The sequence below is a fragment of the Brevundimonas sp. genome (assembly GCF_030682035.1).
Taxonomy (GTDB): Bacteria; Pseudomonadota; Alphaproteobacteria; order Caulobacterales; family Caulobacteraceae; genus Brevundimonas.
On record NZ_JAUXQZ010000002.1, the window covers coordinates 1 to 54217 of the forward strand.

The window sequence follows — 54217 nt, forward strand, 5'->3', positions numbered from 1 at the left end:
CAGCCCCTCGATCAAATCCACGTCCGGCTTTTCCATCAATTGCAGAAATTGCCGCGCATAGGCGGATAGCGATTCCACATAGCGGCGCTGGCCTTCCGCATACAGGGTGTCGAAGGCGAGCGAGGATTTGCCCGAGCCGGACAGGCCGGTCATGACCACGAGCTTCTCGCGCGGGATGTCGAGATCGACGCCCTTGAGATTGTGCTCGCGGGCGCCGCGCACGCGGATGAAATTGTGCTTTTCGGTCATGGAATCCGGGAACGCGGTGGAGCCGGGAGGGGTCCGGCGCGACGCCGCTATATGGGGATCAATTCGCGCGATTCAGCAAGAACAATGTAGGAACACGGTGATGGCCGCCACCCCTGCTGACAGAAGATGTCAGCAGGCGCAGGTCAAGCGCCGGTCGCCGGAACCGTTGCCGGTCTCGGCGTCGATGCGCCGGACGACGGCCTGACGACGGGTTTCGGGATCATCTGACAGGCTCACCCGCCTTACCTATGCGGCCGGCGGCCGGTCCGCCATTGCGGCTAATCGCCGTCGAGGAAATCGCCGGCGTTAAAGGTGACCACGCAGCGATGGTCAGCGCCGGAAGCGGCCGAGCAGGAGTCGACGCCGAACATGTTGATCTGGACCTTCGCCGTCGACCGGTAGCTGCGGCCGTCATGGTCGAAGGCGGAGCCGATTCGGGCGCTCCACGGGCCGAGGGCGTCGTAGAAGGCGCGGGCGGGCGCGCCGGTGCAGGTGAACAGGATCAACTCGTCCCCGCCGCCGTCGGAGGCCCGGCGAAAATCGCCGGTCGAGGCGGCCTGGCCGATGCAGTCGGCATACAGGCGGGCGTTGGGCGGAGCGGGATCGCCGGCGATCGGCGCATAGTCCGGGGCGGTCGCCAGGGCGCCGGGTGTATGGGCGCAGGCCCCCAGGGCGGCGACCAGGGTGATGACGGCGAACGACTGGATGGGGCGCATGATCTCTCCTCTGACCGCACCGTCTCACGGTCTCGTCAGCCGGGCTATTGCTGAAATGGCTTGCACCACAGCCGCTTCGACCCCATCTTCCGACTTCGAGTGAGTATCACTGGAGTTTGACGGTCATGATCAGCGCCCTGGAAATCGGTTTCGCCCTTTCCGCAACGCTGCTGGCGCTCGTCTATGCTCTCAGCCTGCCACGGTCCAAGCGGGTTCGGATTCGCGCCCGTCGCGACACGCCGCACCGCTTCTAACGCCCTCCGGCACCCGGAATTCAAATCAGATCGACGGCGAAGCTGCGCCCGGTTCAGGCCTGGCGGTTGAAGGCTACGGCGCGGCCGTCGCCGGCGTTGGCCTTGCCCGAGGCGCCGTAGGCCGTGGGGCTGCCGCGCTGGCCGGCGACCTCGGCGGCAATGGTCTTGACCAGGCCTTCGGAGACGATGCGGGCGGCCTCGACGGCGCGGGCGTGGCGCGAGAGGACGGCCTCGAAAGCCTCGGTGGCCTGGATGAGGAGGATACGGTCGCTGGCCGGCGCGGCGGCGACCGAGGCAGGATTGGCCTTCAGCTGGGCGGACTCGCGACGGTAGGTGTTGGCCAGATCCTGGGTCCCGGCCAGGGCGGCGGCGGCGTCATGGGGGCGATGGGATTCGAAGATTCGAGACTCTTCACTCAGCCGCGCTGTCAGGCGGTTGGTCAGGTCGATCAGCTGACGGACCCGGGCGGTGGCGTTCAGCTTTGCGGCATCGGTCATTGACCCTGCTCCTGCATCTTCAGCATCTGGGCGACGACCTGATCAGCCAAGCCGATGCCGCCGCCGCGGACGGCTTGCTTGGCCATCGCCTCGACGAGGAAGCCACGCCACGTGCCCTCGGCCTCGCCGCCGCCGAAGGGGGCCTCGGTCGAGAGACCCTCGAACATCGGCTTGAGCATCTGCGACAGGTAGGAGGCCTCGAAAGCTTCGGCCGTCTCGCGCATGCGGGCGGTGGGGACGGCCGGCGCCGCCGGGGGCAGGGTGGCGGGTGAGATGATCGGGTCGCTCATCACATCACCTCGATTTCGGCCTGGAGGGCGCCGGCGGCCTTGATGGCCTGCAGAATGCTGATCATGTCGCGCGGGCTGACGCCGAGGGCGTTGAGGCCGTTGACGAGGGTCGACAGGGAGGCGCCGCCGCCGACGATGCGCATCTGGCGGCCCAGATCCTCTTCGATCGCCACGTCCGACTGGGGGACGACGACGGTCTGTCCGCCGCGACTGAAGGGTTCGGGCTGGCTGACCAACGGGGTTTCCTGCACCGAGATGGTCAGATTGCCCTGGGCGATGGCCACGGTGGAGACGCGGACGGCGTCGCCCATGACGATGACGCCGTTGACCTCGTCGATGATGACCCGGGCCGGGGAGTCGACCTGGACCTCGAGGTTCTCGACGCGGCTGATGAAGCCGGCCATGCCCATCTGGCCCGGGGCGCGCAGGGCGACGACGGTGCCGTTCTCCGCCAGGGCGGTGTTCGGATAGACCTGGTTGATGGCTGTGGCCATGCGTTGGGCCGTGGTGAAGTCCGGATTGCGCAAGGTCAGCCGGACCTCGGTCATATTGGCCAGATGGAAGCCGGTCTCGCGCTCCACCGTCGCGCCAGAGGCGATGCGGCCGGCCGTGGGGACGCCGCGCGTGACCGACGAGCCCGAAGAGCCGCCGCCCGAGACGGCGCCCGTCTGGACCGACCCCTGCGCCACCGCATAGACCTGACCGTCCGCGCCTTGCAGGCTGGTGACCAGCAGGGTGCCGCCCAGAAGGCTCTTGGCGTCGCACATCGAGGAGACATTGACGTCGATGCGGGCGCCCGGGGTGGAGAAGGGCGGCAACTCGGCCGTGACCATGATGGCGGCCATGTTCTTGGAGTTTGCGTTGGAGCCGCGGATGTTGACGCCCAGGCGCTCGGTCATGCCTTCCAGCGACTGCCGGGTGAAGGGGCAGTTCCGCAGGCTGTCGCCCGTGCCGTTCAGCCCGACGACCAGGCCGTAACCGACCAGCTGGTTGGAGCGGACGCCCTCGATCGCGGCGATGTCCTTGATGCGCGACTGGGCCAGGGCCGGAGACGCGACTCCGGCCAGGGCGGCGGCGGTCAGGAGAGTGGCGAGCAGGTTCTGCATAGGCGCGGCATCCACGAACTGTTGCGTCCCGTGTGATGCCAGCCCCGTGCCACAAAAAAGTGTAGAAAAAACAGCAGGAGAGGCGGTCTCGCACCGTGTGATCACGGCAGAAACTGCCGGGCTGTTAACCAAACGGTGACGCGACGCCGATGATGGTCGGGCTTGTCCTGGAGTCGCATGCCATGAAGGTTACAGGTCCGTCTGGACCATCCCTGGCCCAAGGGTCCCGCGGCGCACGCGCCAGCGGCGGCTTTTCTGTGCCGTCCGCCGGCTCGGCCGCCGGCGCGAGCGCCACAAGCCCGGCCTCCGCACCGTCCAGCGTGACCGATGTCTCGGCCCTGATGGCGCTGCAGGGCGTTGAGGATGTCGCCGAGCGTCGGCGGCGGGCGATTCGTCGTGGCGGCGGCCTGCTGGACCGGCTGGAGGAGCTGAAACTGGCCCTGTTGATGGGCGAGGCGGGCGACGGCGCGCTGGATCGGCTGACGCGGACGTTGAGAGAAGAACGTCCGGTTGACGCTGACGAAGGGTTGAACAACCTGCTGGACCAGATCGATTTGCGTGCCGCGGTGGAGCTGGCCAAGGCCGATTTACGCCGCAGTGCAGCATAAGTCTCCGAAATCCTTGAAAAAGCGGGGTCGGCGAGCGCCGGGTGATGAAGAAATGTCACGGTCTCGAACGGACTCTCAGCTTCACCGGTAACGCTCGCGCGAGTGTTGTTGCCGCGACTCTTCGTCCTCCCTATAGGCAGGGCTGCGCCACAGGGGGGCGCTGTTAAAGACCGTGAGTGCGAACTATGACCGCATTGGCGTCTGAGATTGTCGAGCCGGCCGGGTACAGGCCGTCTGACAGCGAGCCGTTCATGAACGAGCGGCAGCTGGCCTATTTCAGGGGCAAGCTGATGGACTGGAAGGATGACATCCTTCGCGAGTCCAAGGGGACTGTCGTCAACCTGAAGGCCGAGACGGAGAATCATCCGGATCTGGTCGACCGGGCGTCGTCGGAATCCGACCGGGCGCTGGAACTGCGCACCCGCGATCGCCAGCGCAAGCTGATCTCCAAGATCGATGAGGCGCTGCGCCGCATCGAGGACGGCTCCTACGGCTATTGCGAGGAGACCGGCGAGCCGATCAGCCTCGGCCGCTTGGAAGCCCGCCCGACCGCGACGCTGTCGGTCGAGGCCCAGGAGCGGCACGAGCGCCGCGAACGGGTCCACCGGGACGACTGAGCCGGGTCAGACCGGCGGGACCGATTTCACATCGGTCCGGGTGAAGTCGTCGCCCTTGTAGAGAAGGGGCGCGTTTAACTCCCGCGCGAGGGCATAGGCGAAGCAGTCGCCGAGATTCAGCCTGGCCGGAGTGCGTTTGCCGAACTTCACCTGAGTCCGGGACGCCGTTCGGGCCGTGTCGCCATCGGCGGGCACAATGCGAATCTCGAACATCTGGATAAGTGCCTCGAGGTCTGCCACTCCGGCCGCGCCTTTGAACGAATGCAGCCGGGTGTGCGCCTCCCAATAGCCAACCGGCGACAAGTTACCTGGAGTCGATGTCAGGGCACGGATGAAGTCGGCCTTCTCGGGTTCGTTGAGAAGGATGGCCACGAGCGCCGAGGCGTCAACGACCATCATTTCGGCAGGCCGTCCTCGTCATAAAGATCGTCGTCAGTCAGCAACGGACCAACGATCGGCAGGGCTTGGAAATGTGCGACAATCTCGTTCACTGCGACGATCTTGCGCTGGATTTCAGCCTCTCGCTCCGTTGTCAGTCGCTCATCACGTTCGCGCACCATCTCGTCGACGAGGTCGGTGATCGTCTTTCCCTCGAAAGCCGCCAAACGCCTCAGGCGCTCTACGGTCTCGGCTTTTCGGATCTGGACCGGGGCGTTCATGATGGCCACCAGTCTATCATGACGACGAAGCGGAGCCAACCCGCGCCTTGACTTGAAGGGTCCGGAGCGCGACCTAGCGCGCCTCGCGTTTCAAGGTCGACTGCCCATGTCCGTCAAGGTCCGTTTCGCCCCGTCGCCGACGGGTAGGCTGCACGTCGGCAATGTCCGCACCGCCCTGGTCAATTGGATGTTTGCGAAAGGGCAGGGCGGCTCATTCGTCCTGCGTATCGACGACACCGACCTGGCGCGCTCGACGCCGGAGTTCGAACAGGGGATCGAGGACGACCTGACCTGGCTGGGTCTGGTCTGGGACGAGCGCTACAACCAGTCTAGGCGGTTCGACCGCTATGAGGAGGCCGCCGCCCGGCTCAAGGCCTCGGGCCGGCTGTACCCCTGCTACGACACCTCCGAGGAGTTGGACCGCCGCCGCAAGGTGCAACTGTCGCGCGGCCTGCCGCCGATCTACGACCGCGCCGCGCTGGAGCTCACCGGGGCCGAGAAGGCCGCCTATGAGGCCGAGGGCCGTCGCCCGCACTGGCGCTTCAAGCTGGATGGCCGCCGCGTGGCCTGGGAGGATCTGGCCCGTGGCCATGCGGAGGTGGACACAACCTCGATGTCCGACCCCGTCCTGATCCGCGAGGACGGGCTGTTCCTCTACACCCTGCCGTCGGTCGTCGATGACATCGACATGGCCATCACCCACGTCATTCGCGGTGAGGACCACGTCACCAACACCGGGGCGCAGATCGAGATCTTTGAGGCGCTGGGTGGGCCGACGCCGGCGTTTGCGCACATGCCGCTGCTGGTCGGCGCCGACGGCCAGGCCCTGTCCAAGCGGCTGGGGTCGCTGTCGATCGCCGAGATGCGCGAGCAGGGCTATGAGCCGATCGCCATCACCAGCCACCTTGGCCGGATCGGCACCTCGGACCCGCTGGAGGTCGGAGCGTCGATCGGCGCTCTGGGGGCCGGGTTCGCCTTCTCGAAAATGGGCCGGTCGCCGGCACGTTACGACACGGCCGATCTGGACCGGCTGAACGCCCAGTCGCTGCATGGGATGGACTATGTGACGGCGCGGCCGCGGCTGACCGAACTGGACGCCGACCTGGGTGAAGGCTTCTGGAACGGGGTGCGTGGCAATCTTCAGAAGTTCAGTGATGTCGTTGAAATGACGACGATCGTGCGCGGACCTGTTACACCAGTGATCGAGGACGCAGCCTTCGCCGCGGCTGCGCTCGCCGTCCTGCCGGAGACGATCGACGAGACCTTGTGGCCGGTCTGGACGGCGGCCGTGAAGGAGGTCACGGGGGCCAGGGGCAAGGCGCTGTTCCTGCCGTTACGCATGATGATCACTGGCCAGGCGCATGGCCCGGACATGGCGACGCTCGCGCCGATGATCGGTCGCGAGCGGATCGTCAAACGGTTGAGCGGCGAGACGGCCTAGGTAACAGGGCGGGTTCCAGAACATCCGCCCGTGAGCATCCTTTGCAGGTGCTGAAGATCGCCCGGGTGAAACTGGGCGGCGAGGATTTCCCCAATCTTCTTGTCCGTCCCGGAATCGTAGACGGCCATTCCCGGTAGCAAACCCTCGGGCCCCACTCCACCACTACAGAGAACAGCCCTGGCTCGCGGAACGCGCCAACGGGTGTGCCAGAAGCGCCTCAGAAACAGGCTATCCGGCGTCAGATGAATTCGGGCGGTTGGAACCAGAAGTCCCGCCCAAAGAGCAAAGACGATCAATGCTCCGCTGGATGCCAGATTGATGGATTTCCATTCATCGGTTCCCTGCATCTCGCTCAGCGCGCCGATGCCGACGAACAGGAAGAAGGCCGAGACGATCGCCATCGGAACAATCGCACCGAGAGCAGGCCGCAGGGTGAGGGTATCGCCGGTCATACGGCGAAGCTACCTGCGTTCATCCCCCGTTCCAACCCGCGACTGAACAACACAAGGGCCACCCCGCGAAGGGGTGGCCCTTGCTTGGCACCGTGGCCGGCGTCGATCAGGCGTTGCAGGCCGCGATCTGTTCGGCCGACAGAGCGACGCCCTTGTAGCTGAATGCCGACACGGCGCCGAAGCGGGCCACGACGCGGCGGCAGGCGCGGGTCGCAGGCTGGTTGGCGCCGCCACTGGCGGTGCAGGTCGCGCCTTCGCAACGCCAGGAGGCGCCGTCGATGATGGTGGCGGCGGCCGGAGCGCGGGCGGCGTCGGCGAGGACGGCGCTGGTGGCCGGGGTTTGGGCAAGGGCGGGGGCGGCGGCGAACAGGGCCGCGGCGATGAGCAGAGCACGCATGGGGAGGTCTCCGGTTTGGCGGGAGCGGTCATCCGTCCCGTGGCGCCAATGTCCGTTTTCATACGCAACTGTCAAGGTGGGTCTCTAAAAGAAACCTATGGACACCGGCTGACTGACCAGTGATTACTTATCGGCGATCATGTTGCAAGTGCGGCATGTCGCCCGCGCCCTGCATGGCCTCGATCGCGCCCTCGACCGTGTCGCAGACGACCCAGGCCTGGCGGAAGCTGGCGGGGGTCATGCCCTCGGCGATGCTGTGTTCCATCACGGCCAGCAATGGTTCCCAGAAGCCGTTCAGGTTCAGGAAGATGACCGGCTTTGAGTGGAGATCGAGCCGCTTCCACGACAGGACCTCGATGACCTCTTCCAGCGTCCCGACGCCGCCCGGGGCGACGACGAAGGCATCGGACTGGTCGTACATGATGGTCTTGCGCTCGTGCATCGAGGGCACGATCAGGGTTTCGACGTCGTCGAACAGACGCTCGCGGCTACGCAGGAAGCCAGGCATGACGCCCAGGACCCGCCCGCCGGCTGCATGGGCGGCCCGGGCCGAAGCACCCATCAGGCCGACTCCGCCGCCGCCATAGACCAGCCGCCAGCCGGCCCTGGCCGTCTGCTCGCCGAAGGCGCGGGCGGCGGCGGTATAGGCCGGGTCGGAAAGATCGGACGAACCGCAGAACAGGCAGACGGACTGGCCGTCGAAGGGCTGGATGACGACAGGCGAAGACATGGAGCCTCGGGAACACGGATGGGAGACAACGGCCGCCTCGGCGCGCTATCTGGACCGATACTCCTAGCGGTCGGATGCACGCGATGAAACGGGCCATGTTCGGCAAGTCGGCGATAGTGGTGCTGTTGTGCGTCGCCAGCGCAGCCTGTTCTCCGCCGACGGCCGCGCCGGCGGAGAAGGCCAGCGCCCCGGCTGCGGCGGAGGGATGGACCCGCCCGCCGATGATTCGTTCGGTGCAGCGCATTCCGGGCGGTCTTGTTTTCTCGGGGCAGGCGGAGCCGGGCGCCCGCGTGGTTCTGCGCAGTGATTCCGGTCCCGCCCATGCCGCGGCGGCCGATGATCAGGGCCGGTTCGAGATTCGCATGATCGCTCCGGTCGGCGACCTGTTGCTGCGGCCCGAGACGCAGGTGGGTCAGGACGCCGCCGCTACGCCGGAACGGCTGCTGATCGTAGCGGGGGGGCGGGGCCCCGTTGCAATTCTGCGGACCGGTGGGGCGACGCGGCGGTTGGACCGGGCGCCGGTGCTGGGCGCGGTCGACAGCGACGGCCGGATGCGGCTGGTTTCGGGCCGCAGTCAGCCTGCGGGCCCGCCGATCGATCTTCAGGCCGGGGGCGAGAGCGGCCGGGTGACTCCGGACGCCTCGGGCCGTTGGAGCCTGGTGCTCACCCCATCGATGGGACCGGACGAGATCCGCGTGGGCGGAAGGGCCTTCCTCTGGCCCGGCGAGGGGGCAGGGGTAGCGGAAGGCGGCGGGACGCAGGTCGAGCGGGCTGGCGCCGGCTGGCGCGTGGTCTGGAGCGGCCCGGCCGGCGGGCGGCAGACGACCTGGTTGCCGGACGCCGAGTGACCGTTTTACGATCGATTAACCAATTCAGGGCAACGGAAGGACGTCTTCCATTTTCGAGGACACCCACCATCACCGAACTTCCTCAGCCCGGCGCTCGCGTCGGGCTTTTTTTCGGTCTGACGCTGTGGTGGGAAAGAGTGGCTCCGCGGGTAGGATTCGAACCTACGACCAGCCGATTAACAGTCGGCTGCTCTACCACTGAGCTACCGCGGAACACTTCCTCTCGGGAAGGCGGGCGCTATAGCAGCGCGAGTCAGAGTGACGCAACGGGAAATATCCGATCTTGGCCGTGATCCGTATCGACCAGCCCGATGATCCGCGCATCGCCGGCTTCCGCGACATCCGCGAACGGGACCTGACGGGCAGGCAGGGCCTGTTTGTGGCCGAGGGCGAGGTGGTGCTGAATGTGCTCATGTCGAACCGGTCGCTGTGCCGCCCGGTCGCATTTTTGCTGGACAGCAAACGGGTCGAAGGGCTGGCGGGCGTGCTCGCCGGGGCACCGGACGACACGCCGGTCTATGTCGCCAGCCAGCCCGTGCTGGATGCGATCGCCGGGTTTCACCTGCACCGGGGGATACTGGCGCTGGGCGAGAAGCCGCCGGTCCGGTCCCTGGAGGCTTGCCTGGACGGAACGGGGCCGGACGCCGTCGTCGTTGCGACGTGCGGGATAGGCAATCACGACAATATGGGCGGGGTGTTCCGAAACGCCGCGGCCTTCGGCGCCGGGGTGGTGCTGCTGGACGCACATTGCTGCGACCCCTTCTATCGCAAGGCCATCCGGGTCTCCGTGGGCGCGGTGTTGCGAACGCCGATGGCGACCGGTCTGGACGCCTTGGCCATGGTTGATGGATTGAGGGCGGCGGGGTTCGAGGTGCTGGCGCTGACGCCGGGCGCGGCCGAGCCGCTGGATGCGATGCCGCGGGGCGGCCGGGTCGCCATTGTGCTGGGGCCGGAGGGGCCGGGACTGACGTCGGCCGTGATCGAACGCTGCCGGCCGGTCGGGATACCGATGTCAGGCGGCTTTGATTCGCTGAATGTTTCGGTCGCCAGTGGAATTGCGCTGCATCATTTCACCAGACAGGCGTGAATCGATCACCAAATCGCGATTAACGCTTTGTACACCTTGATGAACCGGCACAGCTGTGTCGCTGTAGGGCGTCCGGGGGGAGTTCAATCATGTTCGGTGGCGTTTTCGTCTTCATTCACCGCAATGCGCGCATCGCGCTGGCGGTCGGCATCGTCGCAGCGGGCGTCAGCGCCGCCAGCGTCATCGGCTGGATCACCGCGCCGGTCGCCTGACCGCAGTTCGGACCTTTCCGCTCTGTCCATGTTCCCGGGGTTCTGTGCGACCGCGGGAGTGGTTTTGCGCGCCCGCCAGATCGCGCCGGCCATCAGCGACAGCAGGACCGCGTCGCCCCAGACGTAGTAGGCGGTGACGTAGGCCCACTGTTCGAGTTCGTGGAAACGGACGAAGGCGAGGTGGTTGGCCATCAGCAGGAACTGGAACGCGGTCGCCCAGATCGTCCACCGGCGTTTCGAGTACAGGGCCAGATACAGCAGGAACAACAAGGTCGCGCCGTCGAGCCCGATGATGACCCAAGGCGGATTCAGCGAGTCGAAATGCGCGAGGGCCGTCCCGATCCACACCAGGACCAGAACGGCCGCAGTAGCGCGTTCCCACCGGCCGCCGCGCCAGAGTGCGAGGGCGGCGGACACGATGAGCAACACCAGGGAAACTGCATAGATGGGCGACATGACTCTGGCATCGCCAAATCAGGAAACCAGCGCAAGCCCCACAGGCCGCGGGAGCGGATTCTCCGCCTTCTCCATGCCGCCCATCTGAACGCCGCGGAAGGAGGTTTTTTGCTTCACATCAGCCAAGGCCTCGTGAAGCGCGACCATCGCTCGCTGCGCCCCGATCTGCGCCGTGACCGCATCGGCCAAGGCGTCGAACGCCGCCTGTCCCACTGTGGCCGAAAGGCCGGCCTCGCGACGGCTTCTGGTCAGGGACTGGGCCAGTCGGCCGAGCTGGTTGACGGCTTCGTCCTGGCTGGCTTCGGCCTGAAACAGGTCCGTCGCCAGGCGCGCGACAACGGTCGCCGCATGTTCACTGCGTTTCATTCGCTCACCCTATTCTCAAGAAGCGACGCGGATCAGTTCCCGTAGCGGATGCCTTGCAGAACGAAGGCGAACCGCTCCGCGCCAATGACGCTCGTCAGGACCAGAGCGGCTATTGCGGCAATGGTGAAGACAAACAGGACGCGGCCGAGGACTTCATGTCCGATTCCGAAGGCTGGAAACCGGAATCCAGCAATGCCGCCCCGATGTGCAGAATCTCCCTGAAGGTGGAGTCCGGAGAGAGGAAGGCCGCCTGTTTGCGGGTTCCACTGACCAGATGATTCACCATCATCTGTTTCGCCGGGGTATCGGCCAGTGAGAGAAGAACTGTCTGAAGCTCCGCCCAGCTGATGCCCGGCAACTGTCCTTCGGTATTGGTCATTGATGGTCCCTTTCGCTGGCCCAGAAGAACCTGTGGCGGCGAGGTGGGCGATTGGGACCAGTTCGGATACCGAGTCATTCGGAACGGTCTGTTCGGCCAGGAGAAGGAGCGCCGCATCAATCCGACCGGAGGCGTTCAGCTTGCGCGCCGCGTTTTCGCAGTGGCGATCGACGGTCGAAGGCTTGATGCCCAGACGTCGGGCGATCTGTTTGGAGTTCATGTGCGCATGGACGAGGCGAAGACATTGGCGCTCGCGGTCGGTCAGTCGATCAATACGGCTCGGCATCTTTCGCCCCCCCGGCTGCCCGCATACCTTAACCACAGGAAAGGGCTCACCGAAACGGGCATTGCGCCGCAAACCCACAATCAACGCTTGTCAGCGGTGACGGGAGCGGCGGGGATCGAAATCGCGATGGAGGCCTGACCGAGAATCGAACTCGGGTGCAAGGATTTGCAGTCCTCTGCGTAACCACTCCGCCATCAGGCCCTGGGCCGTTGAAAACGGCCACGCCATCGCGAGGGGCGTTCGCTATCAGATCGGATTGTCCCCCGCAACGCACAGACCTATAAGCGCGCCAGATTTCCCGGCTGTCGCCGGGCGCCCATAGCCGCAGGATCGTCGCTCCATGGATTTCGCCGCTGCCCGCAAGGTCATGGTCGACAGCCAGGTCCGCGTGAACGATGTGACTGACCGCGCCCTGCAGGCCGCGCTTCTGGCCGTGCCGCGCGAGCGGTTCCTGCCGTCAGAACGGGCGTATTCGGCCTATGCCGAGATCGAACCCGAGATTGCGGGCGGGCGCCGGCTGATGCTGGCGCGCGACCTGTCGAAACTGCTGATGGCGCTGGATGCGAAGCCGGGCGAGGCGGCGCTTGCCCTGGCGGCGCCATACGCCGCCGCGGTGCTGGCGCGGCTTGGTCTCGCTTCGACCGCCCAGGAGTCGGATGACGCCGTGTTCGGGGTGGTCGGTGAGGTGTTGGCGCAAGAGGGTGTGCGTACGGTGACGGCGCCGCTCAGCGCGCCGGCTGAGGGCGGCTATGACGTCATGGTCTGCGAAGCCGCGATCCCCGGGCGGCCGGAGGCCTGGCTGAAAGTCCTGAACGTCGGGGGACGGATGGCGGTCGTCGAACGCACCGGCCCGGTGGGCAAGGCTGTACTGTATGTGCGGGGCGAGCATGGGGTTTCCCGCCGCGAACTGTTCAACGCCGCGCCGCCGATGCTGGCGGAACTCTCGCCCATTCCTATCTTCGCACTGTAGGATCGCCGACGTCGACGGACTTGCCCGGCGGCCGCGTGAAAAAAACTTAACTGGCGTGGGCGTAAACGGTCCCGCATCAGACCTATGAGATACGAAGGGCGCGCTTCCCAGCGTCAGGCAGGAACAGACATGCTGAAACGTACGCGCGCGCTCGCCTCGGTCGCCGTCTTCGCCGTGATTGCCGGCATGGGCGCCCCCGCGTGGGCCGAAACGCTGAAGGACGCGCTGGCCCTGGCCTATCAGACCAACCCGTCACTGCTGGCCCAGCGGGCCAACCAGCGGGCGCTGGATGAGTCGATCGTCCAGGCGCGCGCCGGCTTGCGGCCGCAACTGAATCTCACCGTGACCGCCAACTATGCCCGCGACTACAGCGGCAGGCCCTTCAGCAACCCGGACAGCGACACCGGCGGGGCCAGCATAGGCCTGGCCCAGACCCTGTGGTCGGGTGGACGCATCGGTCACGGCATCTCGGCGGCGGAGGCCAACATCCTGGCCGGGCGCGAGAACCTGCGCGACATCGAACAGACCGTCCTGGCCTCGGTGATCCAGGCCTATGCCGATGTGATCCGCGACGGCGAAATCCTGGCCATCCGCCAGTCCAACCTCGGCGTGCTGCAACGCCAGCTGGAAGAAGCCTCGGCTCGGTTCGAAGTCGGCGAGATCACCCGCACCGACGTGGCCCAGTCCGAATCGCGGCTGGCCCAGTCCGAGGCGGATCTGGCCAATGCCAGGGCCCAGCTGTCAGTCTCGCGCGCGGCCTATGCCGCCGTCGTTGGTCAGGCCCCGGGTGATCTGGCGCCGATGCCGGTGCTGCCGGGCATCCCCACCGATTTCGACAACGCCCTCGACGTGGCCCTGTTGGACAATCCGGCCATCCGCTCGGCCGCCTACAGCCAGCGCGCCGCCGAGGCCAATGTGGCGGCGGCCAGGGCGGAATACATGCCGTCAGCGCGCCTGACAGCCTCCTACGGCGGCTCGACGGACGATCTTGGCAATCTGAACGACATCGCCGACGAGACCCGCTTCCAGGCCGGCGCGACCGTTTCGGTGCCGCTGTTCACCGGTGGGCTGAACAGTTCGCGCGTCGCCCAGGCGCTGGAACGCGCCAATGTCGCCCAGATCAATGTCGAGGGTGAGCGCCGCAACACCCTGCAGGCGGTGAGCTCGGCCTATGCCCAGTCGATCTCGTCGCGCGCCACGCTCCAGGCCGGCGAGGAAGCCGTTCGCGCCGCGACCGTGGCCGCCGAAGGCGTGCGGCAGGAGGCTCAGGTCGGCCTGCGCACCACGCTCGACGTGCTGAACCAGGAGCTGGAACTGCGCAACGCCCAGATCACCCTCGCCAGCGCCCGTCGCAACGAATATGTCGCCCAGTCCCGTCTGCTGGCCGCCATGGGCCGGCTGGAAGGCGCGGATCTGGACGCCGCCATGACCGTCTATGATCCGGCCGCCAACTACAACCGGGTGCGCAACCGCGGCGGCTTGCCGTGGGACGGGATCGTCGAGGCCATCGACCGTCTCGCCGCTCCGCCCGTCGTCCCGGCCAACGACGCCGCTGATGCGCCGATCGACGTCCAGTTGAAGTCCGAAACAGTCATGACAGCGCCGCGCGACTGACCATCGTCAGGTCGCCTGTCGCGCGACTGTCGGCTGCGTCTGTTAACCTGTGACGCGAAAACGCCCGTTGATTCCAGCGGGCTGAGATGCGACGACATGGTGTGGGAGGGGTCTCCTCTTCCTTGCCGCAATTGGACTTGATCGTGCGTTCGACGCGCGCCCCGGGGTTTCGACATGACCGACCAGACCGCCCAGGAACCGACGATGGAGGAAATCCTGGCGTCGATCCGCCGGATCATTTCCGAAGACGACGCTCCGGCCGAGACTGCGCCGGCCGCCGCCGCCGCACCGGCTCCGGAAGCTTCCCCGGAGCCCGAACCCCTCGTCTCGTCCGCCCTGATGGACGAAACCCCGTCAATGGAAGAGCCGCATGCCTCCGAAGAGGATGTGCTGGAACTGACCGACGCCTATGAGGCCCCGGCCGCCGAGAGCCTCGGCGATCTCGACATCTCGCCGTCAGAGCCCTTCCCCAGCGCTCCGGTCGCTGAGTCGGTCTTCGTCGATGAACCGGTCGAGGCCTATGCGCCCGAGCCCGCGTCAGCACCCGCACCGGCCCGTGACAGTCTGGTCGGCGACAGCGCCGCGGCCAGCGCCGCCTCGGCCTTCGCCGGTTTGGCCTCTACGGTCAGAAAGCCTGAACCTATGGAATCTTCGAGCGGCTCCGGCCCCACCGTCGATGAACTGGCCCGCAGCCTGCTGCGGCCGATGCTGCGGGAATGGCTGGACGCCAACCTGCCCGCCATCGTCGAGGCCCAGGTACGCAAGGAAGTCGAACGCATCGCCCGCAACGCCGGCTGACTTCACCCGCGACCCGATCAAGGCTAGATCATTCCGGGGCGGCTCCAGTCGGGGCCGCCCTTATCTTTTGTCTGAAGACCCCTCCCAATGCTCGACAAGACATTCGACCCGACCGCCGCCGAACCGCGCCTGTATGCGATGTGGGAGGACAGCGGCGTATTTGCTCCGAAGACGGACGGAGCCGCCGAAGCCTATTCGATCGTCATCCCGCCACCCAATGTGACAGGCTCGCTGCATATCGGCCATGCGCTGAACAACACCCTGCAGGACATCCTGACCCGCTATCACCGGATGAAGGGCAAGGCGGTGCTGTGGTTGCCCGGCACGGACCACGCCGGCATCGCCACCCAGATGGTGGTCGAGCGCCAGCTGGCGGCGGCGGGGAATATCAGCCGCCGTGACATGGGCCGCGACGCCTTTGTGGCCAGGGTCTGGGAGTGGAAGGCCGAGTCGGGCGGGACCATCGTCCAGCAGCTGCGCCGGCTGGGCACCTCGTGCGACTGGAGCCGCGAGCGCTTCACCCTCGACGAGGGGCTGAACGCCGCGGTGCGCAAGGTCTTCGTCCAGTTGCACAAGGAAGGTCTGATCTATCGCGACAAGCGGCTGGTCAACTGGGACCCCCATTTCCAGACGGCGATCTCGGACCTCGAGGTCGAGCAGCGCGAGATGGACGGCTCCTACTGGCATTTCGCCTATCCGCTGGCGGACGGCGTCACCTATGAGCACCCGGTCGCCTGGGACGGCGACGGGCAGCCGACGGAGTATGAGACCCGCGACTACATCGTCGTGGCGACGACCCGGCCGGAGACCACGCTGGGCGATACCGGCGTGGCCGTGCATCCGGGCGACGCGCGTTATGAGGGGCTGGTCGGCAAGTTCGTGACCCTGCCGCTCGTGGGTCGCCGCATTCCGATCGTGGCGGATGAGTACGCCGACCCGACCAAGGGCTCGGGCGCGGTGAAGATCACTCCGGCCCACGATTTCAATGACTTTCAGGTCGGGAAGCGGGCCGGGCTGGCGGCGCTGAACGTCATGGACGCCTTCGGCCGCATCACCGCCACCGACACGCCCGACGTGCCCGCTGAATACGAGGGCATGGACCGCTTCGCCGCGCGCAAGGCCATCGTCGCCCGCGCCGAGGAGGACGGCTGGCTGAAGGACATCGAGAAGACCCGTCACGTGATCCCGCACGGCGACCGCTCGGGCGTGGTCATCGAGCCGTGGCTGACGGACCAGTGGTACGTCGACGCCCATACAATGGCCCAGCCGGCGATCAGGGCGGTGGAGCAGGGCGACACGGTCTTCGAGCCGAAGAGTTATGAGAAGATCTATTTCGAATGGCTTCGCAACATCGAGCCGTGGTGCATTTCGCGCCAGCTGTGGTGGGGCCATCGCATCCCGGCCTGGTACGGGCCCGACGGGACCATCTTCGTCGAGGAGAGCGAGGATGAGGCCCGCGCCGCCGCGCGCCATCACTATGGCGCCCAGACGCCGCTGACCCAGGACGAGGACGTCCTCGACACCTGGTTCAGCTCCGCCTTGTGGCCGTTCTCGACCATGGGCTGGCCCGACGACACCGAGGACCTGCGCCGCTTCTATCCGACCAGCGATCTGGTGACGGCGGCCGACATCATCTTCTTCTGGGTTGCCCGAATGATGATGATGGGACTTCACTTCATGGATGACGTTCCGTTCAAACGGGTGATCATCAACGGCCTGGTCCGGGACGAGAAGGGCCAGAAGATGAGCAAGTCGAAGGGGAACGTCATCGACCCCCTCGGCATCATCGACGAGCTGGGCGCCGATCCGCTGCGCTTCACCATGGCCATTTTGTCGGGCACGCGCGACATCAAGTTATCGCGTCAACGCATTGAAGGTTATCGTAACTTTGGCACCAAACTTTGGAACGCGGCCCGTTTCTCGCAGATGAATGAGGCGCGTCGCGTCGAGGGCTTCGATCCGGCGGGAGTCGATCAGACCATCAACCGCTGGATCCGCGGCGAACTGACCAAGGCGGAACGTGCGGTCAGCGAAGCCATCGAGGGCGGGCGTTTCGACGACGCGGCCTCGGCCCTGTACCGCTTCGTCTGGAACGTGTTCTGCGACTGGTATCTGGAGCTGGCCAAGCCGGTGTTCATGGGCGCGGATGCGACGGCCAAGGCCGAGACCCGAGCGATGACGGCCTGGACCCTGGATCAGACCCTGAAGCTGATGCACCCGATCATGCCCTTCATCACCGAGGAGCTGTGGGAGAAACTGGCCGACGATGGCGCGGCACGGAGCGAGGCGACCCTGATCGGCGCGGCCTGGCCCGACCTGCCGGACGCCTTCATCGACGCGGGCGCTGAGGCCGAGATCGGCTGGCTGGTCGATCTGGTCACGGAAATCCGCCAGCTGAAAGCTGAGATGAATGTGCCCCAGGGCGCCAAGCCCGGCCTGGCCTTCATCGCCCCGGACGTCACCACGGCCGGGCGGATTGAGCGCCATCGCGACCTGATCCTGACCCTGGGTCGGGTGTCCGACCTGTCCACGGTCGAAGCGGCCGCCTCGGGAACCGTGACCTTCGTCTCTGGCGGCGCCACCGCCGCACTGTCGCTGGCGGGGATCATCGACCTGTCGGCGGAGCGTATGCGTCTGGCCAGGGAGATCGCGGCCTTCGACAGCGACATCGGCCATGTGAACAAGAAGCTGAGCAACCCCAATTTCGTCGACCGCGCCGCGTCCGAGGTCGTCGACGAACAGCGCCAGAAACTGGCCGAGGCCGAGGCCGGCAAGACGAAGCTGCAGGCGGCGCTGGTGCGGCTGGACGCGGTGGGTTGAAAACGCGGCTCGACCAGCTGCTGGTCGCGCGCGGACTTGCGGAAAGCCGGGCGCGGGCCAAGGCGGCGATCGAGGCCGGCGGCGTGACGGTGAACGGGGTTCCCGCCAGTGCCGCCTCGCAGGCCGTGGGCGATGAGGCGGTCGTCGCCTACGCCGCCGCCCACCACTGGGTCGGGCGGGGGGCGCTGAAACTGGATCACGCCCTGACGCTCTGGCCGGTCGTGGTCGAGGGGCGGGTGGTGCTGGACGTCGGCGCCTCGACCGGCGGTTTCACCGAGGTTTGTCTGTCGCGCGGAGCCGCGAAGGTGTTCGCCGTCGATGTCGGCTCAGGCCAGATGCATGCCCGCGTGGCGGCGGACCCGCGCGTGGTCAATCTGGCGCAGACAGACGCCCGTGATCTGACGCCGGTCCTGATCCCCAAGGCGCCGCAGTTGATCGTCTGCGACGCCAGCTTCATCGGCCTGGCCAAGGTTCTGCCTGTGGCGCTGTCACTGGCTGCGCCGGACGCGGACCTCGTCACCCTGGTCAAGCCGCAGTTCGAGGCGGCGGGGCCGGGCGGAACGAAGAAGGGCGTGGTCAAGGAGCCGGCCGTGCAGCAGGCGGCGCTGAGCGCGGTCTCGGACTGGCTGGAGAGCGAGGGCTGGGCCGTGCAGGCGACGGCGGAAAGCCCGATTACCGGCGGCGACGGGAATATTGAGTTCCTGCTCTGGGCGTCGCGGCGATAGGCTCTCTTGGTTGGCTGCGGTCACAAGGCTTCGCCTTGTCGACCCGACGCGGCCTGGCGCTTCGCGCATGCCCAAAGCCCCAACCCGCGCTCAGGCAGCGAGCCGCCGCGCGGCGAGTGGTAGCGCCCTTCCAACATGGAAAAACCCCCGGTGGATTGCTCCACCGGGGGTCTCCGTCACGCCGCCGATCGACAGGGGGGCTGAAAAATAATCAGCGACGCAATTCTGTCAGCAGGTTTGCTGGTAGCGGGTGACCGTGCGGCCGTAGCGGTCACGGGTCTGGACGGCGACGGGGCGGCAGTCCCGACTATACTGGTCGTTCTGCTGGTACTGATAGCCGCGGTCGTCGTAGCGATCATCGTAACGGCCGTCGTAGCCGTACTGCTGGCTGCTGTATCCGCGGTCATTGTACCCGTAGCGGTATTGGTCGCTGTAGCCGCCTCGATAGTCGTTGCCGTACTGAACATGCCCGCCGCTGTAGCCGCTGTTGCAGGTACGGGATGAGTCGCCGCCGACCGCAGCGCCGAGCGCGCCACCGATCACGGCGCCGAGGACGCTGCCCTCGGTGCGCCGACCGCGAGCGCCGAGCTGCGAACCAACGACCGCGCCGAAGGTCGCGCCGACGGCGGCGCCGGTCCCCTGGCGCTGGCGGCGGTCACAGGAATCATAGCCAGAGCGACCATAGGACTGACCGTAGGCACGGTTGTCGTAGCCGTAGTCCCGCTGCTGCCCGTAGCCATAACCGGAACGCTGGTCATTGCCGTAATACTGGCTGTTGTAGCTGCCATAAGACTGGGGCGAGCCTTGGTAGCTGTAGGACTGGGCCGAGGCAGCCGCCGGAGTCAACAGGAGGCCGGCGGCGGCGAGGGCGGCGGCGCCAAGGGCGCTCTTGAGGGGCAGGCGGGCGAGCATCGGCATGATCCTGGTTTCAGAGCGGGCCCCGAACATCGGCGCCTTCTGGCTGTGGCGACGAGGAATAGACCAGTGAAACTGAACGGCCTTTGATCGGGCCGTTCATCTTCGTTCAGGTTTCGCCGGAGGGCGGGAGCCTCTAGAAGCGGCCGATGACGGAAACGGTGACCATCAGCCGCATGGGCGGGCAGGCCGACGGGATCGCCGAGACGCCGGCCGGCCCCGTGTTCGCCCCTCTGACCCTGCCGGGCGAGACGGTGCGGGGCGAGGTTCGCGACGGGCGAATGGAAGGGGCGCAGATCCTGACGGCCAGCTCCGAGCGAATCGCGCCCGTTTCGCCGCACTATGGCGACTGTGGCGGATGCTCACTGCAACACTGGGCGGCCGGGCCCTATCTGGACTGGAAGCGGGAACAGGTGCGGCACGCCCTGGCGCGAGAGGGGATCGAGACCGAGATCGAGGCGACGGTGGCGGTTCCGCCGGGGACGCGGCGGCGACTGGCCTTGCATGCGCGGCGCGGCGAGGACGGGCGGGTGGTGCTGGGATTCAAGGCGCGAAAGAGCTGGCGGCTGGTCGAGGTGAGCGCCTGTCCGGTGGCCGATCCACGGCTGGTCGCGGCCTTTCCGGCGCTGGCGCGGGTGGCGGCGGCCTTCCTGGAGCATCCGAAATCAGCCCCGACCCTGCATGTGACCGCGACCCTCACGGGACTGGACGTCGATGTGACGGGCGTGGAGCGGCGCTCGGGCGGCTTGTCGGGCGACGCGCGGATGCGGGCGATTGAGGGGGCGGCCGCGGCTGGTCTGGCGCGGCTGAGTCTGGCGGGCGAGACCCTGATGATGGAACGGCAGCCCAAGGTGGCGTTCGGCCCGGCGATCGTGCCCCTGCCGCCCGGCGGCTTCCTGCAGGCCGTGCCGGAGGCGGAGGCCGCCATGGTCGCGCGCGCGGTCGAGGCGGTCCGCGGCGCCCGGAAGATCGCGGATCTGTTCTGCGGCGCGGGGACCTTCACTTTTCCGCTGGCGACGGTGGCGCCGGTGCTGGCGGCGGACGGGTCGGCGCCGGGGATCGCCGCGCTGAAGGCGGGGATCGGCTCGGGGCCGGGGATGAAGGCGATCACGGCCGAGGCGCGCGACCTGTTCCGCCGACCGCTGGCCCCCTACGACCTGCGCGGCTGCGACGCCGTGGTGCTGGACCCGCCGCGCGCGGGGGCGCTGGAGCAGACAAGGCAGCTGCCGGGGACGAAGGCGGCGGGCGTGGTCGGCGTGTCGTGCAATCCGGTGACCTTCGCCCGCGACGCCCGGGTGCTGATCGACGCGGGCTTTCGGTTGGAGCGGGTCACCCCGGTGGATCAGTTCCTGTGGTCGGCCCATGTGGAGTTGGTAGGGGTGTTCAAGCGCTGACTCCACCCCAGCAGCAGCTGGCGACGAAAGAAGGGATGACATGCAACAAATCAGGTGAATGTGCGCTTGCAGCACTACATGTTGCATTGCAGCAATCACCATTTGGGCACAGGGCCGTCGGGCCTGCGCCGGAGATCCATCGTGACCCTGTTCGGACAAAACGCCGCCGCCCTGACCCGGGACTGGCGGCCCTCCAGGCCTCGATCGCATGGGCAAACCGGCGGTCTGCAGGATGTCCACTTCAAACCCAATCCAGGCTCCCTGAGGATGCGGCTTTATACCCCGCCTGGGCTGCCGCCGCAGTCGCCGCTGGTTGTCGCCCTGCACGGCTGCACCCAGACGGGCGAGGGCTATGCGCGCGCCGCCGGTTGGCTGACTCTCGCAGACCGCTACGGATTTGCCGTCCTCTGCCCCGAGCAGACGCGGGGCAACAATCCCAACCTTTGCTTTAACTGGTACGAGCCGGGTGATGCGGCGCGCGACGGCGGCGAGGCCGCGTCGATCGCTGCAATGGTCGGGCGGGCCCTCGCCGATCACGCGCTGGACGCCCGCCGCACGTTCGTCACGGGTCTGTCGGCCGGCGGGGCCATGGCGGCCGTCATGCTCGCGACCCGGCCCGGGATGTTCGCCGGGGGCGCAGTAATCGCCGGACTGGCGTATGGCGCCGCCGACTCCCTGGCCGAGGCGTTCGGAGCCATGCGTCAGACCCGCGTCGCCGGCCCGGGCTCGGCGGACAAGGTCCGGGCCGCTACCGGCCACCGGGGACCGTGGCCGCCGCTCTCGATCTGGCACGGTGAGAATGACACGATCGTTCGGCCCGCAGCGGGCGAGGCCTTGGCGCGACAATGGCGGGAACTGCACGGGATCGACGGGGAGGCGGTCACGATGCGCACCTCGGCCGGTCGCGAATTCCTGGTCTGGAAATCACCTGCAGGCGCCCCGGTCGTTGAGCTGCACCGCATTTCCGGAATGGGCCATGGCGTCCCGTTGAAGACCGGAGGTGTCGATGGCGCCGGAACGGCGGGTCCGCACATGTTCGACGTAGGCGTCTCCTCCAGTCTGGAGATCGCACAGGGCTGGGGCATCGCCGACCGCCGCCTCGATCTCGGGCAATCCAGGGCGCACCTGGCTGACCCGCGGCCTCCCGCGCGGGGCGCGCCCGCTGGAGCGGGCCACGGCGTCAGGGAGGTGATCGAGAAGGCGCTTCGATCTGCCGGGCTGATGAAATAACTAGCCGAAAAGTTCGAGCTGGGGCCGGGCGTCGGCGGGAATGCGGAACTGCGTCTCGTCCAGCGGCTTTCGGGGGCCATCGAGGCCGTAGCGTTTGATCGCGGCCTTGAACCGCGCGGCGATCAGCTCGGCGACCGGGCCGGTTCCCTTCATGCGCTGGGACCAGTCGGCGTCGTAGTCGCGGCCGCCACGGGTCTGGCGGATCAGGGACATGACGCGCGCCGCTCGGTCAGGCCGGGCGTCGGCCAGCCACTCGCGGAACAGATCCTTGATCTCAAGCGGCAGGCGCAGGGTTACATACATGGCCGAGGTCGCGCCGGCCTTCGACGCCGCCTCGAGCACCGACTCCAGTTCGTGGTCGTTGAGGCCGGGGATGACCGGGGCGAAGCCGACGCCGACCGCGCAGCCGGCGTCGGCCAGACGGCGGATCGCCTCCAGCCTTTTGGCTGGCGTCGAGGCGCGCGGCTCCATGGTGCGGGCGAGGCCGCGGTCCAGGGTGGTGATCGAGACCATGGCCGAGGCCAGGCCGGCGCGGCCCATGGGCCCCAGAATGTCGGCGTCGCGGACGATCAGCACCGATTTGGTGATGATGCTGAACGGATGATTGAAGCGCTGCATCACCTCCAGGATCGAGCGCGTCGAATTGAGCTCGCGTTCGACCGGCTGATAGGGGTCGGTGTTGCCGCCTATGTGGATGCGTTTGCAGACGTAGCGGGGCTTTGAGAGGTCCTGCTCCAGCAGACGCGCGGCCTCGGGCTTGAAGAAGAGGCGGCTCTCGAAATCCAGGCCCGGGGATAGGCCCATGAAGGCATGGGACGGACGGGCGTAACAGTAGATGCAGCCATGTTCGCAGCCCTTGTAGGGGTTGATGGACCGGTCGAAGCCGATGTCCGGACTGGTGTTCTTTGCGATGATGGTCCGGGCGTGCTCGGGCGTCAGGGTCGTGCGCAGGGGCGCGGCCTCGACATCGTCGCCGGTCCAGCCGTCATCGAAGGCTTCCACGGTCTCCGGCTCGAACCGCCCGCTCGCATTCGACCGCGCGCCCCGTCCCTTTGCCGCTTCCGCCATGGATAAAGCATACTCGCACAAGAGAACAAAGCAAGAACTATGAGGGCGTGAAAAGGAGGCCCGAGGTGCGAAGGTCTGAATGCCGCATTCGGTGGGACCAGCCCTGCTACGCCAGGGCCTCGCAGGGCATCCTGCTTCGCCTTCCTGATCGGACTTGTCCGGCGAAGCCCTGCGGGGCGAAGCAGGATGGTGCGGATGAGAGGACTCGAACCTCCACGCCTCTCGGCGCCAGAACCTAAATCTGGTGCGTCTACCAGTTCCGCCACATCCGCCCAGGTCCGCTACAGCGTCTAGGCGAGCCGAGGCGGGGCGGCAACGAAAAAGGCCCGGGATCGCTCCCGGGCCTTCGTCTTGCGGATTGATCGGGAGATCAGTCCTTCTGATTGTCCACGCCGGAGCCCATGGCCTCGGCCGGGGACGACATCGTGGTCTCTTCCGTAATGTCGATGCCCTTGGCGAGCTTGGAGTTCCAGAAGCCGTAGATGATGTAGATCACGGCCCCGACCGCGGCATAGGCGCCGAGGATGGTGAGCGGCAACGGGTTGCCGTCTATGGCGTGCTGGATCATCGGCCAGAAGTTGAAGCTGGCCAGGGCGAGGCAGGCGATGATGCCTGCAACGGCCGTGGCGATGCCGCCGGGAACCCGGAACGGACGCTCCATCTCCGGATGCTTGATGCGCAGGAAGATCACGCTCAGGCACACGATCGAGAAGGCGACGGCCGTGCCCAGGGACACCAGATCGCCGAGCATGGAGATGGGCAGGAAGGACGCCGCGATGGCGATCAGGATGCCCAGCAGGATGGTGCCGATCCAGGGTGTGCGGAACTTCGGATGGATGATCGCGAAGACCCGCGGAAGCAGGCCGTCACGCGCCATGGTGTAGAAAATCCGCGTCTGGCCGTAGCACAGCACCAGCATGACCGAGGTCAGGCCGGTGATGGCGCCGACCTTGATCAGGAAGCTGATCAGGTTCAGCGGGCTGCCGTCCGGCGTGATGAAGGGCGTGTCGGCCCATTCCAGACCCATGCGGTCGATGGCGACGGCCACCGGCGCCGGGCTGGCGAGTTCGAGATAGGGGACCACGCCGGTCATGACGGCGGCGACGGCCATATAGATGATCGTGCAGACGATCAGTGCGCCGAGGATGCCCACCGGGACGTCCTTGGACGGGTTCTTGGCCTCGGCCGCCGCGGTCGAGACCGCTTCGAAGCCGACGTAGGCGAAGAAGATGATTGAGGCGCCGCGCAGGATGCCGGAGGCGCCGTATTCACCGAACTTGCCGGTCGTGTTCTCGGGAATGAAGGGCGTCCAGTTGTCCGGGTTGATGTACTGAACTCCCACCGCGATGAACGTCAGCAGCACCACGATCTTGATCATGACGATGACGTTGTTGATCGAGGCTGACTCGCTGACGCCCAGCACCAGCAGGCTGCAAACGGCGGCGATGCCGATGGCGGCGACGAGGTTGAACGTGCCGGTCAGCGGGAAGCTGGCGATGCCGGCGTCCGACGTGACCGACTGAATCAGCGGCGTGGCCCACGAAGGGCCTTCGCCGCCCGCGTACTGGATCATCGGGAACAGGCTGTCCGCCATACCGAAGTCTCGAAGGATCGATACGACATAGCCGGACCAGCCGACCGCGACGGTCGAGGCCGCGACGCCGTACTCAAGCACCAGCAGCCAGCCCATGATCCAGGCGAAGACCTCGCCCAGGGTGCCGTAGGCATAGGTATAGGCCGAGCCCGAGACCGGCATGGTGGAGGCCAGTTCGGCGTAGCAAAGGCCCGCGAGACCGCAGGCGATGCCCGCGACCACGAAGGACAGCATGATGGCCGGGCCCGCGTTGGCGGCGGCGACCTGGCCGGTCAGAACGAAGATGCCGGCGCCGATAATGGCGCCGATGCCCAGGCTCATCAGATTGATGGGTCCCAGAGACCGCTTCAGCTCGCTCCTGGCGGCTTCCTTCTGGATCTGGGCTACGGATTTCTTGAGGAACAGGCGGTTCCCCTTGGGCCTAAGGCCTTCTGCGGACATCGAGTCTCGCCCCCTGATACACGGCGAGTCCTCCCCGGACCGCCTTCAATGACGCGGACGCTAGCGGCGCATGACCGCGCTGGCAACGCGGTTTCCGATTGGTGAACGCGCTGAGACGCTTTCGTGAAGGGGCAGTTGGCGTCTACAGCCTTGGGTGATGCTGCCCATCCATGCCGTTCTCGAGCCGTTGAAAGCGGCGCTGGCCGCGACCAACGCCGTCGTTCTGGCCGCGCCGCCGGGGGCGGGCAAGACGACCGTGGTCCCGCTGGCCCTGCTGGAGGAGGCCTGGCTGGACGGCGGCAAGATCCTTGTGCTGGAGCCGCGCAGGCTGGCGGCGAGGGCTGCGGCCGAGCGGATGGCGGCGACGCTGGGCGAGGCGACCGGCGACACGGTCGGCTATCGCACGCGCCTGCAGAGCCGGATCGGGCCGAAGACGCGGATCGAGGTGATCACGGAGGGCGTGTTCACGCGGATGGTTCTGGACGATCCGGGGCTGGAAGGCATCGCAGCGGTGCTGTTCGACGAATTCCACGAGCGGTCGCTGGACGCCGATCTGGGGCTGGCCTTGGCGCGGGAAAGTCAGGGGCTGTTGCGCGAGGACCTGCGGCTGCTGGTCATGTCGGCGACGCTGGATATCGCGGGGGTGTCGAAACTGCTCGCCAATGACTCGGGGAAATGGGCGCCGGTGATTGAAGCCGAGGGCCGGATGTTTCCGGTCGAGACCCGCTATCTCGGGCGCAATCCGGTCGAGCGGATCGAGGACGCCCTGGCGCGGGCGGTGATGCAGGCGCTGGGCGAGGAGGGCGGGTCGGTGCTGGTCTTCCTGCCCGGGCAGAGGGAGATACACCGCACGGCCCAGCGACTGAACGAACGGCTGCGCGATCCGGCCGTGGATGTGGTTCCGTTGTACGGCGCCCTGGACCGGGAGACGCAGGACCGGGGCATCCAGCCGGCGGCGACGGGACGTCGCAAGGTGGTGCTGGCGACCTCGGTGGCCGAAACCAGTCTGACCATCGAAGGGGTTCGGGTGGTCATCGACGGCGGCCTGTCACGGGTGCCCCGGTTCGAGCCCTCCAGCGGTCTGACGCGACTGGCGACGGTCAGGGTCAGCCGGTCGTCGGCGGAGCAGCGACGCGGCCGGGCGGGCCGGGTCCAGCCCGGCGTCTGCTATCGCCTGTGGGACGAGGTGGCGACGCGAGGCCTGGTCCCGCATCAGCGACCGGAGATTCTGGAAGCGGATCTGACGGGTTTCGCGCTCGATCTGGCGCGATGGGGCGCGCGGGACACGGAAGCGCTCGCCTTGCTGGATCAGCCGCCGGCGGGCGCCTTCGCCGAGGCGCGCAAGGTGCTGGCGCGGCTGGGGGCGCTGGATGGGGCGGGCGCGCTGACACCCCATGGACGTCGGATGACGCGCATCCCCTTGCCGCCGCGGCTGGCGCATATGGTCGCCGCCGCCAGCGACGCCGGCGACGCGGCCCTGGGCGCGCGAATCGCGGCGGTGCTCAGCGAGCCGGGGCTGGGGGGCAATGATGTCGACCTGAGAGACCGGCTGCGTGGGCTGGACCGCGACCGGTCGCCGAGGGCGCGGGATGCGGTCAAGCTGGCCGAACGATGGGCGCGGGCGGCGGGAGGCGGCCAGAAGTCCGGAGTGGGCGGCGAGGCCGATGTCGGGATCCTTCTGGCCGAGGCTTTTCCGGAGCGGGTGGCCAGGTCGCGGGGCAAGCCGGGCGAGGTGTTGCTGGCGTCAGGGCGGGGAGCCTTCCTTGATCCGACCGACGCCCTGGCGCGCGAGCCGTGGCTGGCGGTGGCGGAACTGGGCGGCGGGGATGCGCGGGACCGCATCCGGCTGGCGGTCCCTGTCGATCCGGCGGCGCTGGAGGGTCGCGTCGAGGTCGAAGACCGGTTGGCGCGTGAGCCGTCGGGCCGAATGACGCTGCGCCGCATCCGCCGCATCGGGGCGATCGTGGTGGACGAGAAGATCGTCGGGGCGCCGGACCGAGCGGCGATCACGACGGCGCTGCGGGCCGAGGTTGACCGGGACGGGTTGGCGGGACTTCGCTGGGGCGAGCGGGCCTCGGGATTGCGGGCTCGGCTGGCGTTCGTGGCCGGGCTGGAAGCCGGCTGGCCGGATGTCTCGGACGCAGGGCTGACGGCGGCGCGGGAGACCTGGCTGTGGCCGCTGCTGGAGGCGGTCCAGGGGCTGGAAAAGGTCGAGGATGGGGCGTTGGAGGCCGGGCTGCGGACCCTCGTACCATGGGACCGGCAGAGGGCCCTGGAAGAGCTTGCCCCGGCGCGACTGGCGACGCCGCTCGGCTCGGCTGCGATCGACTATGCCGCCGAGGGCGGACCCCGGGTCGATATCCGGGTGCAGGAGCTGTTCGGGACCACCTCCCATCCGACCGTCGGCGGCGGACGGGTTCCGTTGACCCTTGCCCTGCTGTCCCCGGCGCGGCGTCCCGTGCAGGTGACGCGGGACCTGCCCGGCTTCTGGGCCGGCAGCTGGGCCGCGGTGCGCAGCGAGATGCGCGGCCGCTATCCTCGCCACCCCTGGCCCGAGAATCCGGCCGAGGCCCCGCCGACCAACCGGGTCAAACCACGCGGAACCTAGGTCTCGGCCGTCACAGCCCGCCGGTGGCGCAGGGTGAGGAAGAGCACCAGACTGACGATGCCGAGGGCGAAGACTCCGCTGACCGGGGCGGCCCCGAAGCCGAGTCCACCGGACGTCGTGGGCTGGGACAGCAGGTCACCGATAGAGGCCCCGAACGGGCGGGTCAGGACATAGGCGATCCAGAACACCAGCACGACATTGACCCGGAACAGATACCAGGACGCCGTCGCCGCCGCGATCAGACTGCCGAAGATGATGGCTGACAGGCCGTATCCCCAGGCCAGACGTTCGGCGACCAGATCCCCGGCCGCTGTACCAAGGGCGAAGGTGAACAGGATGGCCGCCCAGTAGAACAGTTCGCGACGACGGGTGACGATGGTGTGGATCGACAGGGTGCGCTCACTGGCGAACCAGACGGCGAAGGTCGCGGCCAGAAGGGCGGCGAAAACGCCGGTGGAGACGAACAGGCTGACCCCCAGGCTGTCGCTGAGGTTGTCGGTGACCAGGGTGCCGACGACGCTGAGCAGGACCACGGTCAGCCAGTAGACGACCGGCACATAGCGACGCAGGTGAAGCTGCAGCGCCAGCACGGCCAGCAGGGCCGCCCCCATCACCAGGGACGTGCCACCGAGACCAAGCCCCATGCGGAAGGCGAGAAAGTCCGCGCCGGTCTCGCCGATGGTCGTCGCCAGAATCTTGATGATCCAGAAGGAGAGGAAGATCTCCGGCACCTTGTTGAGCATCGGCGACGGGGCGGTGGCGGTCATGCCCCCGTCGCCGGGACGGCCGGATGGGCCGTGAACCAGGCTTCCAGTTCGTCGACGAGATCGAGCTCTGTGCCGGCGATGCTCAGGGCGTTTGCTGTGTCGCGACTGGCAGTGGCGGTCTTGAGCCCGGTTACAGCCGCGTCGAAGCGGGCCTTGAGCGCCGGATCACCGATGCGATCCGAGATCAGGGCCCATTGCGCAGCCGCGTAGTCAGCCGCGGCCATCGCATCATCCCAGCGCGCAGGCTGAGCCTTGAGGTCGGCGGTGTAGCGGAAGCCCGCATAGTCCAGCAGGCTGACGGCCACGGGGACCGGCTCCGACTTGGAACCAGCCGAAACGAACAGGCGATAGGCCTCGACCGAGGAGAGCGCGAGATCGGCGCGCGCCATGGCCGCCCGGTGCGTGGCGATCTCCTGCAGGCGTTGATCGATGCGGGCGGTGACATCGGCGGGCAGGTCGCGACGGTCGCGCGTTGCGGCTTCCCGGGCCTGGGCAATGGTGACGTCGAGCCGGGCCGGAGTCGCGGTGAAGGCCTCCTCGGTCAGGGTTTCAAAATATTCCGATGCGGCCAGGGGCGCGGTTGCGGCGTTGCCCGGTGCCGGCGTCGTGGGGGTGGGCGCGGGGGCCGATTCCGGGGCCGGTGCGTTGCAGGCGGCGAGCGCAACAACGGCCAGGCCGGGCAGGGAGAGATTCCGGAGGTGGAGCAGGATGGGCATATCGATCTCCCTTTGACGCCGCGACCGGCGCGGCATCCGGGATCATCGCGGCCGCAATGAAGCGCTTCTGTGACCGGGGGAGCAACCGAGGCCCAGCCGGGTCAAGCCGCCCGGACCCTGAGGGTCAGCGGGCCGGGGCCGTGCGTTCGACCCGCGGCTGGGCGGGGCCGCCGGCGTAGTCCACCGTCATCGCCGCTACGGACCGCCCCGTCGCCTCGAACACCATCCGCATGCCCGGCTCAGTCTCGACAGCGAAGCGGTGGCCGCCGAGGGGGATCAACGGGATCGGCGGACGACCGCCACGTCGCGTGAACAGACGCACGCCATCCGAGGTCAGGGTGCGCTCGCCATAGACGCCGGCATAGGTTGCGAGGGCGAACTCGGGAGCGCGCCGGTTGCCGCGGGCTTCCATCGCTTCCGCCACGGCCTCCAGCCCGGGACGTTCTTCTGCGGGGGCGGTGGCGATCAGGGTCCTCAATGCGGCGGCATGAGCGATGTCGAGTGCGCCGGGGACTTCGGCCTCGAGGGTCGGCGCGAAGCCGACGCCCTCCCAGTCCTTGCCGGTCGAGGCCAGCACGGCGCGACCGACCGAGACACTGAACACGAACTGGTCGTCAACGACGACGATGTCATTGCGGAAGCCGGCTCCGCTGGTGTTGGCGCCGGCGATCTGGCCCAGGTGATAGCCGGCGACGTGGCCGGTGAACTCCTCTGCCGCCGACCCGGTCCCGTCGCTGGTCAGAACATAAAGCGGCTTGCCGAACATCTGCTGCTCGGGCGGGGTGGCCAGGGCCGAGAATCCGTCGGGTTCGGCCTCGCCGTTCATGTAGAAGGTCACCAGCGGCGTGTCGGCTGGCAGGAACCGGCTGATGATATATTGCACCGCCTCGGGATTGCCCCCGCCGTTCTCGCGCAGGTCGATGATCACGGCGTCGCCGCCCGCGAGAAAGCGCATGGCGGTGTCGAGGGCGGCGGCGCTCTCAGCGCCGATCCAGTGGAAGCCCTCATAGTTCATCAGCCGCACATTGCCGGGCAACACGCGCAGCTCGGTGATCCCGTGATTGGCCTGGCGCACCAGGCGTTCAAACGCGGCCCCGTCGCCGGGGGCGTCGCCCGACCCGTTCGCGATGACCGCGGCCGTGCGGGGATCGAGCCGGAAACTCAGGTGACGATCCTGTCCGACCCGCTCGAGGTCTGCGTTGATCCGTTCGGCGAGGATTGCGCCGTCCGTGACGCCGTAGCGGCCCGAGGCCAGGCCCTCGGCCAGCACGGCATCCAGCACCGGGCGGCGCTCCGGCAGGACATAGCGTTCGTTGATCACCCTGCGGACTTCGGCCACGACCGCCGCCGGGTCGAGGGCGCGGGCGGCGGCGGCGGGGGTGGACGGCTGGCTCTGGGCCAGCCCGGGCATGGCGGTCGCGGCCAGCGCGAGGGAGGCCAGAAGGACGGCGAAACGCATGGGGAAGAACCTCTTGTTTTGAGCCCCTGTTATCGCTTGGAAGCGACGGTGATTTCGGGCATTCGTGAGCCCTGGTTTGCCAGAATCTGGCAAAATCGGTCGATCGACTGCGGGGGATGTGCAAATTGGATCAGACGGACCGGGCTCTGCTTGCCTGTCTGCAGCAGGACAATATGCAGACGGCGGATCGTCTGGCCGAGCAGGTCGGCCGGTCGCCATCGGCGGTGGCCCGTCGCGTCCGGCGCCTGAGGGCCGAGGGCGCGATCGCCGCCGAGACGGCGGTTCTGTCCGATGCGGCGACGGGGTATCCGCTATCGGCGGTGATTCATGTCCAGCTCGAGAGTCACGTCCCGCATGAGAGCAATCGGCTGCGTCAGCGCCTGATCGCCCATCCGCAGGTCCAGCTCTGTCTCGATATCGCGGGGGCCTTCGACATCGTCCTGCTGGTCGTGGCCGCCAATATGGAGGTGTTCAACGCCTTCACCCTCTCCGTCCTCGAACAGCCGGTGGTGCGCCGGTTCGAGACCAGCTTCGTCAAGAAGCGGCACAAGGCGACCCTGGCTGTCCCGCTTGACTAGCGCCAATGGAGCCTGGCCCGATACTCCGCTTGCCTTTTGCGTCCAACCCGCCTAGAAGCCCGCCCACTTCACACGCAGGCGTGGCGCTGACGGGGAGAAATCCCGTTTGCTCCGTTCCGAGGGCCCCAGTCTCCCAGGAGATGGCGGCCTTTACCCGTCTGCGGCGGATCAATCGGATAAAGGACTACACTCATGGCTCTGCCAGAATTCTCCATGCGTTCGCTGCTCGAAGCCGGCGCGCATTTCGGCCACCAGACGCACCGGTGGAACCCGAAGATGGAGCGCTACATCTTCGGATCGCGTTCGAACATCCATATCATCGACCTGTCGCAGTCGATCCCGCTGCTGCACCAGGCGCTGGTCGCCGTGCGCGACGTCGCCGCCAAGGGCGGACGCGTCCTGTTCGTCGGCACCAAGCGTCAGGCGTCGGACCCGGTGGCTGAAGCCGCCAAGCGATGCGCCCAATACTATATGAACAACCGCTGGCTCGGCGGCACCCTGACCAACTGGCGCACCGTGTCGGGCTCGATCGCCCGCCTGCGCGAGCTGGAAGGTCTGCTGGAATCGGGCGGCGACGGCCGGGTCAAGAAGGAACTGCTGAACCTGCAGCGCGAGAAGGACAAGCTGGAGCTGTCGCTGGGCGGCATCAAGGACATGGGTTCGATCCCGGACATCATCTTCGTGATCGACACCAACAAGGAAGCGATCGCGATCCTGGAAGCTCGCAAGCTGAACATCCCGATCATCGCCATTCTCGACACCAACTCGGACCCGGACGGGATCACCTATCCGATCCCGGGCAATGACGACGCCGCTCGCGCCATCCAGACCTACTGCGACCTGATCGCCGACGCCGTCCTCGATGGTCTGGCCGCCGGCCAGGCGTCCGCCGGTGTCGATCTGGGCGCCGCGGTCAACCCGGACGAGCCGATGTTGCGCGAAGCCAGGGCCCCGAAGGCGGCCAAGGCCGTTGAAGCCGAAGTCGCCCCCGCAGAGGCGGAAGCCGTGGCTGAGGAAATGATCGCCGCCGCTGAACCGGCGGCTGAAGAAGCCCCGGCCGAACCGGCCGTCGCCCATGAAGCCGCTCAGGCCGCGACCTCGGAAGCCAACGACGCCGTCGAAACCGAGAAGGCCGCGGTCTAAACCGCCCCGCTTTCTATCGACGGCGAAACTGACATACGGCCGGGGTAATTCCCCGGCCGTTCCCGCATACGCATACCAAGGAGATACCCATGGCCGAGATCACAGCCGCCCTCGTGATGGAACTGCGCGCCAAGTCCGGCGTCGGCATGATGGACTGCAAGAAGGCGCTTCAGGAGACCGACGGCGACATCAACGCCGCGATCGACTGGCTGCGCGCCAAGGGCCTGTCCAAGGCCGCCAAGAAGGCTGACCGCGTCGCCGCCGAAGGTCTGGTCGCTGTGGCCTCGAAGGAAGTCGGAGCCGGTGAAGTCGGGGCCGCGATCGAGTTTAACTCGGAAACGGACTTCGTCGCCCGCAATGAGCTGTTCCAGAACGCCGCCAAGTCGTTCGCCCAGCATGGCCTCGAGCACGCCACGCTCGAAGGTCTGCACGGCGCCGAGCTGGAGTCCGGCAAGACGGTCCAGGACGAAGTGACCCAGCTGATCGCCACCGTCGGCGAGAACATGCAGCTGCGCCGCGCCGCCCGCCTGTCGGTCGATGAGGGCGTGGTCGCCTCCTACGTCCACAATGCGGTGTCGCCGGGCCTCGGCCGCATCGGCGTGCTGGTCGCCCTGCACGGCGGCGGCGACAAGGTGCTCTTGCGCGAACTGGGTCGCAAGATCGCCATGCACGTGGCCGCGACCGCGCCGCTGTCGCTGAACACAGATGATCTGGACCCTGCCGCCATCGAGAAGGAACGACAGGTCCTGACCGAAAAAGCCAAGGAAGAAGGCAAGCCGGAAGCCATGATCGACAAGATCGTCGCCGGCCAGATCGCCAAATTCCAGAAGGACGTGGTGCTGACCAAGCAGCCGTTCGTGATGAATCCGGACGTGACCATCGAACAGCTGGTCGCCGACGCGGGCAAGGAATTGGGCGCCCCCGGCCTGCACCTGGCCGGCTTCGTCCGCCTCGCCCTCGGCGAGGGCGTGGAGAAGGTCGAAGGCCCTGACTTCGCGACCGAAGTGGCCCAGATGTCGGGCGGCCAATAGGTCCGATCGGCCCCGACTGGCTGCGACGCATCATCCTCCCCCGTTTGCGCGGGGGAGGATTTTCTTTATGGCCAACCCATGATCGGAAGACTGAACCACGTCGGCGTCGCCACGCCATCCATTGAGGCCAGTGTCGCAATGTACCGCGATCTGCTCGGCGCCACCCAGGCCCACAAACCGTTCGACCTGCCCGCCCAGGGGGTGCGGGTCTGTTTTATCGACCTGCCAAACAGCCAGATCGAGCTGATCGAGCCGCTGGGCGAGGATTCCCCCATCCATGGTTTTCTGGCGAAGAACCCCAAGGGCGGGCAGCACCACGTCTGTTTCGAGGTCGAGGACATCCTCGCCGCGCGCGACGCCCTACGGGCGAAAGGGGCGACCATCCTCGGCACGGGCGAGCCGCGGATCGGAGCCCATGGCGCCCCGATCCTCTTCGTCCACCCCAGGGACATGGGCGGGGTGCTGGTCGAACTGATGGAAACGCCCAAGGCCGGACACGAGAGCGGAGCGCACTGATGCCGATCGGGATCGTCACCATGCTGGGCGTCTACATCATCTGCTGGTGGACGGTGCTGTTCGCTGTCCTGCCGCTGGGGGCGTCGCAGGAGCGGCATGAGCCGCCGACCGACGGGGCGCAGTGGGGCGCGCCTGACAAGCCGGACCTGAAGCGCAAATTCATCACCACGACCTGGGTCTCGGCCCTGCTGTGGCTGCTGGTGATGGGGCTGGTCTATGTCGGCTGGATGCCTCTGCCCGACCTGACGCCGCCGACCGCGTGACGCCATGACCGACCGGCTGTTCCTGCTCAATCCCGGCTGGACCGACGATCAGGGCGGTCCCTGGTACTGCCCCGCCGGCGCGGTCGTCGAGGGGGTGCTGGCCTTCCATCCGATGCTGCGCGACCAGCTCGGGATTGTTTATCTCGACCATCCGCGGCCCCGGCCGCCGGTGATCGATCTGGTCGGCGAGGATCATCAGAGCTGCCCGATCCTGGTGCTGGACGGAACATTCGACTGGCCCGATGCGGAGACGTCGGAGGCGACGGGCCGCCGCTTCCTGCAGGACGGGGCCATCATCCCCTACCTGGCCGCCCGGTACGGCATCGCGCGGCCGCATCCGTAATATTCCTCCCCCTCCCCGAGGGGAGGAATGCCTAGCTTTCGCCCCGGTCACCCGGCTAAAGCTTGGCTCCCGCTTTGCTTGCCGAGAATCTGACCCCATGCGCCTGTCGCGCTATTTCCTGCCCACGCTGAAGGAGGCGCCCTCGGACGCCCAGATCGTCTCGCACCAGCTGATGCTGCGGGCCGGGATGATCAAACAGGAGGCCGCCGGCATCTACGCCTGGCTGCCGCTGGGTTTGCGGGTTCTGAACCGGATCGAGCAGATTGTGCGCGAGGAGCAGGAGCGGGCAGGGGCCGTCGAGCTGCTGATGCCGACCCTGCAGCTGGCCGACCTGTGGCGGGAGTCGGGGCGTTATGACGCCTATGGCCCCGAGATGCTGCGCATCACCGACCGGCACGAGCGCGAACTTCTGTACGGGCCGACCAACGAGGAGATGATCACCGACATCTTCCGGGGCTTTGTAAAGAGCTACAAGGCGCTGCCGCTGAACCTGTTTCACATCCAGTGGAAATTCCGCGACGAGCGCCGGCCCCGGTTCGGCGTCATGCGCGGCCGCGAGTTCCTGATGAAGGACGCCTATTCGTTCGACATCGACGAGGCCTCGGCGCGCAAGGCCTACAACCGCATGTTCGTGGCCTATCTGAACACCTTCGCCCGGATGGGGTTGAAGGCGGTGCCGATGCGCGCCGACACAGGGCCGATCGGCGGCGACCTGAGTCATGAGTTCATCGTCCTGGCCGACACTGGCGAGAGCCAGGTGTTTTGCGACCGCAAGCTGGTCGAGATGTCGGCGCCGGGCACGGGCGTGGATTGGCACGACCTGCAGGCCATCGTCGATGAGCGGACCAGCCTGTACGCCGCCACCGAGGAGATGCACGACGCCGGCCAGTTCGAAAGCCAGACGGCCGAGGCCGACCGGCTGACCGCGCGCGGCATCGAGGTCGGCCACATCTTCTATTTCGGGACCAAATACTCGGCCCCGATGAAGGCGAAGGTCGCCGGGCCGGACGGCAAGGATACCGACGTCCACATGGGCAGCTATGGCGTCGGCGTTTCTCGTCTGATGGGGGCCATCATCGAGGCCAGCCACGACGACAGCGGCATCATCTGGCCGGACTCCGTCGCGCCGTTCGACGTGGTCGTCATCAATCTGCGCGGCAATGACGAGGCGGTCTGCGCCGCCTGCGAGGAGGCCGTGGCCAAGCTGGAGGCCTTGGGCAGGGCGGTGCTCTATGACGACACCGACGAACGGCCGGGCGGGAAATTCGCCACCGCCGACCTGATCGGCATTCCATGGCAGCTGACCATCGGTCCCAAGGGCGTGGCCGAGGGTCTGGTCGAACTGAAACGCCGGGCCACCGGCGAGAAGGTCTCGATCCCGCTGGACGAGGCGCTGGCGAGGGTGCGCGGATGAGCGGAGCAAGCTGGTTCCTTCCCCCCTTGCGGGGGAAGGTGGGCCGCGGAGCGGTTCGGATGGGGGGGCAGCTTCGCCAGACGGGCCGCTCGAAGGCAAGCCAACCGGACGCTTGGGTGTCTCACCCCCCATCCGTCTCGCTACGCGGGCCACCTTCCCTCGCAAGGGGGGAAGGGTAATGAGTGCGACCCCGAAGCCTGCCGGTCCCTTCTCGGCCTGGGAGTTCGAACTGGCGCTGCGCTACCTGCGCGCCCGGCGCAAGGAGGGCGGCATCGCCCTGATCGCCATCATCTCCTATGTCGCCATCGCGCTGGCCGTCATGGCCCTGATCATCGTCATGAGCATCATGGCCGGGTTCAGGAACGAGCTGCTGGACAGGATGCTGTCGTTCAACGGCCATATGTACGTCCAGGGTGAGGTACTCGGCGATCCCGACCGCGAGGCCGCTGTGACCCGCATAGCCGAGGTCCCGGGCGTGGTCAGTGTCTCGCCCCTGACCGAAAATCAGGCGCTTGTGCGGGCCGCCGGCCAGACGACCGGCGCGGTCGTGCGCGGCATCCGTCCGCAGGACCTGGACTCCATGTCCTATGTCTTCGACAGTCTGACGCCCGAGGCGCGGCGCGCGTTCGGCCAGGGCGCGTATGGCGGTGACAACATCCTGATCGGCAAGGCGCTGGCCGAGAGCATGGGGCTGCGCGTCGGTGATCCGATCACCCTGTATTCCCCCACCGGCGCCGACAGCGCCTTCGGCAATCTGGGCGGGCTGGAGAAGACCTATCGCATCGGCGGGGTGTTCACCTCGGGCACCGCCGACTTTGACCGCCTCTTCATCTTTATGCCGCTGGAACAGGCCCAGCTCTTCTTCGGCAAGGAGGGCGTCTGGGACGTTATCGAGCTGAAGGTCGCAGAGCCCGACCGGGTCGCCGACCTGGTCCAGCCGGTTCGCGAGGCAGTGGGACGCAGCGCCTTGGTCAACGACTGGCGCGACCGCCTCGCCGCCTTCTGGGGCGCACTCAAGGTCGAGAGGGTGGCGATGAGCATCATCCTCGGCCTCGTCGTGGCCATCGCCGCGCTGAACATCATCTCCGGCATCGTCATGCTGGTGAAGAACAAAACCCGCGACATCGCCATCCTGAGGACGGTCGGGGCCAGCCAGTCGTCCATGTTGCGCATCTTCTTCATCGCCGGCGCCGCCATCGGCGTGGCGGGGACGATCACCGGTCTGGTGCTGGGGTTGGTGTTCTGCCTCAACATCGGCGCGATCCAGCATTTCCTGGAGTGGGTGCTGGGGGTCCAGCTGTTCAACGCCGACGTCTATATGCTCGACTCGATCCCGGCCGAGGTCGACGCCATGGATGTGGTCTGGGTGACGCTGTGGTCTGTCTTCATGTCGTGCGTGGCCTCGCTGCTGCCGTCGTGGCGGGCCGCGAAAATGGATCCGGTTGAGGCGCTTCGGTATGAGTAAGGCCCCCGTCCTGTCCGTTCGTGGGGTGACCCGCACCTATGAGACCGCTTCGGGCGGGCTGACCGTGCTCAAGGGCGTCGACCTCGACGTCATGCCGGGCGAGGTCGTCGGCCTGATCGGGCCGTCGGGCTCGGGCAAGTCCAGCCTGCTCCACGCCGCCGGTCTGCTGGAACGGCCAACCTCGGGCGAGATCCGCATCGACGGCGAGGACGTCGGCGGCCTCGACGAGCGGGCCCGGACCCATATCCGTCTGGCCCGGATCGGCTTCGTCTATCAGTTCCACCACCTGCTGGCCGAGTTCGACGCGCGCGATAACGTCGCCCTGCCGCTGCGCATCGCCGGGGTGGGGCAGGTCCAGGCCCGCGAGCGGGCGAGCGAGGTGCTGACCGCGCTCGGCCTCGGCGAGCGGCTGACCCATCAACCGGCCCAACTGTCAGGCGGGGAGCAGCAGCGCGTCGCCGTCGCCCGAGCCCTGGCCAATCGCCCGCGCCTGCTGCTGGCCGACGAGCCGACCGGCAACCTTGACCCCGCCACCAGCCAGACGGTGTTCGAGGCCCTGCACCGGCTGGTCAAGGACACCGGCGTCGCCGCCCTGATCGCCACCCACAATATGGAACTGGCCGGCCATATGGACCGGGTCTTCGCGTTGAAGGACGGCCATCTGGAAGAGCGACCGGCCGAGAGCCACGCGTATTGAGGGTTTGGGGTGTGGGGAGTGGGGGCTGGGGATAGGAATCAACCTCCAGGAACACCTGCTTCCCCATACCCCATACCCCAAACCCCATGCCCTAATCCCTACTTCTTCCCCGGCGGCGTGGTGAAGGGCGAGGCCCCCGCCGACACCGCCGGTTTGGGCTTGTCCGCCTTCGGTTTGCGGGTTTCCTTGTTCTTGCGCACCTGACCCTTGGCCATGACCGGAACTCCTGCGACGCCGTCCGCCGGGAGGGCGGGTGTGGACGCTAGCGCCCATCTTACAGACACCTCCTGAGGATGTTCACCTCAAATGAACTTGACCGGAACAAACCCGCAACATAGAACATATCCAGAACACGCAATCTGGGGACAAGATCATGGCGCGTTGGGTGAGGGATATGCTGTCGCTTGCGTCGTGCGGCGGCTTCGTTTGGATGGCGTGGCAGGCGGCGTTTCTGATCTCGTGAGTCGGGGATGGGCCAGCTCAAAGAGGGTCTGGTCATCTCAACCGCCGCTGTAGCCGCGCAATTCATCCACCTGCGCGTCCGCTCGGCCTATTCGCTGCTGGAAGGCGCGATCAAGGCGGGCAAGGTCGCGACGCTGGCGGCCGACGCGGGCATGCCGGCGGTGGGCGTGGCGGACCGGGCCAATCTGTTCGGGGCGCTGGAGTTCTCGGAGGCGGCCAAGGCGTCGGGCGTGCAGCCGATCGTGGCCTGCGCCCTGCCGGTGACCGGGATCGGCGGCAAGATCCATGAACGCTGGGCCAAGGTCCCGACCGTGGTGGTGCTGGTCCAGAACGAGGCGGGGTGGCTGAACCTCTGCGCCCTGTCGTCATCGGCGTATCTCGATGCGGGGTCGATGGATGAGCCGGGCGTGCCCTGGTCCATGGTGGCCGAACGGTCCGCGGGGCTGATCCTGCTGTCGGGCGGGCCCGACGGACCGATCGATCCCCTGTTCGTCCAGGGCAAGGCGGCCGAGGCGAACGCGGCGCTGGACGAGATGGCGCGGGTGTTCGGCGACCGGCTGTATGTCGAGCTGCAACGCCACGGTCTGGCCAGCGAGCGGCAGGCGGAGCGGGGGTTGGTCGAATGGGCTTACGCCCACGACACGCCGCTGGTGGCCACCAACGACGTCCACTACGCCAAGGCCGCGCAGGCGAAGTCGCACGACGCCCTGCTGTGCATCGCCGACGGCGCCTTCACCGGTCAGGAGGATCGGCGGCGGATCACCGGCGAACACTGGTTCAAGCCGGCCGCGGCCATGCGGGAGCTGTTCGCCGACCTGCCCGAGGCCTGCGATACGACCGTGGAGATCGCCCGCCGCTGCGCCTTCCTCGTGCCCACGCGGGCGCCGATCCTGCCGCGCTTCGAGGCCGGGGCCGGGCGGACCGAGCCCGAGGAGCTGATGCATCAGGCCCGCGAGGGACTGAAGGCGCGGCTGCAGGCCGTGACCCCCGTGGCGCCGGAGGCCGACTACTGGACGCGCCTCGAATGGGAGGTGGGGATCATCCAGCAGATGGGCTTCCCAGGCTATTTCCTGATCGTGTCGGACTTCATCAAATGGGCCAAGAACCACGGCATTCCCGTGGGGCCGGGTCGGGGTTCGGGCGCGGGCTCGCTGGTCGCCTGGGCCCTGACCATCACCGATCTCGATCCGCTGCGGTTCGGCCTGCTGTTCGAGCGGTTCCTGAACCCCGAACGCGTCTCCATGCCCGACTTCGACATCGACTTCTGCCAGGAGCGGCGGGAGGAGGTGATCGACTATGTGCAGCAGCGCTATGGTTCCGACCGGGTGGCGCAGATCATCACCTTCGGCACCCTGCAGGCCCGGGCCGTGCTGCGCGACGTGGGCCGGGTGCTGCAGATGCCGCTGGGGCAGGTGGACCGGCTGGCCAAGATGGTGCCGGCCAATCCCGCCAATCCCGTGACCCTGGCCCAGGCCATCGAGATCGAACCGCGCCTGCGCGAGGCCCGCGATTCCGAGGCGGCGGTGCGCACCCTGCTCGATACGGCGCTGGAGCTGGAGGGGCTGTATCGCAACGCCTCGACCCACGCGGCCGGCATCGTCATCGGCGACCGGCCGCTGACCGAACTGGTTCCGCTGTATCAGGACCCGCGCTCGACCATCCCCGCCAGCCAGTTCAACATGAAATGGGTCGAGGCGGCCGGTCTGGTGAAGTTCGACTTCCTGGGGCTCAAGACCCTGACGGTGCTGGACCGCGCCCGCATCTATCTGGAACGGCGCGGGGCGGCGGTCGACTGGAACGGCCTGCCGCTGGACGATCCGAAGACCTATGAGCTGATGGCCTCGGGCCAGACGGTCGGGGTGTTCCAGCTTGAATCCCAAGGCATGCGCGACACCCTGCGCAAGATGCGCTGCGGCTCGATCGAAGAGATCACCGCCCTGATCTCCCTCTACCGGCCCGGGCCGATGGAGATGATCGACACCTATATCGACCGGAAATTCGGACGACAGGCGGTGGACTGCCTGCATCCCTCGCTGGTCGAGGTGCTGACCGAGACCTATGGCGTCATCATCTACCAGGAGCAGGTGATGAAGATCGCCCAGGTCCTGGCCGGCTATTCGCTGGGCGAGGCCGACCTGCTGCGCCGGGCGATGGGCAAGAAGAAGAAGGAGGAGATGGATTTCCAGCGGGCGCGCTTCGTCGAGGGCGCGTCAGGCAAGGGCGTTTCGGAAGAACAGTCCGGCTTCATCTTCGACCTGGTGGCCAAGTTCGCGGGCTACGGCTTCAACAAGTCGCACGCCGCCGCCTATGCGTTGATCAGCTTCCAGACCGGCTGGCTGAAGGCCAACCACGCCGTCGAATTCATGGCCGCGTCCATGTCGCTCGATCTCAGCAATACCGACAAACTGGCTGTCTTCTATCAGGATTGTCGTCGCTTCGAGGTGCCGATCAAGGCCCCTGACGTGAACCGTTCCTCGGCCGATTTCGACGTGGCCTATGACGACGGGGTCGGCGCCGTGCTCTATGCGCTCGGCGCGATCCGCAACGTCGGGCTGGAGGCGATGAAGCATCTGGTCGAGGTGCGCGAGACCGGCGGACGGTTCACCGACATCTTCGACTTCCTCGAACGCGTCGATCCGCGCAGCGTGAACAAACGAGCGCTGGAGAATCTGGCGCGGGCCGGGGCCTTCGACAGTTTCCACAGCAATCGCCGCCAGCTGGTCGAACAGGCCGACACCCTGATGGCCTATTGCCAGAGCGTTGCGGCCGAGCGGGCCTCGTCCCAGGTCTCTCTGTTCGGCGGCGATCAGGCCGGCGCGGCGCGTCCGCGGCTGAAACCGGTCGAGCCCTGGGTCGGGCCCGAGAAGCTGGACCAGGAACTGGCCGCCGTCGGCTTCTACCTGTCCGGCCATCCGCTGGAGGACATGGCGCCGGCTCTGAAGCGCAAGCGCGTCACCTTCGTCGCCGAGGCCACCGCCCTGGCCGAAAGCGGCCACGAGGCCTTCCTGATGGCCGGCGTGGTGCGCCGCCGTCAGGAGCGGGCCAGCGCCAAGTCGGGAGAGAAATTCGCCTTCGTCACCTTCTCCGATCCGACCGGCGAGTTCGAATGCCTGTTCCCGCCTGAGCAACTGCGGAAATGCCGCGAGGTGCTGGAGGTCGGGGCCTCGATCATGGTCAAGGTCCGCGCAAAGTCGGCCGACGGCGAGGTGCGCTTCTTCGGCGACGACGCCAGCCGGCTGGACATGCTGATCGACGACGGGGCGATGGGACTGCGCATCCATGTCTCGGCCAGAGGGGTCGATCCGGCGGCCCTGAAGTCGCGGCTGGAGCGGGCGCGGTCGCAAGGCAAGGGCGGCGAGGTCTCGCTGGTCGCCTCGCTGGACGGCCGGCGCGAGGTCGAGCTGAAACTGCCGGGCCGGTACAGACTGGACGGCGCCCTGCGCGGGGCGTTGAAATCAGCCCCGGGCGTGGTGCTGCTGGAGGATGCGTGATGGCTGAAGTGAAGACCCACAAGGGCGGCTGCCGTTGCGGTGCCGTGGCCTATGAGGTCGACAGCGATCTCGACGGGCTGATCGAGTGCAACTGCTCGCACTGCTATCGCAAGGGGCTGGTGCTGGCCTTCGTCACGCAGGACGCCTTCCGCCTGACGGCGGACGGGGCGCAGACGGAATATCTGTTCAATACCAACAAGATCACCCACCTGTCCTGCGAGACCTGCGGGGTGCAGTCCTTCGCGCACGGCGTGGCGCCGAACGGCCAGCCCATGATGGCGGTCAACATCCGGACGCTGACCGATATCGAACCGTTCGGCTGGACGGCGCAGCGAGTGGACGGGCGGAGTTTCTAGCTGCGCGCAGGCGATTGTCACCGAACGCCGGTCTTCTTATGGTTCCGCTTCACCTCGTAGGCTGCGACCATGACGTCATCCCCCTATTCCCGCCGTACGGTTTTCCAGGTGGGGGCGGCCTCCCTCGCGGGACTGGCCGGAGCCGCCGCCGGTCTTCCCGCCCCGGCGCCAGCCTCTGACAACGACCTGTTCGTCCGGTCGAGCTATTTCCTCGAGCCCGGTCTGATCTACCTCAATACCGGCTCTCTTGGCCCCACGTCCAAGGCCGTGTTCAACCAGACCATGGAGACCTGGACCGCCCTGGAGGCCAATCCGGTGCGGAACAGCTATGGCGACGGCGCCGTCCTGGCTGAGGCCGACGCCGTGCGCGGCCGGGCGGCGGCGTTGCTGGGCTGCGCCGCCGACGACATCCTGATCACCCGCGGCACGTCGGAAGGTATGTCGCTCATCGCTCAAAGCTTGCGCCTGTCCCCCGGCGACCGGGTTCTCGCCACGGATCAGGAGCATGGCGGGGGCAGTGTCGGTTGGGAGCACCGGGCCCGGCGCGACGGGGTCGTGCTGGACCGTATCGTGATCGCCCCCGACGAGCATGACGGAGATGCGATCGTGCGGCGCTTCGCCGCCGCCCTGACCCCGGCCACGCGCGTCATCAGTTTCAGCCACGTGATCACATCGACCGGCCTGCGGATGCCGGTCGCCGAGATTTCGGCCCTGGCCCGGACTCATGGCGCACTGTGCATCGTCGACGGGGCGCAGGCGGTCGGGAGCATTCCGGTCGACGTCCGGGCCCTGGGCTGCCACGTCTATGCGACGAGCGGCCATAAATGGCTGATGGGACCGAAGGGCACGGGCCTGCTGTACATCAGCCCAGAGGCTGCCGAGGCGCTGGCCCCGCCGCAGTGGGAACTCAGTCGCCGCTACGTATCGGACTCTACCGGCATGGGGGCGTTGCCATCGGTCGTCGGGCTGGGGGCCGCGATCGACGCCCTACAGGCGATCGGCATGGTCGAGGTCGAGCGCCGGATCGTCGCCCTGCGCGACCGGGCCTACGAGGCGATGATGCAGATTCCTGGTCTGCGCGTGATGGGCCCTCCGCCCGGGCCGTTGGCGACGGCCTTGGTCGCCGGCCTGTTGCCCCAGCGGATCGACAGCGCCGAGCTGAGAACGAACCTGCGCGACCGGCACGGCGTCGTGATCAAGATGGTGGAGAAGCGCTGGTTCAACGGCGTGCGCCTGTCGCCGCACCTGTTCAACACAGAGGCTGACATCGATGCGGCGGTCCAGGCCCTGCGTATCGAACTGGCCTGAGCGCGAGGCTCAAACAATGTCCGTCACCGCATAGACCATGATCCCCGTGGCCACCGCCAGGTTGAGGCTGTCGGCCCGGCCCCGCATGGGGATCTTGACATTGACGTCGCAGGCGGCGGCCAAGGCGTCGGTCAGGCCGGCCTGTTCGTTGCCCATGAGGATCAGGGCCGGATATTCGATGGCGGCGTCGTGATGGCCGACGGTGGCGTCCAGACGGGTGCCGACGACGCTGCCCGGCCAGGTTTGGCGCCAGGCGAGGAACCCGGCGGGCGTGGCCCGGACGATGGCGACGGCGAAGACCGAACCCATGGTGGCGCGGACGGCTTCGACCGAGAACGGATCGACGCAGTCGCCGATCAGGATGACCCCGCCGCAGCCGGCCGCGTCAGCGGTGCGGATGATGGTGCCGAGGTTGCCGGGATCGCGTACCTGTTCCAGCGCCACCCAGGCCGGCGCCGTGGCCGGTTCGATGGCCGACAGGGGCGTGTAGACCTGATCGAACACGCCGAGCACGGTCTGCGGGTTGTCACGGCGGCTGATCTTTTCGAGGATGGCGTGGGTGACGATCACGACCTCGCCGCCCGAGGCTCGCGTCGCCTCGCGGGCGCGGTCGAGGATCGGATGGGGCCGAGCATCCTCGCCGACCATCAGCAGGCGCGGCGCTCGTTGTTGATCAAGCGCTTCACCGAGAAATTTGAGACCCTCAGCGAGGAACTGGCCGGTCGCCTCTCGCTCCTTGCGCATATGCAGCGCGCGCACGGCCTTGACCGTGTCGTTGGTCAGGGAGGTGATCAGGCGGTCTGTCACGCCGACCAGCGCGCGAAGAAGCTGAGACCGATGGCCCGACCGTCAGGGCCGTCCTCGGCCAAGGCCAGTTCGCCCCAGTCGATGACGCCGCCACGGTCCGCTGTGGCCTCGGCCATCAAATGGGCCAGCGACAGGCCGGACACGCGGGCGGCATAGGCGTTGAGCAGCAGGAATGAGGCGTCGTCGGACAGAAGGGCGGCGCAGTCCTTGAGCAGGGCGGGCATGTCCTCGAACAGCCGCCAGACCTCGCCGGTCGGGCCGCGGCCGTATTTGGGCGGATCGAGGATGATTCCGTCGTATTTCACCCCGCGACGGACCTCGCGGGCGACGTATTTGCGCGCGTCCTCGACGATCCAGCGGATCGGACGGTCGGCCATGCCCGAGAGTTCGGCGTTCTCGCGGGCCCAGGCGACCGATTTCTTGGAGGCGTCGACATGGGTGACCTCGGCGCCGGCGGCCGCGCAAGCGAGGCTGGCGACGCCGGTGTAGCCGAACAGGTTCAGGATTTTGGGCGCATGTTGCGTTGCGCTACCGCCCTTCGGGCTATTTGAGCGCGTCAGTCGCCGGATTCGTCCGTCCAGCCACTCCCAGTTGGCGGCCTGTTCGGGGAAGAAAGCCAGGTGACGGAACGGCGTGAAGCGGCTGGTGAAGCGCACGTCGCGCCAGGCCAGCGGGAAACTGTCGATCGGGTTTCCCGCGAACCGCCAGCGGCCTGTCTCGTCTTCGTCCGTCGGGTCGAAGACGGCGTCGGCGGCGTCAAAGGCGGCGGGATCGCGCGTCGACCAGAAGCACTGGGGCTCGGGTCGGACCACGGTGTGTCGGCCATAGCGCTCCAGCTTGCGGCCGTCGCCGCTGTCCAGCAGGGCGTAGTCCGCCCAGGCGCGGGTGACGAGGGTTTCAGGCAACGGGTTCAGGCGCGGCGGCATGCCCCGCTGATAGGCGGAGAGGCGCGGTCGCGTCCAGCGCATCGTTCGCTTCGACTTCGGAGGCGGCGGGTGATTCCGCATCAGGCCGTGCATCGCGCCGGTGGGGCGTCTTGTCCCAGGCGAAGGGGTCGACAACCAGACGCCATGCGGCGTGGACGAATGCCAGGGAAAGCAGGGCCCAGTAGGCCGGCGCCTTCACCATGTCGCCGACGTCATAGGGCGCGCCCGCCCGTCTCGCCCCGATGGCGCACGACAACCAGGCCGAGGCCGCGCCGAGCACGAGAACGCAGAGCGCCAGCACCGGCGTTTCCGGCGGCAGGCCGGCCATGGCCGAAACCAGCACGGCCGCCGCCACCCAGGCCAGCGTCAGGCCGTGAATTGCCGCCGAGACAAGGCCAGCGCCGACAGTCATTACAAGGGCCCAGGCTCCTCGCCAACCCAGTCGCCAGGGTCTGCGGGTATGCACGCCCCAGGTCTGGAGATAGCCCTTCAGCCAGCGGGTTCTCTGGGGCAGCCAGTAAGCCAGTCCGCCGGGCGGGGTCTCCCATGTCGGACGGGCCATGACCCCGAGGGTCCAGCCGCGGCTCCACAGCCTGAAGCCGAGATCGGCATCCTCAGTGACATTCCACGCGTCCCAGCCGGCGACGGTACGAAGGACGTCGACCCGAAAGTGATTGCTGGTCCCGCCCAGCGGAAAGGGCAGGCCGAGGCGCGCCATGCCGGGGAGGGTGGATTCAAACAGACTCGCATATTCGGCGGCGAACTGGCGGTCGACAAAGCGTGAGTCATCGCCTTGATGGGCCCGGATGCGGAGGGGCGCCTGGAGGCAGGCCAGATGGCCGCTGCGGTCGGCGGCGAACCGGGCGGCGGCTTCGCGGAGCTGCTGGGGATCGGGGGCGTCCTCGGCGTCGTAAACGGTCAGAAGCTCGCCTGTGGCATGGGTCAGGGCGTAGTTCAGGGCGCGGGGCTTGGTTTGCGGCCTGCCGGGCGGGGTCACCAGAACGTCCAGCCAGTCCGGACGTGGCGCGGCCAGCGCGGCGGCGATGGTCTCATGGTCGTGGGCCTCCAGCACCAGCAAGCCTTGAAGCCGGTCGGGCGGATAGTCGATCCGCGAGAGGCGTTCGACCAGTTGGCTGACGATGTCGGCTTCACCGTGAAGCGCCGCCAAAATGGTGTAGCGCGGCCAGGCCGCCGGGATCGGCGGCTCAGGCAGCGGGGCGGCGCTGAGCAGGATCAGGACGACACGCCATATCGCCACCGCGAGGAAGGCGAAGGCCGCCCCGGAGACGAGCCAATCCCCGACACGGTCGGGCCAGAACCAGAGTACGAAGGCGAGCCCGGACGCGAACACCATCAGCAGAATGGTCTGGAAGGGCGCGAAGCCTCGCATGGCCGCGCTCTGTTCGAACGTCGGACCGTATCGCGCGGCATCCCGCCGACGCTCGTCCAGATCGCTGACTCCAACGCGTTCCACTACCAAGGGTTACCTTGGTGATTCGCGTGTTGCAAGTGGTTGGCGCGGGCCGGGGAATGCCGCTATTCAGGACCTGGAAGTCCGGAGCCCCTGCGTGACTGTTCTCGCCACCTCGCTCACCCTGCGCTCACAGCGCAAGCCCAAGGGCGAGGGCCATGCCCGTCGCGCGGAAATCCTCGCCGCCGCCGAACGCATCTTCGTCGAGCACGGTTATGAGGGGGCGACCATCCGCAAGATCGCTGACGAGGTCGGCCTCTCCTCGACCGCGCTCTACATGCATTTCGCCGAGAAGGGCGAAATCCTGCAGGAGATCTGCCGACAGGCGTTTGCGGCCCTGCTGGAGGTCAACCAGTCCATCGTGGCGGAGCCGGGCGGGCCGGAACAGCGTCTGCGGCGCATGCTGCGCGCGTATATCGACTTCGGCTTCGCCAATCCCAATGCCTACCGGCTGATCTACATGACCCGGCCAGTCGAATTGCAGAACGGGGCTCTGTCGGCGCCGCAGGAATTGGGCGGATCGCTGTACCGGTCGTTCGAGCGGGTGGTCGAGGACGCCGAGGCGGGCGGGCTGTTGCGGGGCGACGCGCGAACGACGGCCCAGGCGTTGTGGGCCGGGTGCCATGGCGTGGTGTCACTGGTGATCACCAAACCCTATTTCGACTGGGTCGAGCGGGAGACACTTGTGACCACCCTGCTGGAGGGGTTGTTCGCGGGCCTGCTGAAACCGTGAAGCGGCTGGCGGGGGCGCTGGCCGGGATGGTGGTTCTGGGCGCCGGCGTCGCCGAGGCCCGGCCGTTGCGGGTCATGGCGCTGGATCAGTGCGCCGACCAGTATGTGCTGGCCCTCAGGTCTGACGCCGAACTGGCCCTGTCGCCCCGGGCTGATGATCCGGACGCCTGGCTGCGTCAGGCGGCGGCGGGGCGGCGGCGGGTGCGGCCGACGCTGGAGGCGGCCATTGCCTTCCAGCCCGATGTGGTGGTGCGCTACTGGGGCGGGGAACCGCGGCTTCTCGCCCGACTTGAGGCGACGGGTGTGCGCGTCGTGACTATCAAAGATGCTACCGATTTCAATGGAGTGCGTGATCGTATGCTGGTGGTGGCTCAGGGTCTGGGCGTGCCCGGTCGGGGGGAGGCGCTGGTCAGCCGCATGGATGCAACCTTGCGCGACGCCGCGCCGGATCCCGGGGCGCCGGAGCCGTCGGCTCTGTATCTGACCGCGGGCGGGTTCACGGCCGGCAAGGGCACGCTGGTGGACGCCATCCTGCGCGCCGCCGGGTTCGCCAATGCGGCCGCGAGGCCATTCTTCGCTCCGGTCAGCGTCGAGCGGATCGCCCTGTTTCCACCCACGCGGTTCGTGCTGGGCTTCTTCGATCAAGCGCGGAGCGACTGGCGGGGTCCTGGGCGGCATCCCGTGGTCCAACGGGCGGCGAAGGGGCGTGTAGCGGCGCGGCTGCCGGGGGCGGCCTTGACCTGTCCGGCCTGGTTCGCGGCCGATGCGGCGGCGATGCTGAAGGCGGGGACATGACGAGGCCTTCGCGGCTGACGCTGGTGCTCGCGTGCCTGATTGCGGCGGCGGCGGTGATAGGAATCCTGCTGGGCGAGACCGTTTTCGACTTGGCCCAGATCAGCCAGGCATTCACCGACCCCGGCTCGGGCCCGGCCGAGGTGCTGTGGCAGGTGCGGGCGCCGCGCGTGGCGACGGCCCTGATGGTCGGGGCTGCGCTCGGCCTGTCCGGCGCGGTGATGCAGGGGTTGCTGCGCAATCCGCTGGCCGATCCGGGCGTCCTGGGGGTCTCGTCGGCCGCGGCGCTGGCGGCGGCGACCGCCATCGTGCTGGGTGTGGCAGCCGTCCCGGGGGCGGTGGAGGTTTCGGCCCTGCTCGGCGCCGCAGCGGCGGGAGGCCTGCTGATCCTGTTCTCGGCCCGGGTGCGGTCGCCGGAGGCCCTGATCCTGTTCGGGGTGGCGGTATCCAGTTTCGCGGGCGCGGCAACGGCGCTGATCTTCAACCTGTCGCCGTCGCCGATCGCCATGGCCGAGGTGATGAGCTGGCTGTTGGGCTCGGTGCAGAATCGCAGCTGGATCGACGTGGCCTGGGTGACGCCGGCGGTGCTGGTTGCGGGTGCGCTGGCGGCCTTGGCGGCGCCCGGCCTGCGGATGCTGAGCCTCGGCGAGGAGACAGCGCGGACCTCGGGCCTGCCGATGGCGCGGCTAAGGTTGCTGGCGTTGGCGGCCACGGCGCTGGCGACCGGAGCGGCGGTGGCGGTGGCGGGGGTGATCGGTTTCGTGGGGCTGGCGGCGCCGCATCTGGTGCGCGGCGCTGTGCGGGGGGACCCCGGACGGCTGCTGCTGCCCTCGGCGCTGGCCGGCGGGCTGATGCTGGTGGTCGCGGACCTGCTGGCGCGGATGACGCCGACGGATCAGGAACTGAAGCTGGGCGTGTTCACGGCCCTGGTCGGCGCGCCGCTGTTCGCTCTGATCGCTTGGCGCGCGGCGCGGGAGTGGCGGCTGTGAGCGCATTGGAGCTGATCGGCGCCACGGCCGTGTTGGGCGGTCGGACGGTGTTGGACGGGGTCAGCCTGTCGGTCGCTGCGGGCGAATTGGTCGCCGTGGTCGGACCGAACGGGGCGGGCAAGTCGAGCGCCATCCGGGCGCTGGCGGGCCTGCTACCGCTGACCGCCGGGCAGGCGCGGCTGGGCGGGGCCGCCGTAGCGGGCCTGTCGATGCGCGGGCGGGCGGAGCGGGCGGCCTATCTTCCGCAAGAGCGGCGCATCGCCTGGAACCTGCCGGCCGTCGAGGTCGCGGCGTTGGGCGCTCCTTTCCTGACGCCGGGGGATGCGCTTCAGCGCGCGCAGGCGGCGCTGAATGAGGTCGAGGGCGGGCATCTGGCGGATCGCGGGGTGGCCGAGATGTCGGGCGGTGAACGAGCGAGGGTGCTGTTGGCGCGGGCGCTGGCGACAGGCACGCAGGCCTTGCTCGCCGATGAGCCCACGGCCGGGCTGGATCCGGAGGCGCAGCTGATGGTGCTGGAGCGGTTGAAGGCGCGGGCGGCGGGGGGGCAGGCGGTGCTGGTCAGCCTGCACGATCTGGCGCTGGCGGCGCGGTACGCTGACCGGGTCATGGTGCTTGATGCCGGGCGGGTCGTGGCCGACGCCGCGCCGATGGCGGCGCTGACGCCCGGGATCATGGCGAAGGTCTTCGGACTGGCGGCGCGCTGGGTCGAGGGACCGGACGGTCCGCTACTGTCCAGCGGACGCTATTCCGACGGCTCGCCCGCGGGTGCGCGCACGCCGTCATCGCCGGTATAGGTGTAGGGGCTGGGGCCTGCCGGGGCTCCGCGCCGCAGATCGGACGACAGGGTCAGGGGGGCCGAGCCGCCGTTCAGCCGTGCCTTATAAACCTGCATGTTTTCCATGACTCGCATCATGTAGTTGCGCGTCTCGGTGAAGGGCGCGCACTCGATGAAGTCGACCGGATCGACGCCGCCGCCTCGCGGGTCGCCGCAGCGGGTGATCCACTGCTGGGGCCGGGCCGGGCCGGCGTTGTAGCCGATCGTGGTCAGCAGTATCGAGCCGCCGAAATCACGGGTCAGATCGCCGAGATGAAAGCTGCCCAGGGTCATGTTGTAGTCGCCGTCGTAGAGCCGGTCGTCTGAATAGGGCAGGCCCAGTTGCCGCGAGACGGTGCGGCCGGTCGCAGGCAGGAATTGCATCATGCCCCGGGCGTTGGCGTGCGAGCGGGCGCGGGGGTCGAAACTCGATTCCTGGCGGGTGATGGCGAGGGTGAACTCCAGCGGCGCAGCGCCCGATACGGGCGGGGGGATGCGGATCGGATACTGGCGCTCGGGCATCAGGAAGCCGCGCTGGCTGGCGGCGCGGCCGACCATCATGGCCGTGAAGCCTTCGCCATAGTTGCGCGACAGGTCCATCAACAGGGCCAGACCGGCCGGTCCGGGCAGGTCGTCGTCCAGCTGATAGGCGAAGACGCGGAACAGGCTGGTCTCGCCGGTCTCGCCGAGGATGCGCAGGGCGCGCACCACCTCATTGCCTTCGAAGGCGGCGATGTCGGCGGAGGTCGGGACGGGATCGGCCGGCAGGTTGATCGTGGTCAGGCCGGCCTTTTCGGCGGCCAGCTGGCCGTAGAAGGTCTGGATGTGGCGGGCGCCGTCCCGATAGTACTGGATGGCGGCGGGGGTGTCGCCCTGCGCCTCGGCGGCGCGGCCCAGCCAGTAGAGGGCGCGGCCCTGGGTGATCGGGGTCGAGGAGGACTGGCGCAGCGTCTCGAAATGCCGCGCGGCGCGGGCCGGGTCGTTCAGCTTCACCAGAGCAGCCCAGCCGGCGAAAAACTCCGCGTCGACCTTGCGCTCACCCGCCGGGAAACCGTGGCCGGCCATGGCGTCATAGGCGGCCTGGCCATTGCGGCGCTCCAGCGCGTCGAGGAAATAGTTGCGGCGTTCGCTCCACAGGGTGTTCTGGCCCTCGATGTGCGAAGGGGCGGCGGGCAGGGCGCGCAGCAGGGCGAAGCCCTCGGACTGGCGGTTCTGAGAGCGCAGGATGCGGACGCGCTCCAGCGCAACGGCGGGGTCCAGCGCCTGGGTCGGACTGAGGTTGGCGACGACCGCGTCCGGGCTGTAGGCGGAGCGAAGGGCCATGACGGCGTTGGCGACGGCCTGTCGGTCGGCGGGGACCAACTGAACCACGGCGCGGGTGGCGGGGCCATGCGGCCCGAGCAGCAGCATGTTCAGCCGCGCTTCGTGGTCGGCCTGGGTCAGGCTGGAACCCCAGCGGGCCAGGATGCGGGTCTGGGTCGCGTCGTCGAACGAGCGGGTGCGCCACCAGTCGGTGATCAGGCGACGCGCCTCGTCTGACCGGCCACGCTGTTCGAGGGCGTCAGCCAAAGCGATGGCCCCCTCGCTCGTGGTCGGCCCGCTGCGGGCGAACAGGTCGAGGGCGACGTCCGGCCCGACATACCCCCGAGCCAGCGCCCGCTCTGCGGCGGCGTTGCGGCTGTCGGCGCGCGGCCAGCCGCTGAAGGCCGCGCGGGCGACGGCGAGGTCGCTGAGCGGCATCTGATCGGCCGAGGTGTCCAGCAGGGCCCATTCGACCAGTTTGCGGGCCACCGGATCGCCGATCTGGGAGGCCGCGTTGCGGGCGCCGACGATGTCCCGCGACCGGGCGGCGGCCAGACCCTGACGAAAAAGAGCCGTGTCCTGATCGCTGAGCAGGCGCGGCTGGTTGCTGACCGGGCCGGAAGCCACGGCGCTGTAGGGCACTTCCTGTGGGAGCAGAGTTTCGGGCGCGGGGGCGAGCAGGGCCAGGATGGCCGCGAGGCTGGTAGCGATCATTGCCTGTCCGATCTCCATGCGTCGCGGTTGCGGTCGGGCGACCGGCAACCTAACCTCCAACGCTTAATATCCGGCGACTGTCGCCCCGATTTCCACGCAGGACCATCTGTTTCAATGACCGCTCCCTTGTTCAAGGGCGTGATCACCGCCCTGATCACACCACTTCGTGACGGAAAGGTGGACGAAGCCGCCTTCACGCAACTTCTTGAGCGCCAGATCGCGGCCGGAATCCACGGCGTCGTGCCGATGGGCACGACGGGCGAAAGCGCCTCGCTGCATCTCGACGAGCACAAGCGGGTGGTGGAACTGTGCGTGCAGGTCGCGGCCGGGCGCGTCCGCGTCATCGCCGGGGCCGGGTCGTCGGCGACCGACAAGTCGATCGAACTGGCGCGTCACGCCAAGACCGTCGGGGCCGACGGCGCCCTGATCGTCACCCCCTATTACAACCGGCCGTCGCAGGCGGGGCTGGCGCTGCATTTCGAGGCCATCGCCGAGGCGGTCCAGCTTCCAGTGCTGTTGTACAACGTCCCCGGCCGGACCGGCGTCGACATGGCCAATGAGACCGTGGCGCGTCTGGCGGGCCATCCGAACATCGTCGGCATCAAAGACGCGACGGGCGACCTGGCGCGGGTCAGCTGGATGCGGGCGAATATCGGCGGCCAGTTCGACCTGATCTCGGGCGACGACCCCAGCTACCTCGGCTATCACGCCCACGGCGGGGTCGGGGTGATCTCGGTGACGTCCAATGTCGCGCCGGAAGCCATGGTCGCCCTGCATGAAGCCGCGGCGGTCGGCGACTACGCCGTGGCGCGCGACTGGCAGGACCGGCTGATCGGCCTGCACAAGGCGCTGTTCCTCGACAACTCGCCGGCGCCCGCCAAATACGCCCTGTCGCGCATGCAGCTGTGCGGTGAGGAGGTGCGGTTGCCGCTGTCCCTTACATCGGTTGCGGTTAAACCCGCCATTGACCGCGCCATGGCGGATGCGGGTCTGGGCTGATGGCTTCCACAGCGCCGAAGATGAAAATCATCGCCGAGAACCGGCGAGCGCGGTTCGACTATTTCCTTGAGGATTTCATCGAGGCCGGCATCATGCTGCTCGGCACCGAGATCAAGGCCCTGCGGGACGGCCGCGCCAATATCGCCGAGTCCTATGCGGCGGTGGAGGGGCGCGAGATCATGCTCGTGAACGCCGACATCCCGCCCTACAAACAGGCCAACCGCTTCAACCACGAGCCGCGCCGACATCGGAAGCTGCTGCTGCACCGCAAGCAGATCGACAAGCTGATCGGCGCCGTCCAGCGCGACGGCCAGACCATCATTCCGGTCAAGTTGTATCTGAACGAGGCGGGCAAGGCGAAGATCGAGATCGCCCTGGCCAAGGGCAAGAAGCTGCACGACAAGCGCGAGGCCACGGCGCAGCGCGACTGGCAGCGGGACAAGGCCCGGCTGATGAAGGAGCGGGGGTAAGACGTGGGCGGGATAGGGCGAACGAAGGTCTCACTTCGGTTCGCGGGTGAGGACCTCGATCCCGAGGTCGTCAGCCACGCGCTCGGCCTTCAGCCAGACAAGTCCTATCGCAAAGGCGAGATCGCCAGTTGGGGCCGTTTCAAGGGCAGGGCCGCTGAGAGTGGATCCTGGCACCTGTCTGTACCCGTTTCAGAGCCGGGTGACCTGGAGGCCCAGATCACCGACTTGCTGGCCCGCGCGACTTCCGACGTGTCTGCTTGGCGGAATATGGCGGATAGTTACTCAGGGAATCTGTTCTGTGGCCTGTTCATGAAAACAATGAACGAGGGCCTGTCCCTTTCAGCCACGACGATGGGAGCGCTTGG

55 protein-coding genes, 3 tRNA genes and 2 pseudogenes (1 of these 60 cut by a window edge) are annotated in these 54217 nt (G+C 67.7%); 33 read left to right on the plus strand and 27 right to left on the minus strand.

What is annotated here, in order from left to right; all coding sequences use genetic code 11:
• Together Q8K49_RS00015 and Q8K49_RS00020 are read right to left on the minus strand one after the other, a co-directional pair.
• Positions 1–249: pseudogene (locus Q8K49_RS00015) on the minus strand (excinuclease ABC subunit A); the annotation flags it as partial.
• A 278-nt stretch (positions 250–527) separates the two neighbouring features.
• Positions 528–965: a hypothetical protein gene (locus tag Q8K49_RS00020; protein ID WP_305303382.1), complete on the minus strand. Its 438-nt coding sequence runs from the start codon at positions 963–965 to the stop codon at positions 528–530.
• 125 nt (positions 966–1090) lie between these two features.
• Here Q8K49_RS00020 and Q8K49_RS00025 point away from each other — a divergent pair, with 125 nt between their 5' ends.
• Positions 1091–1219 (plus strand): hypothetical protein, encoded by a 129-nt coding sequence (locus tag Q8K49_RS00025; RefSeq protein WP_305303383.1) that lies wholly within the window; start codon positions 1091–1093, stop codon positions 1217–1219.
• Positions 1220–1272: 53 nt separating this feature from the next.
• Here Q8K49_RS00025 and Q8K49_RS00030 read toward each other — a convergent pair whose 3' ends face one another.
• Genes Q8K49_RS00030 through Q8K49_RS00040 form a run of 3 tightly spaced genes read right to left on the minus strand, consistent with a single transcriptional unit; the run spans position 1273 to position 3112 of the window.
• Positions 1273–1716 (minus strand): flagellar basal-body protein FlbY, encoded by a 444-nt coding sequence (locus Q8K49_RS00030; protein ID WP_305303384.1) that lies wholly within the window; start codon positions 1714–1716, stop codon positions 1273–1275.
• The gene (locus Q8K49_RS00035; protein WP_305303385.1) at positions 1713–2006 is read right to left on the minus strand and encodes a rod-binding protein; all 294 of its coding nucleotides are present in this window, start codon (positions 2004–2006) and stop codon (positions 1713–1715) included. The genes Q8K49_RS00030 and Q8K49_RS00035 overlap by 4 nt, the downstream gene beginning before the upstream one ends.
• Complete coding sequence (locus Q8K49_RS00040; RefSeq protein ID WP_305303386.1) at positions 2006–3112, minus strand: flagellar basal body P-ring protein FlgI; 1107 nt, start codon at positions 3110–3112, stop codon at positions 2006–2008. The genes Q8K49_RS00035 and Q8K49_RS00040 overlap by 1 nt, the downstream gene beginning before the upstream one ends.
• A gap of 182 nt (positions 3113–3294) precedes the next feature.
• On the opposite strand from Q8K49_RS00040, the gene Q8K49_RS00045 reads away from it, so the two are divergent.
• Positions 3295–3720, plus strand: a complete 426-nt coding sequence (locus Q8K49_RS00045; RefSeq protein WP_305303387.1) for a flagellar assembly protein FliX — start codon at positions 3295–3297, stop codon at positions 3718–3720.
• Positions 3721–3905: 185 nt separating this feature from the next.
• Entirely contained in the window at positions 3906–4337 is a 432-nt protein-coding gene (dksA, locus tag Q8K49_RS00050) for an RNA polymerase-binding protein DksA (protein WP_305303388.1), read from the plus strand.
• Positions 4338–4343: 6 nt separating this feature from the next.
• On the opposite strand, the gene Q8K49_RS00055 is transcribed toward dksA, so the two are convergent.
• Both Q8K49_RS00055 and Q8K49_RS00060 read right to left on the minus strand, forming a co-directional pair.
• Positions 4344–4736, minus strand: a complete 393-nt coding sequence (locus Q8K49_RS00055; RefSeq protein WP_305303389.1) for a type II toxin-antitoxin system VapC family toxin — start codon at positions 4734–4736, stop codon at positions 4344–4346.
• Positions 4733–4996: a type II toxin-antitoxin system VapB family antitoxin gene (locus Q8K49_RS00060; RefSeq protein ID WP_305303559.1), complete on the minus strand. Its 264-nt coding sequence runs from the start codon at positions 4994–4996 to the stop codon at positions 4733–4735. The genes Q8K49_RS00055 and Q8K49_RS00060 overlap by 4 nt, the downstream gene beginning before the upstream one ends.
• Before the next feature lie 106 nt (positions 4997–5102).
• Here Q8K49_RS00060 and gltX point away from each other — a divergent pair, with 106 nt between their 5' ends.
• Positions 5103–6437: a glutamate--tRNA ligase gene (gene gltX / locus Q8K49_RS00065; RefSeq protein WP_305303390.1), complete on the plus strand. Its 1335-nt coding sequence runs from the start codon at positions 5103–5105 to the stop codon at positions 6435–6437.
• Here gltX and Q8K49_RS00070 read toward each other — a convergent pair.
• The 3 genes from Q8K49_RS00070 to Q8K49_RS00080 all read right to left on the minus strand — a co-directional run bounded on the left by Q8K49_RS00070 (position 6434) and on the right by Q8K49_RS00080 (position 8016).
• Entirely contained in the window at positions 6434–6889 is a 456-nt protein-coding gene (locus Q8K49_RS00070; protein WP_305303391.1) for a hypothetical protein, read from the minus strand. The two genes, gltX and Q8K49_RS00070, sit on opposite strands and share 4 nt — an antisense overlap.
• 106 nt (positions 6890–6995) lie before the next feature.
• Positions 6996–7286, minus strand: a complete 291-nt coding sequence (locus Q8K49_RS00075; protein WP_305303392.1) for a hypothetical protein — start codon at positions 7284–7286, stop codon at positions 6996–6998.
• 127 nt (positions 7287–7413) lie between these two features.
• Positions 7414–8016, minus strand: coding sequence for a TIGR00730 family Rossman fold protein (locus Q8K49_RS00080; protein WP_305303393.1), 603 nt, complete (start codon positions 8014–8016; stop codon positions 7414–7416).
• Between the two features lie 83 nt (positions 8017–8099).
• Here Q8K49_RS00080 and Q8K49_RS00085 point away from each other — a divergent pair, with 83 nt between their 5' ends.
• Positions 8100–8864 carry a hypothetical protein gene (locus Q8K49_RS00085; protein WP_305303394.1) on the plus strand — a complete coding sequence of 255 codons (765 nt, stop codon included), beginning with the start codon at positions 8100–8102 and terminating at the stop codon, positions 8862–8864.
• 138 nt (positions 8865–9002) lie between these two features.
• On the opposite strand, the gene Q8K49_RS00090 is transcribed toward Q8K49_RS00085, so the two are convergent.
• Positions 9003–9077 (minus strand) — tRNA-Asn (locus Q8K49_RS00090).
• A gap of 70 nt (positions 9078–9147) precedes the next feature.
• On the opposite strand from Q8K49_RS00090, the gene Q8K49_RS00095 reads away from it, so the two are divergent.
• Positions 9148–9951 carry an RNA methyltransferase gene (locus Q8K49_RS00095; RefSeq protein ID WP_305303395.1) on the plus strand — a complete coding sequence of 268 codons (804 nt, stop codon included), beginning with the start codon at positions 9148–9150 and terminating at the stop codon, positions 9949–9951.
• Positions 9952–10034: 83 nt separating this feature from the next.
• Here Q8K49_RS00095 and Q8K49_RS00100 read toward each other — a convergent pair whose 3' ends face one another.
• The 5 genes and pseudogenes from Q8K49_RS00100 to Q8K49_RS00120 all read right to left on the minus strand — a co-directional run bounded on the left by Q8K49_RS00100 (position 10035) and on the right by Q8K49_RS00120 (position 11851).
• Positions 10035–10580 carry a hypothetical protein gene (locus Q8K49_RS00100; protein ID WP_305303396.1) on the minus strand — a complete coding sequence of 182 codons (546 nt, stop codon included), beginning with the start codon at positions 10578–10580 and terminating at the stop codon, positions 10035–10037.
• Between the two features lie 57 nt (positions 10581–10637).
• Positions 10638–10985: a hypothetical protein gene (locus Q8K49_RS00105; protein ID WP_305303397.1), complete on the minus strand. Its 348-nt coding sequence runs from the start codon at positions 10983–10985 to the stop codon at positions 10638–10640.
• Between the two features lie 109 nt (positions 10986–11094).
• Positions 11095–11364 (minus strand): hypothetical protein, encoded by a 270-nt coding sequence (locus Q8K49_RS00110; protein ID WP_305303398.1) that lies wholly within the window; start codon positions 11362–11364, stop codon positions 11095–11097.
• A 163-nt stretch (positions 11365–11527) separates the two neighbouring features.
• Positions 11528–11650: pseudogene (locus Q8K49_RS14780) on the minus strand (LuxR C-terminal-related transcriptional regulator); the annotation flags it as partial.
• 127 nt (positions 11651–11777) lie between these two features.
• A tRNA-Cys gene (locus tag Q8K49_RS00120) sits at positions 11778–11851 on the minus strand.
• Positions 11852–11990: 139 nt separating this feature from the next.
• Here Q8K49_RS00120 and Q8K49_RS00125 point away from each other — a divergent pair.
• The 5 genes from Q8K49_RS00125 to Q8K49_RS00145 all read left to right on the plus strand — a co-directional run bounded on the left by Q8K49_RS00125 (position 11991) and on the right by Q8K49_RS00145 (position 18577).
• Positions 11991–12620 (plus strand): protein-L-isoaspartate O-methyltransferase, encoded by a 630-nt coding sequence (locus tag Q8K49_RS00125; RefSeq protein ID WP_305303400.1) that lies wholly within the window; start codon positions 11991–11993, stop codon positions 12618–12620.
• A 129-nt stretch (positions 12621–12749) separates the two neighbouring features.
• The gene (locus tag Q8K49_RS00130; protein ID WP_305303401.1) at positions 12750–14234 is read left to right on the plus strand and encodes a TolC family outer membrane protein; all 1485 of its coding nucleotides are present in this window, start codon (positions 12750–12752) and stop codon (positions 14232–14234) included.
• 174 nt (positions 14235–14408) lie between these two features.
• A complete protein-coding gene (locus Q8K49_RS00135) occupies positions 14409–15032 on the plus strand; it encodes a DUF2497 domain-containing protein (protein WP_305303402.1) in 624 nt (207 codons plus the stop codon).
• 87 nt (positions 15033–15119) lie between these two features.
• Positions 15120–17852: a valine--tRNA ligase gene (locus tag Q8K49_RS00140; protein WP_305303403.1), complete on the plus strand. Its 2733-nt coding sequence runs from the start codon at positions 15120–15122 to the stop codon at positions 17850–17852.
• Complete coding sequence (locus Q8K49_RS00145) at positions 17849–18577, plus strand: TlyA family RNA methyltransferase (RefSeq protein ID WP_305303404.1); 729 nt, start codon at positions 17849–17851, stop codon at positions 18575–18577. Before Q8K49_RS00140 ends, Q8K49_RS00145 begins: the two co-directional genes overlap by 4 nt.
• 228 nt (positions 18578–18805) lie before the next feature.
• On the opposite strand, the gene Q8K49_RS00150 is transcribed toward Q8K49_RS00145, so the two are convergent.
• Entirely contained in the window at positions 18806–19423 is a 618-nt protein-coding gene (locus tag Q8K49_RS00150) for a glycine zipper 2TM domain-containing protein (protein ID WP_305303405.1), read from the minus strand.
• A 218-nt stretch (positions 19424–19641) separates the two neighbouring features.
• On the opposite strand from Q8K49_RS00150, the gene Q8K49_RS00155 reads away from it, so the two are divergent.
• On the plus strand, positions 19642–20886 hold the full coding sequence (locus Q8K49_RS00155) for a class I SAM-dependent RNA methyltransferase (protein ID WP_305303406.1): 1245 nt from the start codon (positions 19642–19644) through the stop codon (positions 20884–20886).
• 267 nt (positions 20887–21153) lie between these two features.
• Positions 21154–22116: a PHB depolymerase family esterase gene (locus Q8K49_RS00160; protein ID WP_305303407.1), complete on the plus strand. Its 963-nt coding sequence runs from the start codon at positions 21154–21156 to the stop codon at positions 22114–22116.
• Here the strand turns inward: Q8K49_RS00160 and Q8K49_RS00165 are convergent, their stop codons facing one another.
• The 3 genes from Q8K49_RS00165 to Q8K49_RS00175 form a co-directional block, all read right to left on the minus strand.
• Positions 22117–23184, minus strand: coding sequence for a PA0069 family radical SAM protein (locus tag Q8K49_RS00165; RefSeq protein WP_305303408.1), 1068 nt, complete (start codon positions 23182–23184; stop codon positions 22117–22119).
• Positions 23185–23371: 187 nt separating this feature from the next.
• Positions 23372–23456, minus strand: a tRNA-Leu gene (locus Q8K49_RS00170).
• Between the two features lie 98 nt (positions 23457–23554).
• Positions 23555–25219 (minus strand): amino acid permease, encoded by a 1665-nt coding sequence (locus Q8K49_RS00175; protein WP_305303409.1) that lies wholly within the window; start codon positions 25217–25219, stop codon positions 23555–23557.
• Positions 25220–25376: 157 nt separating this feature from the next.
• On the opposite strand from Q8K49_RS00175, the gene hrpB reads away from it, so the two are divergent.
• A complete protein-coding gene (hrpB, locus tag Q8K49_RS00180; protein ID WP_305303410.1) occupies positions 25377–27827 on the plus strand; it encodes an ATP-dependent helicase HrpB in 2451 nt (816 codons plus the stop codon).
• On the opposite strand, the gene Q8K49_RS00185 is transcribed toward hrpB, so the two are convergent.
• The 3 genes from Q8K49_RS00185 to Q8K49_RS00195 form a co-directional block, all read right to left on the minus strand.
• Positions 27824–28594, minus strand: a complete 771-nt coding sequence (locus Q8K49_RS00185; RefSeq protein ID WP_305303411.1) for a hypothetical protein — start codon at positions 28592–28594, stop codon at positions 27824–27826. The genes hrpB and Q8K49_RS00185 overlap by 4 nt on opposite strands.
• A complete protein-coding gene (locus Q8K49_RS00190) occupies positions 28591–29310 on the minus strand; it encodes a hypothetical protein (protein WP_305303412.1) in 720 nt (239 codons plus the stop codon). The genes Q8K49_RS00185 and Q8K49_RS00190 overlap by 4 nt, the downstream gene beginning before the upstream one ends.
• 124 nt (positions 29311–29434) lie before the next feature.
• Positions 29435–30769, minus strand: a complete 1335-nt coding sequence (locus Q8K49_RS00195; RefSeq protein WP_305303413.1) for a S41 family peptidase — start codon at positions 30767–30769, stop codon at positions 29435–29437.
• A gap of 125 nt (positions 30770–30894) precedes the next feature.
• Between Q8K49_RS00195 and Q8K49_RS00200 the strand changes: the two genes are divergently transcribed.
• From Q8K49_RS00200 to Q8K49_RS00255, 12 genes are all read left to right on the plus strand, one after another.
• Positions 30895–31347 (plus strand): Lrp/AsnC family transcriptional regulator, encoded by a 453-nt coding sequence (locus Q8K49_RS00200; protein ID WP_305303414.1) that lies wholly within the window; start codon positions 30895–30897, stop codon positions 31345–31347.
• Positions 31348–31539: 192 nt separating this feature from the next.
• On the plus strand, positions 31540–32490 hold the full coding sequence (gene rpsB, locus Q8K49_RS00205; RefSeq protein WP_305303415.1) for a 30S ribosomal protein S2: 951 nt from the start codon (positions 31540–31542) through the stop codon (positions 32488–32490).
• 89 nt (positions 32491–32579) lie between these two features.
• Positions 32580–33521 carry a translation elongation factor Ts gene (gene tsf, locus Q8K49_RS00210; protein ID WP_305303416.1) on the plus strand — a complete coding sequence of 314 codons (942 nt, stop codon included), beginning with the start codon at positions 32580–32582 and terminating at the stop codon, positions 33519–33521.
• A 78-nt stretch (positions 33522–33599) separates the two neighbouring features.
• On the plus strand, positions 33600–34037 hold the full coding sequence (mce, locus tag Q8K49_RS00215) for a methylmalonyl-CoA epimerase (RefSeq protein WP_305303417.1): 438 nt from the start codon (positions 33600–33602) through the stop codon (positions 34035–34037).
• A complete protein-coding gene (locus Q8K49_RS00220; RefSeq protein WP_305303418.1) occupies positions 34037–34300 on the plus strand; it encodes a DUF1467 family protein in 264 nt (87 codons plus the stop codon). The genes mce and Q8K49_RS00220 overlap by 1 nt, the downstream gene beginning before the upstream one ends.
• Before the next feature lie 4 nt (positions 34301–34304).
• Positions 34305–34643 carry a DUF3088 family protein gene (locus tag Q8K49_RS00225; protein WP_305303419.1) on the plus strand — a complete coding sequence of 113 codons (339 nt, stop codon included), beginning with the start codon at positions 34305–34307 and terminating at the stop codon, positions 34641–34643.
• Positions 34644–34740: 97 nt separating this feature from the next.
• Positions 34741–36057: a proline--tRNA ligase gene (proS, locus tag Q8K49_RS00230; protein ID WP_305303420.1), complete on the plus strand. Its 1317-nt coding sequence runs from the start codon at positions 34741–34743 to the stop codon at positions 36055–36057.
• A gap of 178 nt (positions 36058–36235) precedes the next feature.
• Positions 36236–37522: a lipoprotein-releasing ABC transporter permease subunit gene (locus Q8K49_RS00235; protein ID WP_305303421.1), complete on the plus strand. Its 1287-nt coding sequence runs from the start codon at positions 36236–36238 to the stop codon at positions 37520–37522.
• The gene (locus Q8K49_RS00240; protein ID WP_305303422.1) at positions 37515–38219 is read left to right on the plus strand and encodes an ABC transporter ATP-binding protein; all 705 of its coding nucleotides are present in this window, start codon (positions 37515–37517) and stop codon (positions 38217–38219) included. Before Q8K49_RS00235 ends, Q8K49_RS00240 begins: the two co-directional genes overlap by 8 nt.
• A 470-nt stretch (positions 38220–38689) precedes the next feature.
• Positions 38690–42172 (plus strand): DNA polymerase III subunit alpha, encoded by a 3483-nt coding sequence (gene dnaE, locus Q8K49_RS00245; protein ID WP_305303423.1) that lies wholly within the window; start codon positions 38690–38692, stop codon positions 42170–42172.
• Positions 42172–42528, plus strand: a complete 357-nt coding sequence (locus Q8K49_RS00250; protein WP_305303424.1) for a GFA family protein — start codon at positions 42172–42174, stop codon at positions 42526–42528. The genes dnaE and Q8K49_RS00250 overlap by 1 nt, the downstream gene beginning before the upstream one ends.
• Before the next feature lie 69 nt (positions 42529–42597).
• Entirely contained in the window at positions 42598–43836 is a 1239-nt protein-coding gene (locus tag Q8K49_RS00255; RefSeq protein WP_305303425.1) for an aminotransferase class V-fold PLP-dependent enzyme, read from the plus strand.
• Between the two features lie 9 nt (positions 43837–43845).
• Here Q8K49_RS00255 and Q8K49_RS00260 read toward each other — a convergent pair whose 3' ends face one another.
• Genes Q8K49_RS00260 through Q8K49_RS00270 form a run of 3 tightly spaced genes read right to left on the minus strand, consistent with a single transcriptional unit; the run spans position 43846 to position 46959 of the window.
• Positions 43846–44643, minus strand: coding sequence for an RNA methyltransferase (locus Q8K49_RS00260; RefSeq protein ID WP_305303426.1), 798 nt, complete (start codon positions 44641–44643; stop codon positions 43846–43848).
• Complete coding sequence (locus tag Q8K49_RS00265) at positions 44640–45569, minus strand: class I SAM-dependent methyltransferase (RefSeq protein ID WP_305303427.1); 930 nt, start codon at positions 45567–45569, stop codon at positions 44640–44642. The genes Q8K49_RS00260 and Q8K49_RS00265 overlap by 4 nt, the downstream gene beginning before the upstream one ends.
• Entirely contained in the window at positions 45541–46959 is a 1419-nt protein-coding gene (locus Q8K49_RS00270; protein ID WP_305303428.1) for a glycosyltransferase family 2 protein, read from the minus strand. Before Q8K49_RS00270 ends, Q8K49_RS00265 begins: the two co-directional genes overlap by 29 nt.
• A gap of 178 nt (positions 46960–47137) precedes the next feature.
• Here Q8K49_RS00270 and Q8K49_RS00275 point away from each other — a divergent pair, with 178 nt between their 5' ends.
• Genes Q8K49_RS00275 through Q8K49_RS00290 form a run of 4 tightly spaced genes read left to right on the plus strand, consistent with a single transcriptional unit; the run spans position 47138 to position 50347 of the window.
• Positions 47138–47773 (plus strand): TetR/AcrR family transcriptional regulator, encoded by a 636-nt coding sequence (locus Q8K49_RS00275; protein WP_305303429.1) that lies wholly within the window; start codon positions 47138–47140, stop codon positions 47771–47773.
• A 26-nt stretch (positions 47774–47799) separates the two neighbouring features.
• On the plus strand, positions 47800–48567 hold the full coding sequence (locus tag Q8K49_RS00280) for an ABC transporter substrate-binding protein (RefSeq protein WP_305303560.1): 768 nt from the start codon (positions 47800–47802) through the stop codon (positions 48565–48567).
• On the plus strand, positions 48564–49553 hold the full coding sequence (locus tag Q8K49_RS00285) for an iron ABC transporter permease (protein ID WP_305303430.1): 990 nt from the start codon (positions 48564–48566) through the stop codon (positions 49551–49553). The genes Q8K49_RS00280 and Q8K49_RS00285 overlap by 4 nt, the downstream gene beginning before the upstream one ends.
• Complete coding sequence (locus Q8K49_RS00290; protein ID WP_305303431.1) at positions 49550–50347, plus strand: ABC transporter ATP-binding protein; 798 nt, start codon at positions 49550–49552, stop codon at positions 50345–50347. The genes Q8K49_RS00285 and Q8K49_RS00290 overlap by 4 nt, the downstream gene beginning before the upstream one ends.
• Here the strand turns inward: Q8K49_RS00290 and Q8K49_RS00295 are convergent.
• Positions 50296–52383, minus strand: a complete 2088-nt coding sequence (locus Q8K49_RS00295; protein WP_305303432.1) for a transglycosylase SLT domain-containing protein — start codon at positions 52381–52383, stop codon at positions 50296–50298. The two genes, Q8K49_RS00290 and Q8K49_RS00295, sit on opposite strands and share 52 nt — an antisense overlap.
• A 114-nt stretch (positions 52384–52497) precedes the next feature.
• Here Q8K49_RS00295 and dapA point away from each other — a divergent pair, with 114 nt between their 5' ends.
• The 3 genes in view from dapA to Q8K49_RS00310 are tightly spaced (at most 3 nt apart) and all read left to right on the plus strand, a layout consistent with a single transcriptional unit that may run on beyond the window.
• The gene (gene dapA, locus Q8K49_RS00300) at positions 52498–53382 is read left to right on the plus strand and encodes a 4-hydroxy-tetrahydrodipicolinate synthase (RefSeq protein WP_305303433.1); all 885 of its coding nucleotides are present in this window, start codon (positions 52498–52500) and stop codon (positions 53380–53382) included.
• Entirely contained in the window at positions 53382–53852 is a 471-nt protein-coding gene (gene smpB / locus Q8K49_RS00305; protein WP_305303434.1) for an SsrA-binding protein SmpB, read from the plus strand. The genes dapA and smpB overlap by 1 nt, the downstream gene beginning before the upstream one ends.
• A 3-nt stretch (positions 53853–53855) precedes the next feature.
• Positions 53856–54217: the 5' portion of a DUF4279 domain-containing protein gene (locus Q8K49_RS00310; RefSeq protein WP_305303435.1), read on the plus strand. 52 nt of this gene lie beyond the right edge of the window; only the first 362 of its 414 coding nucleotides appear in the window; the start codon lies at positions 53856–53858; its stop codon lies beyond the right edge, outside the window.

Bases quoted from the DNA above. Each gene is read 5' to 3' on its own strand.
- Q8K49_RS00020 (WP_305303382.1), bottom strand. From the start codon at position 965: ATGCGCCCCATCCAGTCGTTCGCCGTCATCACCCTGGTCGCCGCCCTG.
- Q8K49_RS00025 (WP_305303383.1), top strand. From the start codon at position 1,091: ATGATCAGCGCCCTGGAAATCGGTTTCGCCCTTTCCGCAACGCTGCTG.
- Q8K49_RS00030 (WP_305303384.1), bottom strand. From the start codon at position 1,716: ATGACCGATGCCGCAAAGCTGAACGCCACCGCCCGGGTCCGTCAGCTG.
- Q8K49_RS00035 (WP_305303385.1), bottom strand. From the start codon at position 2,006: ATGAGCGACCCGATCATCTCACCCGCCACCCTGCCCCCGGCGGCGCCG.
- Q8K49_RS00040 (WP_305303386.1), bottom strand. From the start codon at position 3,112: ATGCAGAACCTGCTCGCCACTCTCCTGACCGCCGCCGCCCTGGCCGGA.
- Q8K49_RS00045 (WP_305303387.1), top strand. From the start codon at position 3,295: ATGAAGGTTACAGGTCCGTCTGGACCATCCCTGGCCCAAGGGTCCCGC.
- dksA (WP_305303388.1), top strand. From the start codon at position 3,906: ATGACCGCATTGGCGTCTGAGATTGTCGAGCCGGCCGGGTACAGGCCG.
- Q8K49_RS00055 (WP_305303389.1), bottom strand. From the start codon at position 4,736: ATGATGGTCGTTGACGCCTCGGCGCTCGTGGCCATCCTTCTCAACGAA.
- Q8K49_RS00060 (WP_305303559.1), bottom strand. From the start codon at position 4,996: ATGAACGCCCCGGTCCAGATCCGAAAAGCCGAGACCGTAGAGCGCCTG.
- gltX (WP_305303390.1), top strand. From the start codon at position 5,103: ATGTCCGTCAAGGTCCGTTTCGCCCCGTCGCCGACGGGTAGGCTGCAC.
- Q8K49_RS00070 (WP_305303391.1), bottom strand. From the start codon at position 6,889: ATGACCGGCGATACCCTCACCCTGCGGCCTGCTCTCGGTGCGATTGTT.
- Q8K49_RS00075 (WP_305303392.1), bottom strand. From the start codon at position 7,286: ATGCGTGCTCTGCTCATCGCCGCGGCCCTGTTCGCCGCCGCCCCCGCC.
- Q8K49_RS00080 (WP_305303393.1), bottom strand. From the start codon at position 8,016: ATGTCTTCGCCTGTCGTCATCCAGCCCTTCGACGGCCAGTCCGTCTGC.
- Q8K49_RS00085 (WP_305303394.1), top strand. From the start codon at position 8,100: ATGAAACGGGCCATGTTCGGCAAGTCGGCGATAGTGGTGCTGTTGTGC.
- Q8K49_RS00105 (WP_305303397.1), bottom strand. From the start codon at position 10,985: ATGAAACGCAGTGAACATGCGGCGACCGTTGTCGCGCGCCTGGCGACG.
- Q8K49_RS00110 (WP_305303398.1), bottom strand. From the start codon at position 11,364: ATGACCAATACCGAAGGACAGTTGCCGGGCATCAGCTGGGCGGAGCTT.
- Q8K49_RS00125 (WP_305303400.1), top strand. From the start codon at position 11,991: ATGGATTTCGCCGCTGCCCGCAAGGTCATGGTCGACAGCCAGGTCCGC.
- Q8K49_RS00130 (WP_305303401.1), top strand. From the start codon at position 12,750: ATGCTGAAACGTACGCGCGCGCTCGCCTCGGTCGCCGTCTTCGCCGTG.
- Q8K49_RS00135 (WP_305303402.1), top strand. From the start codon at position 14,409: ATGACCGACCAGACCGCCCAGGAACCGACGATGGAGGAAATCCTGGCG.
- Q8K49_RS00140 (WP_305303403.1), top strand. From the start codon at position 15,120: ATGCTCGACAAGACATTCGACCCGACCGCCGCCGAACCGCGCCTGTAT.
- Q8K49_RS00155 (WP_305303406.1), top strand. From the start codon at position 19,642: ATGACGGAAACGGTGACCATCAGCCGCATGGGCGGGCAGGCCGACGGG.
- Q8K49_RS00160 (WP_305303407.1), top strand. From the start codon at position 21,154: ATGCGGCTTTATACCCCGCCTGGGCTGCCGCCGCAGTCGCCGCTGGTT.
- Q8K49_RS00165 (WP_305303408.1), bottom strand. From the start codon at position 23,184: ATGGCGGAAGCGGCAAAGGGACGGGGCGCGCGGTCGAATGCGAGCGGG.
- Q8K49_RS00175 (WP_305303409.1), bottom strand. From the start codon at position 25,219: ATGTCCGCAGAAGGCCTTAGGCCCAAGGGGAACCGCCTGTTCCTCAAG.
- hrpB (WP_305303410.1), top strand. From the start codon at position 25,377: ATGCTGCCCATCCATGCCGTTCTCGAGCCGTTGAAAGCGGCGCTGGCC.
- Q8K49_RS00185 (WP_305303411.1), bottom strand. From the start codon at position 28,594: ATGACCGCCACCGCCCCGTCGCCGATGCTCAACAAGGTGCCGGAGATC.
- Q8K49_RS00190 (WP_305303412.1), bottom strand. From the start codon at position 29,310: ATGCCCATCCTGCTCCACCTCCGGAATCTCTCCCTGCCCGGCCTGGCC.
- Q8K49_RS00195 (WP_305303413.1), bottom strand. From the start codon at position 30,769: ATGCGTTTCGCCGTCCTTCTGGCCTCCCTCGCGCTGGCCGCGACCGCC.
- rpsB (WP_305303415.1), top strand. From the start codon at position 31,540: ATGGCTCTGCCAGAATTCTCCATGCGTTCGCTGCTCGAAGCCGGCGCG.
- tsf (WP_305303416.1), top strand. From the start codon at position 32,580: ATGGCCGAGATCACAGCCGCCCTCGTGATGGAACTGCGCGCCAAGTCC.
- mce (WP_305303417.1), top strand. From the start codon at position 33,600: ATGATCGGAAGACTGAACCACGTCGGCGTCGCCACGCCATCCATTGAG.
- Q8K49_RS00220 (WP_305303418.1), top strand. From the start codon at position 34,037: ATGCCGATCGGGATCGTCACCATGCTGGGCGTCTACATCATCTGCTGG.
- Q8K49_RS00225 (WP_305303419.1), top strand. From the start codon at position 34,305: ATGACCGACCGGCTGTTCCTGCTCAATCCCGGCTGGACCGACGATCAG.
- proS (WP_305303420.1), top strand. From the start codon at position 34,741: ATGCGCCTGTCGCGCTATTTCCTGCCCACGCTGAAGGAGGCGCCCTCG.
- Q8K49_RS00235 (WP_305303421.1), top strand. From the start codon at position 36,236: ATGAGTGCGACCCCGAAGCCTGCCGGTCCCTTCTCGGCCTGGGAGTTC.
- Q8K49_RS00240 (WP_305303422.1), top strand. From the start codon at position 37,515: ATGAGTAAGGCCCCCGTCCTGTCCGTTCGTGGGGTGACCCGCACCTAT.
- dnaE (WP_305303423.1), top strand. From the start codon at position 38,690: ATGGGCCAGCTCAAAGAGGGTCTGGTCATCTCAACCGCCGCTGTAGCC.
- Q8K49_RS00250 (WP_305303424.1), top strand. From the start codon at position 42,172: ATGGCTGAAGTGAAGACCCACAAGGGCGGCTGCCGTTGCGGTGCCGTG.
- Q8K49_RS00255 (WP_305303425.1), top strand. From the start codon at position 42,598: ATGACGTCATCCCCCTATTCCCGCCGTACGGTTTTCCAGGTGGGGGCG.
- Q8K49_RS00265 (WP_305303427.1), bottom strand. From the start codon at position 45,569: ATGCCGCCGCGCCTGAACCCGTTGCCTGAAACCCTCGTCACCCGCGCC.
- Q8K49_RS00270 (WP_305303428.1), bottom strand. From the start codon at position 46,959: ATGCGAGGCTTCGCGCCCTTCCAGACCATTCTGCTGATGGTGTTCGCG.
- Q8K49_RS00280 (WP_305303560.1), top strand. From the start codon at position 47,800: ATGGTGGTTCTGGGCGCCGGCGTCGCCGAGGCCCGGCCGTTGCGGGTC.
- Q8K49_RS00285 (WP_305303430.1), top strand. From the start codon at position 48,564: ATGACGAGGCCTTCGCGGCTGACGCTGGTGCTCGCGTGCCTGATTGCG.
- Q8K49_RS00295 (WP_305303432.1), bottom strand. From the start codon at position 52,383: ATGATCGCTACCAGCCTCGCGGCCATCCTGGCCCTGCTCGCCCCCGCG.
- dapA (WP_305303433.1), top strand. From the start codon at position 52,498: ATGACCGCTCCCTTGTTCAAGGGCGTGATCACCGCCCTGATCACACCA.
- smpB (WP_305303434.1), top strand. From the start codon at position 53,382: ATGGCTTCCACAGCGCCGAAGATGAAAATCATCGCCGAGAACCGGCGA.